Source organism: Bacillus timonensis (genome assembly GCF_000285535.1).
Taxonomy (GTDB): domain Bacteria; phylum Bacillota; class Bacilli; order Bacillales; family Bacillaceae_L; genus Ferdinandcohnia; species Ferdinandcohnia timonensis.
The window spans coordinates 325573-383243 of sequence record NZ_HE610987.1; the positions used below are offsets into that span (position 1 = coordinate 325573).

Consider the following 57671-nt stretch of genomic DNA (forward strand, 5'->3'; position numbering starts at 1 on the left):
TGGGTTGCAAACCATCGTATAGTTGCAACCCATCTGTTTTGTTTACTAATAAATTTCTGTTTATGTTAAAAGACCAATCTAATGCACAGACCGGTCAATAAATTTCAGCTACAACAAGTAGAGTCCTTTTTTATTATCTCTATATTAAACGGCGTAATTTTAGGTGTACAACAGGATTCAGATTCAAGTTGGATAATCGTAGTTTCGGTTGAACAACAATCAGAAACAATATTTGTTCTACATACACCTGTTTCAGGCAACTCTAAATGTACCTCTTCGGCTCCTTTCAAGTCTCCTGTTAGATATGCAACAATTGATCGAACTTGTTCATATCCCGTTGCAAGCAAGAATGTTGGAGCACGGCCATAGCTTTTCATCCCTACGATGTAAAAGTTCTTTTCAGGTTGCCTCAGTTCCTTTTCACCATGTGGTCTAACTGTTCCACAGCTGTGAAGATTAGGATCAATAAGTGGAGCTAGAGCTTCCACACTTTCAACGGCCGGGTCAAGATTTACCCTTATTTCATTTAAAAATGAGACATCGGGTCTAAATCCAGTACTTACAACAAGTTCATCAATATCATGGATTAAAGTTTCCTTAGTTCGTTGATAGCCTTTTACAGTGATTTTCCCATTTTCCTTTTGAAGGTTATTTATATAAAATGAGGGTATGACTTTTATCTGCTCTGAATCAACCAATTTTTGAATTCGGATGCCAAGCTCACCACGCGCTTCAAGACTATCATTCTCTTGACCACCATATGCTTCTTTCACATTTTGTTTCCTCATCGCCCAATATATTACAGTATTTGGATATTGTTCTTTTAACTTAGCTAGCTCAAGAAGTGCGTTAATTGCGGAATGACCACTTCCGATTACCATTACGTTTTTGTTTTTATAACGTTCTCTTATATTTTTCACTTCGGGTATTCCATAATATATCTGATTCTTCAAGGAGCGTTCTGCATTTGTCCAGATACCATTAGAAAGCGATGGGTTTGGGTTTTTCCAAGTTCCAGATGAATCAATTATAGCTTTAGCATCGAAGATTTTAGTATCTCCATCAATATCAACATATACCTCAAACGGGACTTCGTCTCTCTTTAAGCCCTTCAACTTATCTAAACCTTTTCTCGCGATACCCACTACATTTGCATTTAATTTAATATGCGCTTTCAATTCATTGAGTCGGCTTAAAGGGTAAAGGTAATCTTCTACTAACTCTTGACCTGTTGGCAAGGTAGTATCATTCGGGGACAACCAACCAGACTTCTCGAGTAACTCCCTTGAAGCTTTATCTATATTATATTGCCATGGAGAAAACATTTTCACATGTCCCCATTCTAAAATATTCGAACCAACAGACTTTCCTGCTTCAAACAAAATAAAACTTTCACCTTTTTGAACAAGATGAGCAGCTGCTGCAAGCCCAACAGGTCCACCACCAATTATCGCAACTGGAAGATTACGTTGTTTAGACATTTCCATTTTCTTTTTCCTCCTAAACGAACAATTTCTCCATGGCCATGACATCAATATATTGATCATCTATTTTTCCTTGTTTTTTAAATACGCCCACTTCCCGAAATCCTCTTTTTTTATATAACCCTTGACCTAGCTCATTGAACGGAAAGGTGAATAAGACAATTTTATGGAATGAGTTTTCCTTAGCAAGCTCCTCAATTGAAGAAAGTAAATTTCCTCCTACACCTCTGCCACGATACTCCCTTTTAACATAAACAGATAAATCAGCAACCCCATCATATGCCGACCGACTATTATACTGATTTAAACTTGCCCAACCTACAATCTCTCCCTCTATTTCGGCAATTAAGACCTTATAACGATCCGTATGACGCTGAAACCATTCAAGCATAAAAGCCTTATCTTTTATTGAGGTTTCCAAAGTCGCGATTCGATCTACAATTCCCTCATTATAAATGGAGAGAATACCTTCAACATCATTAATACATGCGATTCGAATTTTGAGATTACTCATTTCACTATATCTCTCCTAACAGTTCCGTTTTTCATTACTACTTCCGCAACATAATGATGATTTTGTCATCACCTCAGCAAGAAAGTTTACTGCACGTTGCGTTGTCTCACGTTCAAATTCAGTCATCTCACTAAAAATCTGATTCAAGAAACTATTCACCTGCTGATCAATACCTGTAGCGACCTTTTTCCCTTTTTCTGTTAACGACAAAACACTAACTCGCTTGTCTTCTGTAGAAGGTTCCTTACTTACAAGCTCCATTTTAATCAGAGTTTGAATTTGCCTACTAAATGTTGTAATTTCAATCCCAAGCAAATCTGCAACTTGTTGCATAGTTGGATTAGTATTTACGTCTATTTCGTAAAGGATATGACTTTGAACGGCAGATACATCAACCCCATCAACAGAACAGCAGGTTTTATTTAATAAACCAAAATTCCTTGTAATGGATTGAAATGATTTCCTCACAGAATAGCCCCCTTATTAGTTGTTAATTACAAGTAATAAAATACTGAATTTCCATAAATAGGTTTAAAATATAATTATTTTATAACATTATCACTTGATTATTACAAGTAATTAATTCGGATGTTTTATTTATTTTTGTGAAAATCAGCTATTCAAGTATTTGAAGGTTGAACATTTCTTCAGACTAAATACTACTGCTAAGAAAGTAATAAGATTATTTCAAATAGGTTTGTGAACTTACTTAATAAGACATACCTCCTTTTTCAATGAAAAAACACCGCCAGATTGGCGATGTGTAAGATTTATATTGGTTTTTCTGGGAGATATGTTCATAAACATCTCGTTCTTTTCTCTTTTAACTCATTCATTTCATAAACTCTTTTTCTACTTCAAAATATTGTTCAGAATATCGATTAAATTCTTTTATAGCTTCACCCATGTCTTGGGTACGTATATTTATATCATTTATCTGTTGAGTAAGGCTATCTATTCTAATTTTATCATCCTCAAATTGTTGATAAAATGTATTCTGTAATTCTAAACTTTCATTGTAGTCTTCAAAAAAGGAGTCTATCCGTTTCTTCCGTTCGTCCATAATCGTCACTAGATTTGTTGCTTGGTTCTTTTGATCCTCATCTTGTATCTTATTAATATTTTTCTTTATCTTTGACAACGTATGATAAGCTTTAGTGAAGTTTTCCTCTGCTTCCTTTACTAGCTGTTGTTGTTCTTTTATGAAAGTGAAGCCTTCTTCAACCTTCTGATTAATAATATCTTTATCATTTATAGTAAGATTTATCAATTCATTATATAGTGCCTGCGCATTTTTTCTAGTTTCATATAGTTCTAGTTGAGTAGCTGCAAATTTTTTTTCAAACTCTGCTGATTTCGCCATTATTTTATAGATTTTGGAAGCCTGTTTTTTATCGAACTGGCATCCTTTAAGAATCAAAATAAAACTCATAATAATCGCCAACGCAATTAGTATTCGTTTCTTCTTCAACCTAAGTTACCCCCTACTACTTTAGTTTACTGAATGGCACCGCCCTTTACATGAAAATGTCAATGGTGACATATCATTAGTCAATACTTTTGTTGTATAACCCTGTTCCTTAATATAGCTTAGTAGTTTGGGTAAATGTTTTACTGTCTCACGTGTATCATGAAGAAGGACTACTGGGGTTACACCTGATTGTTTCATTTTTTGTAAGGCTTGGATTGTATGTTGAACATAACGTTCATCATTTAGTTCCCAATCAAGACTATCTACATTCCAATCCCAAACCTTAAAATTATGTTGGTTTAGTACATAGCGCATATTTTCTGTTAAATAAGGAATACTTCCATAGGGTAGGCGGATAACTTCAGAACGCACACCTGTTACTTCTTCGAGTATCTCTTGATTTTTTACCATTTCTTCTGTTGGGGCAGCTTCGTTACTATAAATCTTATGTACATCATGTGTTATACCATGCAGTGCAAGTCCTAGGCCCTCCTCTTGCATACGTTTCACGACTTTTGGATGTTCTTTTATTTTTGGACCAATCATAAAAAATGTTGCTTCCATCTGATAATCATGTAAGATATCCAATAAGTCGTCTGAAACATTCGATGGGCCATCATCAAATGTAAGGTAAATCGCATTTTCCTGCTTATCTATCTTATTTTGCATAGCAATCTCTTTTTTTCTAGCAACTTCTCTTTTTTCATTTTCGCTTTCAACAATAGATTTACTTAACGTTGAATCAGCAAAAGCTACAACCGGCTCTACAGAAAACGGTATCATTTCCGTTGTATTTGCAATAGTAAGGTCATGTCCCTTCGCTGTTTTCTTTTGTTCGTCACCAATAAGTCCAGATAATAGCACAATGATGATGGTTAAGAGAACAGAAACTGCAATCTTCCCTCTTTTGTTTAACCTCCTACGTCTACGCACCTTATATCCCCCATTGCTAGATTGATATTTTTCTACAAATAGAATCATATATCTACAAAATTCGCATTCTACAATTACCATATCATAGATGATATGGTAATTAAAAGGAAATTTTGCGATAACTAGACAAATAAAATCAATTTTTTACACATAAAAAATCCTGTATCTAGACATTATGAAGAATTGACTTAAACAAACGAAGATGGCTATTTTAATAAATTGGTAGGAAAAAGGGACATAAATAGGGAATTACTCGATAGACATACTAAATAAAGGAGAGCTAGTTCATGAGTAAATCATTTATTGAACAAGTACATTATATTAGAATTCCGGTAAAAGATTTAGAGCAGTCTGCACAATGGTATAGAGACATATTAGGGCTTCAATTATTAACTATTACTGAGGGTCCATATGCCATTATAAAAGTTAATGAGGGACCCTTTTTACTTATCTTAGTTCCTACTGAAGATGATACATTTGCACATTTTACAATTGATACTGTTCCAGCCTTTAGCATTGGTTTTACTAGTCCAGAATTAACTAAATTCCATACACACCTTATTGAAAATGGTGTTCAGGTTGAGGATATTAAAGAAGATAACGGACATTCCTATTTCCACTTTTTTGATTTAAATGGCAATAAATTTCAAGTACACTGGTAAGCTTGTGAAAGGTCGCACTATCGTTGAATAAGAAGAAAAACACCGCTAAAATTTTTTGCGGTGTTTTTTGTATGTTATTTAGTTTGCGAGACGGGTTAATTTAAATTTTGTAATTCAAAACAGAACCCGTTACTGTTGACCCGTTTTTTCAAACGTTTAAAACTAGTGGAAAACACTTCACATTGGATGATAGTAATCACATTTAGTGTGATGCAGTAGTGTTTCTTATATAGGATTATTCATTCTCTAACACATAGCTATCAAGCAATTCACGCACTTCATCTGTTGACTTTGCGCTCATCAATTGATTTCGCAACTCACTAGCCCCTCGAAACCCCTTGACATAAATCTTAAAAAAGCGACGAAGTTGTCCCAAAGAACGTGTTTGTAAATGTGCATACTCATCAAAAAGGTCGAGATGCAATCTTAATAGATTAAGCAATTCCGTACTGCTATGTTCTTTCGGTTCCTTTTCAAAGGCAAACGGGTTTTTGAAAATACCGCGCCCAATCATAACCCCATCAACACCGTATTGATTTGCGAGTTGCAAGCCAGTTTGACGGTCAGGAATATCCCCATTAATCGTCAAAAGTGTATCTGGTGCAACCTCGTCACGAAGTTTCTTGATTTCCGGAATCAACTCCCAATGAGCATCAACTTTGCTCATTTCCTCTCTTGTCCGCAAATGAATCGATAAATTCACAATGTCTTGCTTCAATATATGTGTTAGCCATTCACGCCATTCATCTACATCCTTGTAACCAAGCCTTGTTTTTACACTGACGGGCAGTCCTCCCGCTTTTGCTGCTTGGATTATTTCAGCTGCAACTTCCGGACGACGGATGAGACCGCATCCCTTTCCGTCATCTACCACATTATCTACTGGACAGCCCATATTGATATCGATACCCCGATATCCTTGTTCAGCCATACCGATACTCATTTTCTGAAAGTTTTCAGGCTTATCACCCCATATATGAGCCACAATTGGTTGTTCATCTTCTGTATAAGTTAAACGCCCGCGCACACTTTGCTGCCCCTCTGGGTGACAATAACTGTCCGTATTTGTAAACTCCGTAAAAAACACATCAGGTCTCCCCGCTTTACTCACGACATGACGGAAAACAACATCTGTCACATCTTCCATTGGTGCAAGTATAAAAAATGGCTTTGGTAAATCACGCCAAAAATTGTCTATCATAGTCAAACTCAAACCTCTCTTTATGGGATACAAGGTAGTCTCAAAACTTTTTATAAATGTTCCTGCTTATTTAAAACATATACCATGCTTTAGTACCTTTTATCAAAGTTTAGTCAATTTTAAACACTAATAATATTTTCCATTCTTCTTTCCCATTTACTTAAGTAATGAATATTCCTCTTTCATCCAATGAAACAAGGAAACCTAACAGTACACTTTTACTATAATAGCTATAAATGTCTTGGTTGACAATTTCATTATCTTGGAAGACGTATATTATGTAGTCTCTAGGATTCTAAATCTTTTGATTATGAATTTTTTTATAAGAGAATACCAAAATTTCGAAATAAGAAATGTAGATAAAACTTTTCGTTTTTATTCTATTATTAAACTGTGTTCCTTTTTGTTTTTGAAGGATTGCTAAAAATTCAAAAAACCATCATGCTTGCATAACAAAAATATAGGGAACCCTATTCTTTTAGAGTTCCCTTACCTTACTATCATTCCCTGTACAATTACATATCTTTTTATTTATTCTTAAATTAATTTATTTCAGAGGAAAGGATCCATTCCTGACGCTCCAGTCCAGGATTAGAATCATTAAGTATTAAAACTCCTTCTTCTGAAATCTCAAGAACTTTGCCATTATGAACAGAGGAGATTGTAATGGTTCCATTATCATTATTCGCAATAATCCACCGCTGATTATTATAGCCAAGATAGTTGTACAACTGAATTCTATCTTGCCCTGTATCCAAATCCAGTGCTCTGCTTCCTTCTTTACGTATGGAATATGAACCGTGCTCATCACCTGTTGGAACTAAGGTCCAAATCGTTGCAATACCTGCATCGCCTATTGTCACTGGCTCACCGTTATCAGATTTTGCAGAATAAATTGCTTGACCTGTTGCTTTATTAGTAAAGCTTGTATAAGTTAAGTTTGCTTTGGATAAATTGCTTACATGAACATTCTGATATGACGCTTCCCCACCGAATACATTCACACCAAAATGGCCTTCTGCAAAGGATCCATCCTGCACATCTATGATTTTCTGACCATCCACGAAAATCTGGATGTGGGGGCCCTTCGCTTCAATTTTTACCTTATACACTTTGCCAGGTTGAATAAAAGCAGGAACCTTTTCAATAACCATACGCTCCTCAAATAAACCTTCAATTTTGTAAAAGAGTCGAAAAGCCTTCATATTGGGGTCAAGATTAAAGTAATAGCCACTTCTTCCATCTTCACTTGCCCGGAACAAAACGGATCCCGCTCCTCCGGATTCGCCCAGCATCATATCTGCTTCATACGTAAAATTCCCGCCAGTTTCCTGTGCCATATAGTTTGCATCACTTGTATGCGTACCTCGGATTCCACTTTCGGTAATAGTCCATTTTGCAGCAGTGAGGTCCGATTTCCAACCAGTAAGATTAGTGTAGAATTCTCCATCATACACCCTTACAACTACACTTTCTGAGGTCTTTCCATCCGGTGTTGAAGCTAATATTGTCGCCTCACCTTTACCTTGAGCCACTAATACTACTTTAGAATTCTGGGAGGAATCAATCTTCACTACATTTGAATTATTTGACTTCCATATAATGGGCTGAGTGCCCTTTCCGTTTCCATTTTTCACAGAAGCAAATAATGTTAACGAATCACCAATATTCAACTCTCTTTGATTTGAATCTATTACAATCCGAGTTTCCTTATCACTGTTTTGGTTCCAAGTGTTTGCAAATGAGTGTACTTTTAATGAAACAACCTTCACTTCCCCACCTTTTGTGTAGAAGTTCATATTACGACTTGAGGGATCCGGGAAAATCACTTCAGAAAAGACAATCTTTCCGTCATTCGCAAAGACTTCAACAGAGGAATCATCGACAAAGATATTTAATTTGATTCGCTTATTTTCTGGTGCTAAAGGTGCTTCTTGTAAAGTGGAAAATAATCTTGAAAAATCAGTTTCTCCTGATTCGGCACGTTCGACAAATAGTTTCTTTTCTCCCGTTCTGTACCCAATAACCGTTTTTTGATTAGCACCTTCACGAACTGTAAAACCAAATTCGGTTATGGTACTTGTGGTGGGAATTTCAACCTCTGCTTCTATTTCAAATGCACCCTCAGAGATTCCCTTCAACAAGTTTGCAGAGTTATTCGGGTTTATTACCTTGTTCTGTGTCTGAAATATAGTACTTTTGATTGACTGCAATTCTTTAATAGGAGCCTGTGCCAGTCTTATCCCATCATTTGTCTTTATTAACCTAACTTCTCTAGGAATGGTAAGTTCACCCTTCCAGCCAGAAGTTGGAAAAGCGAAAGGATAATCCCAGTTGGTCATCCATGCCAGCATTACACGACGGTTATCAGGCATATTGGAGAAGGACATTGATGCATAAAACTCTTTACCATAATCTGTTTTTAATACTTTACCTACTGGATTTTCATTCACAAATTTACCATCGGCAGTTAAGTGCCCTACAAAATACTCTGCATCTGAACCTTCTGTTTTCGGATTCGCACCTGTGCTGATCATTAAAACCCACTTTTTCTCTTCTGTACCTTCTACCTGAAGTTCAAAAAAGTCAGGGCACTCCCATACACCGCCACGAACATACTCACCATATCCAAAATTATCTGTGTGCTTCCAATTAATTAGGTTAGTAGAAGTAAAGAAGCGAATATGGTCTCCTCCCGATACAACCATTACCCATCGGTTATTTTCCTCATCTCGAACTACCTTAGGATCTCGGAAATCCCATCCACCTGGATCTTCTCCAGTTTTACCCGGATTTTCTATCACAAACGGACGATCCGTTGAATATTTCCAAGTACGTCCTTCATCCGTACTATAGGCAAGGCCTATACGTTGGTTCCCGTTGTATCTATCTGGATTAAAGGAAGTATAGTAGGCAATAAGACCTTTACCTCCAGAATTAGTGAACAATCCAGAATCATTATTAAGGTCTGCAACAGCCGAACCAGACCAAACATGCCCGTAATCATTCCACGGTAAAGCAATAGGGAGCCGCTTCCAATTTACTAAATCTTTACTTACAGCATGGGCCCAAGTTCCTCCGTCTTGATGGAACAAATGATACTCACCTTCGTAATAGACTAGACCATTTGGATCACTTACAGAGCCGCGAGCTGGAGTATAATGATAATCGGGCCTATATTTTTCATTGTAATAGTTTGATAGTGGAACAAAATATACGTCCTGGAAACTAGCAGATCCTGATGTAACGGTAAATCCTACAAAGCCAGACTTGTTTTCATCATCTGTCAATTTAATAGCCGCATCTGAAAAGCCATCAACATAAAGTTCGATTTGTTCTCCGTTTGTTTTAATTTCAAGATGGTGTTTAGTACCATCTCCGGTTTTATAGGTGCGGTCAGATGTTTTGAGAACTGTACCGTCAGCCTTTTTCAATTGAGCTCTAACTTTATTTCCCTCTTTAATGAGTGCAGCCAAATAACCAGTGGTTCCCTGTTCATTTGTTCGAAATGCTAGTGCTGCTTCCGATTGATTTTGATTGAAAGATATATTTCCTTCAAGAACAAAATCATTTGCATCTTTACTGTAGATTAGCTTGGCTTCCATATTATTATCAAAGATTCCCTTTAGGCCACTTATAGATGGCTCCCATTTTCCTTTTTTATATTGAGATATACCAAGATTTGTTGCTAGTTCGCTAATTTTTACATTTTGGAACAAAGCGGAACCGTCCCAGACGTTAAGTCCAAGAAAACCTTTACTATACAAATCAATATTTACATCAATAACAGGAGTGAATCTATTTTCCCAATAAACCTTGATATTATCCTCTACCACCTTTACCTTCAAATGATAGATTTGACCTTCGCGTAATGTTACGTGGAATTCTTCTTTTAATCTACTATCGTCACGAGCGTCACGAAGTCGAATGATACCAGCATTTGGAACAATTTGCAGCATATAAGAATCCCATCCATCTTCACTAGAACGGAACACTAAAGTAGCATCCGCATTCTTATCCATTACTTTAATATCTGACTCATAAATAAAGTCCTCTGACATAACCTCTGATATTGCCATGACATTTTCTTTAGGTTCTGAAGTAAGCAAAAGTCCCTGTTCTGTATCTTCTAATGTTCCTTTTCCTTTTACTTGCCATTCTTTAATATTTGTAGAGGCTTTAGTTATGCTATTAATTGTCGGACCCTCCCCTGTTTCATTTATTTCAGTAGCCCATCCTGTCAACGGATAGACGAACAAGGAAGACAAAGATGTAATAAAGAGCAAAGTTGACAAAATTACATTAAAAAATCTTCTCAAATTAGGCTTCATCTCCTACCCTCTCTTCAATAGTTTTTCAACATCTTATTTTTCGAGTACTCTTATCCTTATTACCTTTGTTATCCCACTTACTTTGTCTTTTACTTCTATACTACTAACACCTGTTTTAATTGCTTTTATCATGATACTGGAGTCATTTAATTGTGTACTTTCAAGACTATCTTGATTTTTAGACGTCCAGATTAATTTAGCATCCCTCTTAACCCAATCGGGCTTTAATTTTGCTTGAATCGTTTTACTTTCTCCTACTTTCAATGTTACATATTCTTCACTTAAGACAATGCGCTCAACCTCATGTTCCTTTGGACGTTCTCGCCATGTTGAATACAAATGATAGAAATCTAGTGAAGTAACATTTATTTTCCCGCCTTTAGAATAAAGTTCAATTTTATCGCTAGTTGGCTTTGAGTAAATCAGATTCGTGAAAGTATATTCTCCATCATTAACAAATACTTCAATGGATGATTCATCAACAAAACCTCTTATTTTTAGTTGATTATTTTTAGAAGAATAATTTGTATTATATCTTGTACCAAATTGGAAGAACTCACCATTGCGGTCAAGCAATATTTCTAATCCTGAGCGCGACCTATCTAAAAAAAGTTGTCCATCTAGAGTATTATAGCCAAATACCGTCTCCTCCTCTTTTGATTGACGAAGACGAATTCCAAATTCCTCGACATCCTCCCATTCAATTATTGCTTCAAATTCAAAAGACGTACCGGAAAATTCATTTAATAGATGCTCTCCCTCAACTTCAATGGACTCCACAGTGGTGTGATCAACCCTTAAACTTTCAATTTCATTTATTGGTTGTTGAAAGAGCTTAATACTGCCCCCTTCAACAGTCTTTAGGGATAGTTGACGCGGAATAGACATAGAGCCCATCCAAGGATTTGTAGGTGACTGGTATGGATACCTCCAGTTTGACATCCATCCTAACCACAATTTACGACCATCATCTTTAGGGATATCGGAAAATGATTGGGCCGCATAAAAGTCTTGACCAAAGTCTGTTGTTAAAACTGTTTCAGGAGGATTATCATTTACAAATTGGGTCCCATCAAATTCCCCAATAAAATATTGAGCTGTAGAACCGTTTGTTTCATCATTATCGCCAATACTTACTTGAAGCACCCATTTCTTATTGTTTTTATCACCATCAACAGGTAATTGGAATAAATCTGGACATTCCCAAACAGCTGCGTGTAATCCCTCATTCTCACCAAATTGGCTTTGAAATTTCCAATCAATAAGATTATCAGAATTAAAGAATGATACACTTTGATTTGTTGATACTACCATTACCCATTTCTTTGTTTCCTCATGCCAAAACACTTTAGGGTCACGAAAATCCTTAATACCGGGGTTTGATATGACAGGATTCCCTTCATATCGCTCCCACGTTCTTCCGTTATCTTGGCTATAGGCAATACTTTGTGCTTCTCCACCCTCTGTATTTGTATAAATTGCTACTAAACCAGCTTTACCACCAAAGAAACCAGTTGAATCTTTCCAATCAACAACAGCACTCCCGGATAAAGCTTGTCCAAGGGTATCATGCTCTAATGCGACAGGTAAGTGCTCCCAATGAAGCAAATCTTTACTTACCGCATGAGCCCAGTTACCATTTTTTTGATGGAATAGATGGTACTCTCCTTCAAAATATATTAATCCGTTAGGATCGGCTAAATTCCCTGTTGGAGTTGAAAAATGGTACTGTGGACGATATAGTTCTGTATAATAATCAGAAGTGGCAGCTTTCATATTATCAGGTCTCAATGCATCCAAATTCTTTCCAACCTCTCGATTTTGATATATTAAATAAATTACTATTAATAACAAAATAGTTCCGAAAACTGCGAGTAGTTTTTTCATTGTTGCCTGTTACTACCTTCCTTTTAAAAAGTTTTGAAAGACCATCAACCTTCAACTAATTTTGATTAATAAATTGCTGAAATCAACAATTAGACTTTGCTAGCTATAAATTCCTTTATTTCATCCCTTGTTGGCATGGACGGAATAGCCCCTTTTCTCTGTGCAACATAGGCTCCCATTGCATTTCCAAAACGTAAAATTTGCTCTATCTTTTCTTGCTTTACTTCCTCTTCTAATAAATCATTATTTAATAGTTGAAATAAGACCCCCGCAAAAAATGCGTCACCACACCCTGTTGTATCAACTGCCTTCACAGAAAAACCTGGTACAAACACTAACCCATTTTTGTTATATGCATAACTTCCTTGGTCTCCTAATGTAACAAAAAGAAGAGAAAGGTGATATTGTTCATAAATTTGTTTAGCCCCAATAGCAATGTCTTTTGTACCTGTTAAAAATTCCAATTCCTCCTCTGAAACCTTGACTATATCTGCATAATTCATAATTAATTCTATTTCCTGTTTTGCAAGGTCTAGACTATCCCATAGAGGTAGCCGTAAATTAACATCTAAAGAAATAACCACATTATGTTGTTTTGCATAATTTAATGCTGTTAATGTAGCCTCTCTTGAAGGGTCATTCGTCATAGATATTGAGCCCACATGAAAAATACGAGATTCAGAGATCAGACGAAGATCTATTTCCTCCTTCGCGAGCATCATATCTGCTCCTGGTCGTCTATAAAAAGAAAATGATCGATCTCCTTTTTCATTAATATGAACAAATGCAAGTGTTGTATTGATATTTGAAAAAACTATTCCATTTGTATGTACACCCTTTGATTGCAAGGTGGACACTAAAAAGTGACCGAAACTGTCATTGCCAACACTGCCAATAAATTCTGTTTCCATTCCTAAACATGCCAAAGAAACTAAAACATTTCCCGGAGCCCCCCCCGGATTGGCTTCAAAAACTGGATTTCCCTGTTTGTTTAAACCATTGGGAGTAAAATCAATTAGTATTTCTCCTAACGCGGATACATCTTTCATCACCAGACACCTACTTACCTTTATTATTCTCGATTTAACTAATTACAGTTTTTTATAAAAAAGTAGCCAGAGGGTAGTTAACTACATACTTCCTCTGGCTGTTAAGATACACTTCTTAAATTATTGAAGGAATTGAAATTTTTCCATGAACTACTTTTACCTTACCCTCAGATGCGAAGAGTGAAATTCCTTCACATGCTTTATCAGGGTAGACTAAACTCGTTAATGCCTTCGCTCCTTCGTTAATAAATAATTCAACCGAAGAAGAATCAATAATAACTCGGAGCTGTATTCTTTTTGATTCATTTAGTTTTAACATTTGAGGCCTGAAGAAATTATCGGAAAAGTCTACTTTCCCAGAATGTTTACGTTCTAAAGTTAAAGCATTATCTATTGAATTGATGCAAATCGTTGTATATTGTGCTTCCGTGTGATGTATTGTTATCCCATACTGGATAGCATTATTGTTTTCAAATATTAGTTCAATCTCTGCATATTCTGCATCAACCTCAAAGTTGTCTGTACCATTAGTGCCTATGGTGACACCCTTTATTTCTGTTTTATTAGTAAAGTACTTGTCTAATTCACTTACAACTTTTTGTACTATTTCAAAATTCCCATGTGTTTCTCGTAGCTTTAGTTCTCTGGGCAGTGTCATCTGACTTCTCCATCCATCAGTTGGAACTTGATTTGCATACCGCCAGTTACTCATCCACCCAAGATAAATTCTTCTCCCATCTTCTTTTGGAACATTTGAAAAACTAACACCTGCATAATTGTCTTTTCCATAGTCCAGCCATTTTACATCATCATGTTCTGCTACAAAATTTTTCCCATCAAAAGACCCCACAAAGTATTGGGTACGTGAACCAGAATCAAATCTAGGATTGTCTCCAATACTGACGATGAGTACCCATTTCTTACGATTTGAATGTTCTACCGTTAATTCAAATAAGTCTGGACATTCCCATACCCCATCGTGGGATCCGATACCTTCACCAAATTCACTTTCAAACTGCCAATCTGTAAGATTAGGAGATGAATATATTGATATGGTTTGTTCTGTTGCTAGTACCATGACCCATTTACTACTTTCCTCATGCCAAAATACTTTTGGATCTCTAAAATCAACCTTCGTTGGGTGAGTTAATACTGGGTTCCCATCATACTTGATCCAAGTTCTCCCTTTGTCATAGCTATATGCTAAGCTTTGTGATTGTTCTGGAGGATTATGTGTTTCATCCTCCAAGTGGTGAGTAAAAATAGCTACCAACCCAGGTTCATTTGGGAAGAAACCAGAGGTGTTGTTCCAATCAACGATAGCACTTCCCGAAAAAATAGTTCCATGCTCGTCTGGAGAAAGGGCTATCTCTAATTCCTCCCACTTAATTAGATCCTTACTAACTGCGTGGCCCCAGTGCATGGGGCCCCAAATACTATCATTCGGATTATGTTGAAAAAATAAATGGTATTCACCTTTGAAATATACTAAACCATTCGGATCATTCATCCAATTTCTCTTAGGAGAAAAGTGCAATGCTGGTCTATATTTTTCAAGTTTAGTAGTCTTCAATCCCTTACCTCCTATTAATTAACAGTTCTGTCATATCCATCCTGTTTAATTTGCAACCATGTACTTAATCCAAGTCTTTCAAGTTCTGCTAAATATTCATCCCACTCTGCATCAATGTTTCCATTCGTCATCCATTCAGCACGTTTTCTGTTTACATATGCAAATAAATCAGTCTCAATCTTTGATTTTTCATCAGCCTCTTCCAATGAGAAGAATACTGGCGGATAAAAATTCTCACTTTTTATATGTGGCACAATTACGTCCTTCAATAAATCTAGTCTCCATGCAGCATCATCTGGTTTTGTTGTATATTTACCGTAATACTCATCAAGGATTGCTAATGGACCAGCTACACTAGTTTTTTCTCTTAGTTCGACTGGAGCAGTTCCTTCTAATGGTAAGTGTTTCAACATACCTGCAGCTTCATCAAATTCAAAGATATTTTGCTGTTCTGAATCACCATAAGTACCCCAGTTATTTTGAACTGATTGTAGTGGTTCATATAATTTATCAATCCACTTTGCTGTTAATTCTAAGTTTTTATTTGAACTTGTTATTACCATTCGTCCACGATCAAGTCCAAAGCCATTTGTTTGCGCTACATTAACCTCTCCAGAAGGTCCTGCTAGCGGAGGCATTACATCGTATGAATCATTCATCCCCGTTATATTTCCTTTGTCCCAAGTGAAATATAGTCCATATTTGTGGTCCTTACCCTTTGCAACATATTTGTTCCAATCGTGTTCAAATGCTTCAACATCGATCAATCCTAATTCGTGTAATTCATTAAAGAATTTCATTCCTTCTTTGTATCCTTCTTGTGCAGCTGTAAACACAACTTCTCCATCATCTGTTACAACTGTATGATCCCAGTTGTCGCCTAAACCAAATGAAGCAAATAAGAAAGCTGGATCCTCTCCACCATGGTTAATAATAAATGAAAGTGGAATCTCATCGGCTTCACCATTACCGTTTGGATCCTGCGTCTTGAAAGCAATTAATACTTCTTTTAATTCCTCAGTTGTTTTTGGCATTTCCAAACCTAAGTTATTTAACCACTCAACGTTAATCCAAGGAAGATCATCAACCACTTGTATACGCTCTTTTCCACTACCTAATTCTTCAATCCATGGAAAACTATAAATATGACCGTCTGGCGCTGTGATCATTGATCTGTATTCTGGTGCTTCTTCAAGAACCTTTTGTAAGTTAGGCATATATTGTTCAATAAGATCCTCAACAGGTACAATTGTTCCATCTTTTGCATATTTTAATAGATCGTAATCACTAAACGCCGCATCCATGATAGCATCTGGTAATTCACCACTTGCTAGTGCCAAGTTTCTTTTTTCGATAAATTGGTCCTTTGTGTAATTTTTCCAATCAATTTGAACTCCAGTTTCTTCTTCCAATCTCTGATAGATTAATTTCTCATTTGGATCAGTAGGTGCCAAAGCAGAACTTTGGGTCATAAAGTGAAGTGTAACTTTCTCTTCGAGTGGGAAATTAATGTCCTTTAACCCCAGATCCTCTGACGAAGAACTTTTACTACTTTTCCCGCCGACACATCCTGAAAGCACTACACTAAAAGCCAGGAAAACTACCAATAGCTTGTAAAACTTTTTCATAAATAACCCCTCCATTTATCTTTTTTATTTTAATGACCCTACCATTACACCTTTTTCAAAATACTTCTGGAAGAATGGATACATAATTAGCAATGGTAAGCTTGAAACAACGATTGATGCATATTTGATTTTTTCTGCAAGTTTACTTAATTCTGCCATTGCAAGTTGGTCACTAATCATGCCTGGTTGAACTTGGTTTTGAATAAGGATAGAACGTAAAACTAGTTGTAATGGATGTAGTTCTTGGTCCTCTAAATAGATCATTGCATCAAAATAGGAATTCCACTGACCAACAAAGGCATATAAAGCTAAGACAAATATGATAGGCTTGGACAATGGCAACACTATTTTTAAAAAGATTTTCAACTCTGAAGCACCATCAATTTTAGCTGCTTCAAAAAGCTCTTTTGGTAAGCTCTTAAAAAATGTTCTAGCTAAAATAATATTCCAAACACTAATCGCACCCGGAAGGATAATGGCCCATATCGTATTTAACATTCCTAAATCCTTTACTACTAAGTAGGTCGGAATTAACCCACCGCTAAAGAACATTGTAATTAGGAAAAATACCATGATTACATTTTTCCCTCTAAAACCATCAAGCGATAACGGGTATGCTGCAAATATCGTTACTAGAATTGTAACAAGCGTAAATCCTACTGAATAAACGATGGAATTAATAAATCCTTTTATCATTAAGTCATCTTGAAAAATCCTTTTATACCCTTCCAGGCTCCAATCATTTGGATTTAATGAAAATCCCCTACTAAGTAATACATTTGGATCCAGGAAAGAGGCTAAAAGAATATAAAGTAACGGTAATAAAACTACTAAAACGAGTAGTATTAAAACAATTTTGTTACTAAAAAGAAGGAATCGATCTCCTTTAGTATGATTTTTCATCTGCTATTCACCCCCTGTTAATATAAACCTTCACCTTCATTTAATTTTTTCACAACAAAGTTGACGAAAACTAGTAAGATTACATTAATAACGGAGTTAAACAATCCTACTGCAGTTGAATAGGCATAATCACCTGCTTGCAATCCAACTTTATATACATAGGTTGGCAAGATTTCAGAAGTTGGTATGTTCATAGCTGTTTGCATGAGGTAAGCCTTTTCAAATCCAATTGCCATTATTCCACCTGCTCCTAGAATAAATAAAACAGCCATTAATGGTTTTAATGTTGGAAGATCAATATGTCTAATCCTTTGTAAAAGTGTTGCTCCATCAATGGTAGCAGCATCATGCAGTTGAGGATCAACGTTTGCGAGAGCGGCCACATATATAATGGAAGACCAACCAGCTGCTTGCCAAATCCCAGATACAATATAAACCGATCGAAAATATTCCGGATCAGTCATAAAAGAAACTGGTTCGTTAAAAAATATTGATAATAATGCGTTAATGGGTCCTGTAGGTGAAAGAAAGATAAACAACATCCCAGTAATAACAACGACGGAAATAAAATTTGGGGCATACAAGATTAGTTGAATATTTTTCTTTATTGCTGCTCTTCTTACCTGATTAAGACTTAAAGCTAAAATAATTGGAACTGGGAAACCTAAAATCAAACCGTAAACGCTTAACTTAAGCGTATTCATAAAAATCTCCGCAAAATTTGGGGATGTCAAAAAGTCCTTAAAATGCTCAAAGCCTACCCAATCACTCCCCAGAATTCCCTTCATTGGACTAAAATCTTTAAATGCGATAATAGCCCCATACATCGGTACATATTTAAAAACTATCGTTAGTAAAATAGCAGGAACTAAAAACAAATAAAGGGTATAGTTACGTTTGAAATAATGTAAAAAGCTCTCCCTCTTTTTATTCTGGACTTTTACTAACTTTAGAGAATCCGAGATTTTCTCTCTTTTATTCTCTTTATCTTTTGTAATTGGCAATCCCATAAAAGAATATCCCCCCTAAACTAGAATACTTAAGGTGCTCTATTGTGTTAACCGCTTTCACACTATTCCCCAACTGGTTTTGTATGTATATGTCAACCGGTTGATATAATATATATTAATTTGTTTTATTTTATATGTCAACCGCTTGACCTATTTTTTTAAAAAATAAATCTACTCAATAAATTTGAGTAGATTTATGCTGTACCGTTATTAAGTAACTGAACGGGTAAAACAATCTCCATGATCTCTTCCATTGGGTCTTCATTAATCTGATCAATTAAATTTAATACCGAGGTTTTAGCAATTTCTTTAATTGGCTGTCTGATAGTAGTTAGCTGTGGTAACAAACTCATAACGGTTTGAGATCCATCGTAACCAACAACTTTTAATTGATCTGGTACATTAATATTCAACTCATTTGCTACTTTTAAACAGGTTGCAGCCATTAAATCATCACTTGCAAAAATCCCATCTGTATCTGGATGTTCTTCAAAAATCCTTCTAATTGTTACTGCAGTTGCTTCTTCGTTAAATAAATCTGTTATTTCATAGGTTATTGGACTTTTCACCAAGTCTTCATATGCTTTTCTTCTCTTCTGAGCAGGGGTTTCTAATTCTGCAGGTCCGTTTATATGAATAATTGATTTACAGCCTTGATTAATTAAGTGTTGTACTGCTAACTTGCCACCTTCATAGTTATCAGATCCAACCACCGGGATTCCAGGAGATAAATAGTGATCTATGGCAACGATGGGTAGTTTAGGATTTCTATACGCCTCTATCCCCCTGTTATAAGAACAAACTATCATTCCATCGACTTGATGCCTAATTAACATCGATGCGTAAGATTTTTCCTTATCCAATTGCCCAAGACTATTGCACAGAATAATTTTGAATCCATGATTTGCACTTTCATTTTCGATATATAATGCTAATTCACTAAAAAAAGGATTATTGATTGTGGGTAATATTAGTCCAATAAAATTAGTCCTTTGTTTAAATAGAGATCGTGCAATATCATTAGGGTAATAATTTAATTCCTGAATTGCATTTTCTACTTTTTGTCTGGTTTTTTCACTAATATATCCTCTATTATTAAGAACCCTTGAAACAGTAGTTGGTGAAACACCTGCTAGTTTTGCTACATCTTCTAATTTTGCTTTCATTTAGACCACCAATATAGTATTTTTAACGGTTACTCATTTATGTCAACCGCTTTCATAAACATATTATCATGATAATTGGTTTATTGCATCTTTTTAACATTACAATTTCTGGTTTCCCATCATTTGGCTCAGTACTACCCCTGCTTCGTCTAATAAACTGCCTTTAACTCTAGTGACCGTTAAAATATAACTTATATTCTATTAAACCTAAACCATACATTTACATAGACTCCTGAAGAGAAGTATTAAGAAATTTTACTATTTAATTTACAAGGTACTTCATCCCCTAGTCCCGAAAACCCTAGCTAAGCAACCACTTCAACATTCTTGGCAACACATAAGTGCTAGCGTTACTAATAAATTATCACCCAAAAAGTGCTCGAAAAAATGATTCTTCGAGCGTTTAAAACAGTATACTATCCTCCACTATTAAATTAAGGTTTACTCAACAATATTACTAATTTCCTTTACAACTTTAGCAGGTACTCCTGCAACAACCGTATTTTCTGGGACATCCTTAGTGACAACTGCTCCTGCCGCCACAACAGAGTTATTTCCAATCATTACACCAGGTATAATTGTTGCGTTAGACCCAATCCACACATTTTCACCTATAACGACCGGAGAAGGATAGGTCGTGTTTCTAGTTTCCAAAGGTAACCCATGATTTAGTGTTGCAATCGTAACATTCATACCGATCATTGTACCGTCTCCTATTGTAATTCCGCCTCTGTCTTGGAATGAACATCCGGTGTTTAAAAACACGTTTTTTCCAATCGTAATGTTTTTACCGAAGTCTGTATAGAATGGCGGAAAACACATAAAAGACGAATCAACCTTGTTACCTGTCAGTTCACTAAAAATCTCTACTATTTCTTCTTTGGAGTGATAGGCAGTATTCAATTCCATTGTTATTCTTTGAGCTTCATAACTACATTGAGTTAACAGCCCATGTAATTCTTTATCCTCACCAAAAATTGGATTACCTTTCTTACAAAAATCTATAAATTCTTTCATGTCCATTATTAAAAGTCACCTATCCTTTTAAGCTACTAATTAATGAAGAGGAAAATGCGACAAAACTATACACGAATTCCTCTTCAGAGCCTCGATGAAGAGCATACCTCAACAAAACTAGGCACGAAACCCTCTTCATTGCCTCGATGAAGGGCATAACGCAACAAAACTATGCTCGAATTCCTCTTCATTGCCTCGATGAAGAGCATGTCGCAACAAAACTATGCTCGAATTCCCCTTCATTGCCTCGATGAAGAGGATACCTCAACAAAACTATGCTCGAATTCCCTTTCATTGCCTCGATGAAGGGCATAACACAACAAAACTGAGCACAAATTCCCCTTCATTGCCTCAATGAATAGGATAACGCAACTGAACTATGCTCGAATTCCTCTTCATTGCCTCGATGAAGGGCATAACGCAACAAAACTATGCTCGAATTCCTCTTCATTGCCTCGATGAAGGGCATAACGCAACAAAACTATGCTCGAATTCCTCTTCATTGCCTCGATGAAGGGCATAACGCAACAGAACTATGCTCGAATTCCTCTTCATTGCCTCAATGAAGAGGATAACGCAACAGAACTAGACTCGAATTCCCTTTCATTGCCTCAATGAAGAGGATAACGCAACAGAACTATGCTCGAATTCCTCTTCATTGCCTCGATGAAGAGCATAACGCAACTGAACTATGCTCGAATTCCTCTTCATTGCCTCGATGAAGAGCATAACGCAACTGAACTATGCCTGAATTCCTCTTCATTGCCTCTATGAAGAGGATAACGCAACTGAACTATGCTCGAATTCCCCTTCATTGCCTCGATGAAGAGGATACCTCAACAGAACTATGCTCGAATTCCTCTTCATTGCCTCGATGAAGAGGATAACGCAACAGAACTATGCTCGAATTCCCTTTCATTGCCTCGATGAAGGGCATAACGCAACAAAACTATGCTCGAATTCCCTTTCATTGCCTCGATGAAGAGCATAACGCAACAAAACTGAGCACAAATTCCCCTTCATTGCCTCGATGAGGAGGATAACGCAACAGAACTATGCCTGAATTCCCACAAAAACAATAAAATAGAGATTCCTAATTAAATAAGTAACTAGAGTTGGTCATTTTCATAAGTAAGTCCGCCCCATCTTGGAGCGGACTGTTTTTCGTTATGTATTTTTTAAGGACTGATACAGTCTCAAGAATCCCTACTGAAATATTGATGTTGAAACATACACATTCTTATTGCATTATGATACTCTCCGCCGACAAAAAACTCATCGATTAATTCACCTTCAAACTGAAAACCAAGTTTTTTATAAATATGAATTGCTTTTTCATTCGTTTTATCGACGATTAAATATAATTTATACATATTTAGTACAGAAAACGCATAGTCCATTGCGAGGTAAGTCGCAGACTTTGCATATCCATTTCCCTGATGTTTCGGATCAATAATAATTTGGAATTCAGCCCTACGATGAATATAATCAATCTCAACTAATTCGACTAGCCCCACCATTTCATCGCCTTTTTGTACAATAAATCTTCGTTCACCCTGATCGTGAATATGCTTATCATATAAATCCTGCAATTCAACAAATGATTCATATGGCTCTTCAAACCAATAGGACATTATGTTTGCATTAATATTTAATTTATGGACAAATACTAGGTCCACTCTTTCTAAAGGCCTTAATTTTACTTCGTTCATACCTTTTCATCCTCCGAATCTTGCATTTAATCCTGATAAAAGAAAGTCTTCCCTTTTCTGCCGTTTTTTTCACATACTAGTGTGGGCATCGGAAATATTTATTCTATAGAAAATTGGTCCTGGATCGTATTTTTACAAACACAAAAAAGCAGTTGGTATAGATTTTTTCTATATCAGCTGCTTTTCTATTATACCAATTCCAACCAAGCGACCGCTTTAGCCAGTCACTGGGCTCGTATTTAGTGATGAGTGACGTAAATGTGACATTCCCAGTTATTCTTACTTTTGGCTACCGTTACATACGCTTTAATGCACCATTAGGCTGTGCTAACTCTTGATCTGTTATCTGATTCATTTTACAAAAATGTCCAAAAAATTGTTGTGCAAGCTCGCGTTCCTTTGAGTCACTTTTCAACGAAACGATATCTCTTAAAATTTGAGCCATCCATGAATTATCAAAATAGCGGTGTTTACCTGTATTCCATGTGACTTTGTGAGGGAACTTTTCATTCACATAATAGTTCCAGAAAAGCATCTGATTCGATTCCTGTTCTGTTAATTTGATTCTGTATTTTGAATGTGCAGGAATATATCCATCTTCGCAAACCTTACCGATAAACTCTTCATTCACCATATACACACCTAAGATACGTCTGTCTTTTTCTTGCATGCCGGGTTCTACTGCTGTTAACACAACAGCACTATTTTGGTGCAAGCGGATGGGTTTGTTTGGCTTCCCCTTGTTAATACCACTTTTTATTACGCCTGAAAAAACCTTCCACTCTGAAAAAGAACGACTCTGTTCTTCTGTGTCACACCAAAAAACCATCTGTGATTCAGGATGAAGTTTATGGTTTTTGACAAGTTTTTCATATTCCAAGCGAAGTTCGTATTTTTTTCGTTGAAGTTTCTTTTCCTCTTCTTTCTTTAATTCTTCCTCTTTTCGTTCCATTTCCTTTTCTTGTATCATTTTTTCAAGTGAATTCGCTATACTTTTATCGTGAAGTTTTAAGTGCTTTTCAAATACATCCGGGAAAACGAACTTTTTATTTTCAGATTCAAAATGTATTTCAATACTAGAATCATTTTGTTCAACTATACTACCCATGCCAAAACGCTTGTGTGTAACTTTCTTATTGATTAAATTCATTATTCTAGTCCTCCTTGTAGGATAAAAACACGATAATTTTATTCAACGTACTTACCTTTAAAGCCCACACAACTGTTTGAATTTTCACTTTGGCTTAAGGTGATTGAAAAAATTAATTGTAAGACTATCGTAACACTTTTTTGAAACTTTCACAAACTTTCTTGTTGACAGCCTATTTTATTGTGAGGTAAAATAAAATTTTATTCTCTGCATGTCCATTAAAGAGTTATAAAAAAAGGCTTCCAAAAAGTCGCGAAAACCTTTGGCAAACCTTAATTTATCGTTCCTTGATTACAAGTGATAAGTGGAGATATCTGAAAACAGAACTTCCTTAAAACGATATAATGTCATCCCCTATATTTAATAGTTAACCCTTTTAAGAAGTTCCTGGCGAAATTATCTCCACATTCTTTATAATTCTTATGTCCTTCTTTTCGTAATAAAGCCCCTAGTTCTCCTTTTGATACCCGTAATCCTACATGATCAAAGATATCTAGCATATCCTCAGTCGTTAAAGCTAGTGCGATTTTCACTTTCTTTAAAAGAAGATTATTCACGTTTCCACTTGTCTTTAAAGCAGGTTCTGGTGGAGTAGGCTGCCCTGGTTTCGGCTCCTGTTTCCCTCTTTTATAAATAATAAGACCATTTAAAAATGAGTCTAGCATACTGTGAGTACACTTTATTTGATCTTCATTCTCATATTCATCATCATCGTATGTCTTTGTGAGAATTTTGACTACCTCTGGTACTGATACCTCCGTGCCACCCAGTTTAAAAATCTCTGCCATTTCTTTATTTTTAATTTCCAATGCATATCTCAATCGGATTAAAATATCGTTATTATCCATTATTTGACTCCCTTTTTTTCAAATAGTGACTTACTTCTTTTCCGCTAGTTTCGTGAGAATTTTTTCGCATATTTCATGGGTTTTCAGTGCATCCCGAGCTGGAAGTAAGGTTTCCGAATTTGTACTGACGGCGTTGATAAATTCTTTAACCATTTGCTCAAATCCTCTTTTAATCAAGGTTGGCTCCCAATCACTGCTCCGAACCTCGCTATTTTCCATACCTTTCGAAATAACTAAGTTGGATACATTCGTAACCGTCCGCTTCTCCAACGGACCCATAACTTGGGCAATCTCCTCAGTGGTCCCATTATCCCTATTCATAATGCCAATGGCAATTCCGCTTCTGGAAATAAACTGAACCACAATATGGTACAAGGATCCATTTTCCATACGACCGTTAACGATCATCTCTTCAATCGGGTGTGAAAATAAATACCTCATCGTATCCACTACATGGATAAAGTCATCAAAAATAAACGTTCTCGGCTCACCTGGAAGATTATTACGATTTTTTTGGACCACAACCATATTTGGATTAGAAACTTCCTTTAACTTTACATATGAAGGGGCGAATCTGCGATTAAATCCAGTCATCAGAATAAGACCTCGTTCCTCAGCAAGTTCAACAAGTCTACGAGCACCTTCATAATTGTCCGTAATTGGTTTGTCCACAAACACATGGATTCCATGATTTAGAAGCAACTGAACAATTTCTTCATGAGAGGATGTCGATGAATGGACGAATGCTCCCGTAATTCCACTATCCACCAGGGATTTGAGGTCGGAGTGAATATGTTCAAACCGATACTGGTTGGCAATTGTTCGTAACTTTTCTTGGTTTCTTGTGTAAAAGTGAAACTCAATCTCCCTTAATCCACTATAAACTGGAAGATACGCTTTTTGTGCAATGTCTCCAAGTCCAATAACCCCCATTTTAATCACAATAACTCCCCCTCTTCGTTCTACTGTTGTCGCCCGTCACAGTGACCTCCGTTGAATGTTTTAATTTGTTTTATACAACAAAACGTGTCGACTTTTCTAAAAAAATATACTTACAATTACAATATAGGCAAACGATAAACATGATTATACCATTTCAAAGGCTGGAGACATATGGGTAGCAATCGAGAGTAAACGCATACGGAAGTTTAGTCTACTATTTTCATCATTTATTACAAAGCACAGTGTTAAAGATGGAAGCGACAGAACTAGCAAATTGAAAATTGTCAGTGATTGTATTTTCATGCTTCTACACCCTTAATTCTAGGTGGGATTCTTTTTGGATAGAGGTTATCTGACAACTCTTGCAAAGGAGGGTAATTGGTAAATCGGTGGTTCTCTTATAGGGGGCTCGCACTGCGTTAAGCGAAACAACAAAGATTTCAAAATCACTAAAACGAATAAAGGTCAGTCCCCACTTTTAGTATGTATTTTAAAGTGAGGACTGACCCTTTTATTTAACGAATTGCTAAAGATTCTTCAAGTAACTTCAAATTTCCATCCAACATTTGATAAACCTTGTCGCAATATTTTAATAAACGTTCATCATGGGTGACCATGATTGCAGCTTTATTTCGTGATTTCACTCCCTTTGAAATAAGTTCAACAATTTCAAAGGCACGCTGTGTGTCAAGACTTGCAGTAGGTTCGTCAGCAAGTATGATATTTGGATCATTCATGAAGGCACGAGCAACCGCTGTTCGTTGCCGTTCGCCACCTGACAATTGATCAGGAAATTTTTTCAGTTTATCCCCTAATCCTACTTCCTCTAACAACTCTTTCGCAAATAGTTTATCTTGATTAGTAACAGAGCCTTTCATTTTCTTTACGACCAAAAGTTGGTCAAGAACCGTTAAGTATGGTACAAGATTGGAAGTTTGCAAAATAAAACCAATCTGTTCCAACCTCAATTTGGAAAGTTCCTTCGACTTCAAATCGGATAATTGAATTCCATTTATTGAGACGTTACCTTCAGACGGTTGTAGCAGAGCCCCTGCAACTGAAAGGAAAGTACTTTTTCCTGAGCCTGATGGACCAATTACTGCGACGAATTCACCAGGGTTAACTGTAATGGAAACATTGTTTAAAGCGATAAACGAATTGTCTCCTTCTTTATAATACTTAGATACATTTTCAAACTGAATTCCATTCATTACTCAACCCTCCCAATAGCTTGAAGTGGATCTATCTTTGTTATTTTTCGAACAGAAAGAAGGGAACTCATTACAGATACGGCTAATAATACAAACGCATAGATGAAGACTAGCATCGGATCAAGCGCAAAAGGCATTGCTTCTGGTAAAATCGCTGCCGTTCCATAAGTCAGTATAATTCCTAACCCAATACTAATGACTGCCAACATGAATATTTGGGAAATGACAGCTCGTCCAAGAAATGCATTACTTGCTCCAATCGCTTTCATAATCCCGAATTGATTCGATTTCTGCAACGTAATCACATAGAAGAAAACGGTTATTACAACAGCAGAGATTGCCAAGAGAAAGGCAAGCATCATCATGATTGTTCCATTTTCAGCTGTGTAGCCAGGCAGTCCATTAATTGCCTCTTGTTTCGTTGTTGTTTCAATTCCTTCAACACTTTGATCTACGTCTTCAGGAATAATATTTTCACCTTGAAGCATAATCGCATTAACCGGATTGTTGATCCCCATATCTGAACCTGGTGCGGCAAAATGAATCGTACGCCATGAATCCATCGTCATAAAAATTGCTGGTAAATGGTTAAATGACTGGTCTTCAACAAAACCAACAACTTTGAGGACTTCAGTTGAACCTTCAATTTCAAGGGTATCGCCTAGTTTAATGCCTTTGTCCTGCAACACATCATTCGCAATGACTTCTTTGTCCTTTCCTTTTGTGAGTGGATTTCCCTCAATGACTTCAGGTTCTAAGAATGTTCCTGGATTGATACCAAGAAGGGATACATCCATTTTTTCATCATCAGATGTTGCATTTTCTTTAAGAACCACTGCTGTACGCGACCCCATTGGGGCAGCATCGTTTACATGTTCTTGATTTTTGAGTTGTTCGGATAAATCTTCAGATATGACCGACCTTAGCATCGAATGACGGGCACCGTCTTCAAAGACAACATAATCAGCATCCATATTTTTGAAGGCTGAAGCGCTTAATGAAGAAAGACCATTTCCTAGTCCCGATAAAATAAAAACAAGCCAAGAGATTAACACTAGAATCATACCAATCATAAAAAAACGAAATTTTGCATGTTTTAATTCTCTTAATGCAAGAAACATATTTTCACCTCTTAGATTTATTTACTAGATTTTCTAAATTGTGTGCGGAGTCCAAAGTTACAAAGGTGTAACTTTTGTTCAAAATTAAAAGTTACAGAAGTGTAACTTTTAAAAATGGAAGGACAAAAGTGCTACTTGCTTAGTGTAATTCAAAGTAACACAAGTGTCAATTATTTATCATTAAACATCCCCTGACAAAGAAATTCCATAACTAAATTTCTCCAATCCTGTTCAGGTAACCGAGAATAATTGGGAATATTAACGGTTTGAAAAATAAACCCTAAAATAAGATGATTGGGAAATTCAGATTTTAAGAGTTTTTCCCTTTTTCCTAGTTGGACAAAATCATTTAAATAGGCGTACATTTTTTCATGTTGGCTCTCTAACAAATGAAGGGTTTCATTAACTTTTGTATGATTGGATGTTTCAATTTGAAAAACCATAGAAAGAATTTGATGAATTCTGCTATATTTAAAAATAACTCCGAGTAAATAGGCTAATTGATTTTCAAACAGAGGATACTCCTTAATTTTTTGGAGGTCCTGCAAGAATTGTTCCATTTCAAAGGCCATATATTCCGTAATCAATTCATCTTTATTATCATAGTACTTATATAAAGCTGCTCTAGTTACATTCAATTGATCAGCCAGCAAACCAAATTGAAATCCATTATAGCCATGTTGCAATAATAGGTGATTGGTAGCCTTATACAAATCACTTTTTGTAAATTTACTGTCCCGTCCCATCATTTCACCCCTTTTTCATTATAAGCGAACTAAACAAGAATTTCAGAATTAAGGTTGTATGCCTAATTTAAATGACTATCCCTTTTTGTACAATCTTATAGCACAATATATTGTATTATATACCCATAAGAGTTTTTATCAAAAATAACAAGGAAGTTGCTGATAGACTATAAGGCTGTGTAACTACACTTACTTTGTCAATTGGTATATCACTGTGCTGCAAAACGTTAAGTGTTATCTTCTGATATGTAAAAAGGCCCAGTTATTACTAACAACTGAGCCTTAATTTTATTCTATTCTTTTAGTAAGATAAGCTTAACAATGTGCTCGACTTATCCAAAGTTATGTGGGATGACAAAGGGGTGGTAAGGTTAATAAATTGATTTCAAATCAGAAATTTAATGAATTTTCATTGAATCAGCTATTAACTGGAGTAAGTGGCTCTTTACCCTCGAACACATTAATAATGTTATCTACGGCTAATGTAGCCATTTGCAATCTCGTTTTAACTGTTGAACTTCCTATATGAGGCAAAGTAACTACATTAGGTAAGGATAAAAGAGGATGATCAACAGGAACTGGTTCTTTTTCAAAAACGTCTAGGCCAGCTCCCCAAATCTGACCTTTGACTAATGCGTCATATAGCGCTCCCTCATCGACAATACCACCTCTTGCCGTATTAATAAGGATGGCGTTTTTCTTCATTAACTGCAATTCAGATTTACCAATAAAATGATGAACATCCGGACTATAAGGTATAAGAATGGAAACAAAGTCAGATTGTTGCAGTAGTGAGTGTAGATCACAATATTCAATTCCTAATTCAGCTTCTTTGTCAACTTTACGTGTCCGATTATAATAAATGACTCGCATATTGAATCCTTTAGCCCTCTTAACTAGAGATTCAGCTATCCTTCCAAGTCCAATAATTCCAATTGTCGCTTCGTATATTTCCTGTCCCGTCATCTGCATAAGGGACCACGCCCCCCATTCCCCGCTTCTTAAATAGTTGGAGGCGTCAGGTATTCTTCTTGCAGTAGCCATTAATAATGCAAATGTCAGATCAGCTGTTGCTTCAGTTAAAACTCCCGGAGTGTTTGTGACAACGACTCCCTTTTTGACAGCAGCATTTACATCAATATTGTTATAACCTACCGCAATATTTGCTACAACCTTAAGATTCTTAGCTTTATCAAGTAGCTCTTGATCAATTTTATCGGTTAATAGGCATATTATCCCATCAACATCCTTAACTTCATTTAATAAAATGTCTCTTGGAACAATTGAATCTTCCTCCTGATACATTCTAACTTCGAATCGTTCAGATAACCGGCTAACAATTCCTTCAGGGAGCTTTCGGGTTATATATACTTTTGACTTCAACACTTTACCTCCATTTTTTCTTCGTTTAGCTCAACACATTGCGAGAAAAAGGTTTTAAGAGCCGGATACAACCTGTTATGAACTTGATAAAGCTGAAGATAAGCATCCACTCGCTCTTCCTCTGGTTTAACCCATCCAATCGTTTCATTCGTCATCACAGATGTTGCTTCTTCATAAGATGAAAAATAACCAATAGCATTTCCAGCAATGAGGCATGCACCTAAAACAGCAGTTTCTGAAATATTTTTGTGTTCAAATGTTTTGTTCAATACATTTGCTTTAATTTGGGACCATGCTCTGTTCTTGGAACCGCCTCCAATAGACTGAATACTCATTGGAGAAATTTTATATTTCGTTTCAATAATTTCATAGATTTGTTTCAGGCCAAAGGAGCATCCTTCTAATATGGAGCGATACATATCCTCTTTTGAAGTATTCAAATTGATTCCTACAAAACTTCCTCTGGCATTTGGATCCCAAATTGGGGATCGCTCCCCCTGCATATACGGTAAGAAATACACTCCGTTTGATCCAATAGGGGATTTGTTTGCAAACTCATTCAATATTTCAATTTGATACCCTTCAGGTTTTAAAAAACGTTCATAAAACCATTGTATAGCAGCACCAGGAAAAGACATCGCTCCATGAGATAGCCATCTACCCTTTATAACATGGCACCGGTTTAAAAACTTGTTGTCCAACACAAGAGTATTATCCGTACAAACAGTTAAAACATTTGAAGTCCCTACTGACTCAAAAATTGTATTAGGTTGAACGTCTAGTGCTAGGGCAGAACAAGCTGTATCGGCTGCTCCCGCCACCACTGGCACTCGTTTCCCTTCTATGTCAGTATTAATCAAATTACCTATAATCAAGCTTGGGTCACACACTGTAGGTAATTTATCTTTACTTATTCCAACTCTTTCACAGATTTCATTAGACCATTCATAATTATTTATCTCGAATAATCCTGAAAAAGAGGCTTGAGTCCAATCCATTACAAATTCACCTGTTAGTTTATGAAGGATAAAAGTTGAAAGGGATCCCCATTTGAATGTTTTTTCATATAGATTAGGCTCATTGTTCTTAAACCACAAGTGAGTTGTAACTGTATACATCCCAAGTTCTAATCTATTTCCGGTAATTTCGAAGATCCTTTCTTTGCCTATGAATGAATTAATCCATTCAGCTTCCTTTTTACTCCTTTGATCCAAATACATAATTCCGTTGTATAATGCATTTCCATCTGAATCCATAAAAACAGAGGAATTACAAAATGAAGAAAGAGAAATTGCATCTACACTTCCTTCAGCCTCAACTCTTTTCCAAACTTTCACTAAGTTGTTTTTTACAATCTCCCAAACTTCGTTTACATCAATTTCAACCCATCCATCCCTAGGAAAAAGAAGAGAGTATGGGTGATACTCTAAGTATCCCCATACCCCTTCTTTATTCATTGCAGCCACTTTTACTCCACTTGTTCCAATATCAATTCCAATTACGTGAGACATATGATCACCTTTATCTATTTGGTATTGGCTCGTTCATTAACTCATTGTATAATTCAACAGCTTCTTTTACTGTACCATTCTCGTGAATGATATGTTTAAAAGATTGTACCACTGCTGTAGGATTTGGATTGTTCCATACTATTCTACCAAATGTAATACCAGTACCACCGGCATCAATTACGTCGTATACCATTTTAAAATAATCTTCAATGTTATTTCCATTATCCCCGCCCGCAACAACCACTTTAGCAGGAGTTGAGGAAACTACTTTATGGAAACTTTCTGGATCACCCGTATATTTTGTTTTTACAATATCTACACCTAATTCAGCACCAGCACGAACAGCATAGGCTACGTGCTTCCAGTTGTTTTTCTCTTCCTCTGGGATTTGGTTACCTCTAGGATAAATATGAGCTATCATTGGAATTCCATATGAAGCAGCCCTTCCTGCAGCAATACCTAAGTTTCTTAATTGTTCTGGCTGGTCATCCCCACCAACAATGCATCCCATTGATACTGCATCAGCACCTAATTGAATACCTTCTTCAACTTCAGTTACCCAAGCATCATAATTTGGTTGCCAAGGAGAAAAAGTTGACAACTTTAGAATCAAACCAGCTTTCCCCACATGTGGGCGGAAGCAAGTATTAGCAATTCCTTTATGCATCGTAATAGCATCAGGACCACCAGCGACAATTTCATTTACTTTTCGTTCGATTGGCATAAGTTCTTCAAAAATACCTCTTGCCATCGCCTGATCTACTGCTACCGCTAGAAGTTTACCTGATTTTTGATTAAATAATCTGCTTAACCGAATTTCTTTTCCTAATAATGCCATAAAAAGCACTCCCTTTAATCGTTTTTTTGAGTAGTATTTTTCTAATTTAAAAGATAAAAATATAAGTTTTATAAACTAATAACTGATTTCATTCCTTTACCTGTACGCACATCATCAATCGCTTGCTCGATATCATCTAATTTATAACCCGTGGTAGTTAGCACTTTTGTGTTTATTTGTCCTGATGCAATAAGTGCCAAGGATTGATGATAATCTGCGCGTGTCAAAGCAGAAGTTCCATTTACAGTAATTTCGTTGTAATGAATAATGTTAGGATCAATTTCGGAAAGGACTCCATTTGTAAAACCGGCAAAAAGATTTAATGTTCCTCCCTTTTTTAATAGACTCGCAGATGAATTAACGAGAGATGGAAAACCGATTGCCATAATGACTACATCTGCTCCAAGTCCAGCTGTTTCTCTTAATACAATCTTCTCCAAGGATTCATGGATTGGATCAACAGCAATATCGGCACCTGCATCTATTGCTTTCTCTCTTCTGTGTACAATTGGCTCACTTAGAATTACTTTCTTCGCTCCAGCAATTTTTGACAGTTGAACATGCATTAATCCTATCGGTCCACCTCCTGTTATAACTACTACATCGCCCATTTTAACGTTTGCTTTCTTTTGTCCATTCAGGCAGCATGCAAGAGGTTCTGTTATAACCGCGTCTTCAAATGAAACATGATCCGGAAGTTTTACAATATTTCCTGATTTAAGGGCCGTACTTGGAATCCTCACATATTCCGCGAATCCACCATCATATTCATATCCAATTGCAGTACGATTTTGACAGACATTCTCTCTTCCATTCATACAGTAATAACACTTTCCACAAGGTATAACTGGCATTACACCTACTCTGTCACCTACCAAAAAATCGCTAACCTGCACACCCACCTCTTCAATGGTTCCAACTAGTTCATGACCGATTACCGAAGGTGTGCGAACACCTTTTGTCTTTTTCCCCTCAAAAATTCGAACATCAGTACCACATACTGCACTAGAATTTACTTTTAACAGCACCTCCTGCTCGTTGATTTTTGGTTTTTCAATCTCTTCTAATCGCATTTCATTTGGTCCATAAAATATTGCTGCTTTCATAAAATCACTCCAATTTCTTTAGTATATAAACGTGGTGAAAATATTCTTCATACTTTTATCAAAAAAAGTGAGAAAAGTTTTCTTTTTCTCATAAGTCAAACCAAGTAAGTGGTACTGTAATGATTTGTGGTATAAATATAAGGACTAATAGCGCTATCATCGTTACCCCAAACCAAGGCATTGAATCCTTGCTCAGTCTTTCTATGCTTAATCCAGTGATATTGCTTGTCGCGTATAAACAAACTCCTACCGGAGGTGTAACTAAACCAAATGACAGTGCCACAACCATGAATACAACAAAGTAGACAGGATCAATACCCACAGCTATAATAGCTGGCATTAAGATTGGTACTAAAATAAAGATTGCTGCGGTTGCATCCATAAACATACCAACAATGAGAAGGAATACAAACAAAATTAACATAATAATGATAGGACTCTCACTAATGCCACCAATCACAGCAGCTATTCTAGACGGTAACCCATCATATTCAAAAACCCAACTAGCAGCTTTCGCAGTTACAGCAATGAATAGAATCGTTCCACTCATATTTGCCGTTTTGAGCATTAGATTTGGTAGCCGCTTAAATGATAACTTTCGATAAATGAATACCGATATAATTAATGTATATAGTACACAAATTGCAGCCGCTTCTGTTGGAGTGAAAATCCCACTTAAAATTCCAGCAAGTAGTACAACTGGAGCCAACAAAGCTGGTAATGATGTAATTGTCTCTCTTTTAAAATAGTTCCAATCAAATTTTTCACGAATACCATAGTTATGCTTTTTACTATAGTAATGATTAAATAACATAAAGATGATGGATATGATGATACCTGGAACCAGCCCCCCTATTAACGCAGCTCCGATAGATACACCAGCAGTCGATGCAGCCACGATCATGAGAATACTTGGAGGGATAATCGATGCTAGCATGGCTGTTATTAACGTTAATGCTGCAGAATATGATAAGGGGTATCCTTTTTTTACCATAGCATTAATTTGCATCCTACCAGTACCCGCAATATCAGCTACTGAAGACCCTGCCATCCCAGCAAATATCAAGCTGGCAATTACATTCACATGTCCTAAACCACCAGTCATCCAACCAACCAGACTTTGCGCAAATCCAAATAACCTGTCTGCTACTCCGCCTTCTTCCATAATCAACCCTGCTAGAATAAAAAGCGGTACCGAAACCAATAGAAAGCTATTCATCGAACTAAACATTGATTGAATGACAAGACTTAGTGGAACGTCTGTGAATAATAAGACTGCGGCAACAACTGAAATTCCAAGTGATGTTGCAATTGGAATTCCTAAGAACATGAGGATGAAAAATAAGACTAATAAGAATATCGACATCATACTCCCCCTTTCTCAATAATCTCTTTATCATAAATTAACGATTGAACCGTATTAAATATCCCTAATAAACCAGATACTGGTACACTCAAACCGATAATCCACATTGGAAATAATAATGCAGCACTCTTTTCATGAATATTAATTTGTTGCGTGACCAACTCGAAACCATAAAAAGTCATAAAAATAAAGAATCCGACACTCGCTATTGCGTAAATCCATACACTTAGCTTCTTTATAAATTTCGGAGCATATTGTAATAAAATAGTCACCCTTGCTGATTCAACTTTGCGAAACCCGATTCCTATACCCAAGAATACAAGCCATATAAACAAGAACCTTGTCACTTCTTCAGTCCAAGGTGCTGGAATTCCCAGCACCCTTCCGAAGACTTGCCAAAGAACGACGAGAGATATGGCAGCAGTTGAAATGCCTGCTAATACATCTGTAATTCGATTAAGAATCATAAAAATGGTTGCAGGTTTATTTTCATTATGATTAACCATATTTATCACCTTTCTATTGTTTGGTAATTAAGTAATAGTCAGTGTACCTATTCACTCTTACCAACCATTTCAAGGATATCAGAGAAGAATTGGTCATCATTTACTAACTCTTTAAATGTTGGATACGCTTTCTTTGAAAGCTCTACAAACCGTTGCTGTTGTTCACTTGTTAGCTCATTCACCTTGACACCAGCATCTTCCATTGTCTTGATCGCTGTCTCTGCTTCTTTTGCATCATATTCAGTAAGCCAAGCTTGAATTTCCTTTACAGAATCGGTAATTATTTGTTTGTGCTCATCCGATAAACCATCAAATTTTGCTTGGTTCATCCCTACAAGCCAGCCATCCGCCATATGATTTGAAATTGTTAAATATTCTTGTACTTCAAATATTTTCGCTGCTAAAATAACCCCAATTGGATTCTCTTGTCCATGTATTGTTTTTAATTGAAGTGCATTATAAACCTCACTAAAGTCCATTGGAGTTGTTACTGTTCCAGCACCTTTAAAGAATTCAACCCATAGTGGGTTATTAGGTACACGTAGCTTAACGCCTTCTAGATCTTTCGGTTGAGTTATAGGTCTCACAGAGTTTGTAATTTGTCTGAAATCACGTGTCCAATATCCTAAGCCTTTAATATCTAGTTCAGAAGTTGAATCTAATAACTGTGTTCCAAGTTCGCTGTTTAAGAATTCTGTGAACTGTTTCTTATCATCAAATAAGTATGGAATACTAATTGCGTTAAACCTTGAATCAAAATTTGCATATAGGGAGGTGGAGAGAACAAGCATATCTAATCCCCCTGCACCAAGTTGCTTTACTGCACCAGATGGGTCGCCGCCATACAGGGTACCATTTGGATGTACACTTACCTCAATTTCCCCATTACTTTTTTCACCAATAATCTTTGCTAATTCTTTTGCAGCCACTGTAACTGAAGCACTATCAGGGTCTGGAGTTGAAATCTTAAGTTTAACTTTTTCTCCTCCACTCTTTGCACTACCTCCAGCGCTACTACTACCGTTGTTACTTCCACATGCAACTAATCCAAATGTTAATACGACCATGATTAGCAAAACAATTAATCTTCTCATATTAGCCCCCTCTTTTTTTGGTGAAGATTTTTTCCAAAAACGCCATAACCTCAATCTGGACACGCATCTTGTTGTAATAATCAGACTTGTTAACGCTTTCTTTTCTTTCTAAAAAAACCATCCCCTCTTTTATCTCTTTATTTGTTAACATCAGGATAACACATGGTGGTAATTTCCTTCAAGATAATTTTCAAATAAATTTAATAATTTGAGCAAAGCTGAATAATTTGATTTCCTACATCTTTTTATCAGTCGTAGATCTTCTTGTTTTTTGTAAGTTTTCATAATAAAATTCATACTTTGCATTTGCAACTGATGCCACTAGGATATCGATTATTGTTAATTGTGCAATCCTAGACGCAATTGCATCTGTACGGAACAATGTTTCATTTGAAGCAGTTTGTAGAACGATATCTGAAATAGTTGTAATCGGTGATTTTGAGGAATTTGTAATACATATCAATGTAGCTCCAGCATCTTTAGCAATCTTCATAGAGTTAAGAACTTCTCTATTAGATCCAGTATGTGAAATCCCAATAACCACATCATCTTTGGTTAACATACTTGCAGACATCGCTTGAAGAGTTGAGTCAATATACGCAAAAGATTTAATACCGAGCTTTAAAAGTTTATGTTGCGCATCTAGTGCAACTGTCCCAGATCCACCTGTTCCATAGAATTCCAATGTCCTAGCATTTTTGATGACTTCAACTGCTTTTTCCAATTGTTCATCATCACATACCTCTGATGAATCGTATAATGCTTGAATATTCGATTGGAATACCTTCTTTTTAATCAACTTAACATTATCACCTTTTTCAATGACTTCATGAATTTGTTTAACAGGTTCAATAACTTCTTTAGCTAAATTGATTTTCATATCCTGAAATCCCTTATATCCCAAACGCTTACATAAACGGACTACGGAAGATTCACTTGTTTCACTTCGTTCTGCAACCTCCGTAATTGAAAGGTGAATAATTTCTTCCTGATTGTTTTCAATAAACTCTACAATCTTTTTTTCAGAATCACGAAGCTTTGGCATAGCCATATTCAGTCTTGCGAAGTACCCTGGGTTTGCATTTACATTTAATTCTGCCATTCTCTACCTCCGAAAATTAAAATACTTTGAAGATTTGATTATTATTTTACTATATAAGTTCCCTATTTAACTAGTAGAAATTAATGATATTTACTTTCAGAAAAGAAAACTACATAAAAAAATAAGATGACCATGATTTATTTTACCCTTTAAGTTGTATGTAAAATCGTTAGTTAGGAACTTGTCCACGACCGATTCAATCACTTTTACTCAATACAAATTTCATTTTTGCCATTACCGTACAATGGATGTAGAACTGGTATTTTCATTTAAAGGAAAAGAAGTTGATTTTTCACCTATAGTATGAAATCAACTTCTTTTCTCTTTAATTGATAGTTTAGATATCTTGATAGTGGAAAAAAATATTACCTATTCACTTAGTAGCGCAAATAAGAATCACCAAAGAACAAAACACTATTAATGCAGATCCTGTACAGCTCCGTATCCAATCCCACCCATCATTTATTTAGTACCTTCCCTTTTTGAGTTACTAAATGATAAATTGCGAGTAAGACGATTATCATTTGCAATGGCAAATTTTTTGGGGTTTAAACAAGTATATTACAATAAATCGAAGCTTTATCGTTTCTTACCTTAATAGCTATTCTATGTGTAATGTATGGAGGAGTATTTTAAACACCGCCATTAGTAGTAAAACTTTTCACAATTTCAAAAGAAAAGTTTCAACCATTAATAGAAAAATCGGCCACGGCGAAAACGAAAACCAGGACCGCGATGAAAACGAAAGCGAGGACCGAAAACGGGACCTCGACGGAAACGGTAACGAGGACCACCACCGAAACCACCTACGAAGAATGGCATACTAAAATTCCTCCTTTATAGAATGATAGTATAGGTTATGCCACAAAGGTGATCGGGGATATGGACAAATATGGAGAAATTTAAAAAACAAGTAAAATATTTCATTTTGAGTGTAGGTAAACATAATGTAACAAAAGAATTTTCAACTAGATAAATTAGAGTAATCGTCAAAAGGTAGGATGAATACCTAGAGTAGCAAAAGAGATTTGTTCACTTTTATAAAGCTTCTTAGTTTTTGGAGCCATAACAGAACTTTTGCGCAATTTCCGTTAAGGTACGGAAATTTTTAAAAGAATCCTTTATAACCCACAAATAATTCTCCGCCATAATTTTCAAGTGTAGATTGAATGAATGAAATTAGTTCAGTTTTATCATTTGTATTCATGTATGTTTTTGTAGATTCGACTAGTTTATCACACATATCTTTATCATGTGATTTAAGGGTTCTAACCATCCACTTTCCTTCTCCAACCCAATTGCCATTTGCCCTTAAAATCAATTCAGTCAACGTATTTATTAACTTATTTAAAATGAATAAACTTTCTTCAAAGTCTTCTGAACTTCTAAAGTCTGACAAAAAGTCTGTAATTTGATATCTTGCTTCATTTATTTTGTCCTCATCCCAAGGGTGCGGACCCTGTTCATAAAGTATTTTTGCCTCTCTTTGGACTTCTTTTCCATTCCCTTGTTTATCTTGTATAAGTAGACCTTCGGCACACATTTTAATGATGGTGGGCATCCCCCTATACCTAGCTGTTTGAAATTCAAACTCTAGAGATAAGTTTGTATGAATAAATGTTTCTATTTTCCACCCAAGAAAGTGATAACATTCAAGTCTTGGTGTTTCTGATTCATCAATAATAATTATGTCAATATCAGATTCCTTTGTTAAATTTCCAGAAACAGCACTTCCACCTACCCAAACTATATCTGATTCAGGATAGTGGGAAACGATAAATTGTTGTGCTATTCGCTTGATTGAGTCCCTCATAAAAAAACACCTCCAATACCAGGATATTCACCTAAAAGAGTAGTGTTCTAGAAGGATGAGCTATCTGTAAAATAGTTCACAATCATTTTGTATTACGTTTCTTGCGGAGCCTTCAAAATATACTTTGTATGCGACATACAATTTCCCACTATTTTCTCATTTTTGGGAAAGACGAGAGCTCGTCAGCGCCAAGCCTGTCACACAAGAAAAAGGATGGGATTTCTGTTCCCACCCTCTTTCTTCTTCGGTTTATTCACACCTCTACCCACACATTATCCAACCGGAAATTCAGAACTTTGTTTTGAATATGCTGTAGGTTTGTTATGGATATCGGTAGTTTATTTTTATTTACATATTCAACTTTAACAACGCACATCACTCCACAAATCCAGAATGAACACATGAGGTGCTGGCGATTATAACTCTGTTGAAAAAATAAGGAGATGGTTTAAAAACCAACTTTCTCCAAATACAACCCCTCAGCATCCGCCATACGACCTGTTTGAATTCTTTCTTTTGATTCGAGGATACTGGGTATTGCAGTAGCATCTATTTCTCCTAATCCCACTTCAATTAAGGTTCCTACAATTTTTCTCACCATATTGTAAAGAAAGCCATTGCCACGCACTTTTATTTCGATAAAGCCTTCATTTTTATTTATCTCAAGCGAATATATTTCACGCACCATCGACTTTTTCTTCGATTTTGCATTGGAATAGGAAGTAAAGTCATGCTTCCCTAAAAAATAGTGAGATGCCTTTCTCATTTTTTCGATATCAAGCTTTTCCTCCACATGCATACTGTACTTTCGCATAAAGGGATGTGTATATTGCTCGTTCCAAATCTTATACAAATAGGTTTTATCTTTAGCATTATAGCGTGCATGAAAACGATCATGGACTAATGTAACATCCACAACGCTAATATCATTAGGAAGATATCTGTTTAAATAGTGCATAACTTCATCTTCGTTTGCATTTTTACGCATCTTAAAATTAGCGATTTGAGCAAGAGCATGTACACCTGCATCCGTTCTTCCAGATCCAATAATTTCTATCTTTTCTCCTGCCAACTCTGTTAATACATTTTCAATTTTCCCTTGAATGGTATTGTCACCATTACCCAGTCGTTGCCAACCCTTGTAACGCCCACCATCATACTGAATGGTTAATTTATAATTATTCATTGCTTTCTCCTTGTATAATTACTACTTTTTGCAAATCCTCAATTTCTTAATTATCGCCCATGAGCCTCCCCTTTATTCTTTCGCTTCTTTTATAAATTGAGGCTCTGTGTTGAGTAGGATATTAATGTTTTGTGCAATGCTAGTGTAAATGATTTTGATAAAACTAAAACACACGTCACCTATTCCTTTGGGAAGAGGGACGTGTATTTATTTTGAAAATGAGAGGATGTAATTTAATTAGCAATTGACTGCTCTGTAGCTTTCTCCTTCTCTATAAATCTTCCAAGGATTGCTCCGCCAATGAATCCGATTATTGCTGGAATTAACCATGCGAACCCATTACTGCTCAATGGGATCATGCCAATTAAATGAGATACAAATGGTATATTTATAGCTGTTGCCATAGCTTCAGATACGCTAATAATCACTGTTACTAACACGGCACCTTGAAAGGAGGTAGCGTTTGGTAAGTGTCTATGGAAAATCCCGACCAATATGACCACGATACAAATCGGATAGATTGCCTCATAAAGCGGTGTTGCTATAAATACGATTCGATCTACACCTAATAATGCAATGGCAATGCCAAGTACGCAAACGATGGCCGCTGTTGTTTTATAACTTAGCTTCCCATTTGTTAAACGATCAAAAAATTGAGCAACAGCTGTAGTCAAGCCAATTGCAGTAGTCAGACATGCTAATGCCACCACGATTCCTAATCCGTAGAGCCCGCCTTTACCTAATATCGATTCTACAATCCCTAATAATAGTTCGGCCCTATCTATGTTTTGAGGATACATCCCACTAACTGAAGCCCCTAAATATAAAAGCCCAGAATAGATGAGCACTAAAAAGATAAAGGCAATGAGCCCGGCAAATGCGATCATTTTATTTCTTTCCTTTTCAGACCGGTATCCTTTGCCAACAATATGTGAAATAAACACACTTGCAACCATAAAACTTACAAGTAAGTCTCCAGTTTGATATCCGCCAAGAAATGCATTCACAAAACTACTTGAAATCTCTGTGTCCACTGGTTGTCCAACTGGCGTTATGACTCCACTTATGATGATAGCAATTAAAATGACAACTAATGCAGGTGTTAAAAAAGCTCCCACTTTATCGATAACATTGTTCCTGTCATTTACAAAGTAATAAGTTAATGCGAAGAAAATGATAACAATAGGTGCTGCCGGAATCGATGGGAAAACTGCATGAAAACCTAATTCATGGGTAACAGCCCCCGTTCTCGGTATGGCGATAAAGCTTGAAAATAACATGATGCCTAGCAGTATCCATTGCGAAAATTTAGGATGCACTCTTTTCGTCAATTGATCTACAGTACCACCTGCATAAGCGATAATATAAATCGCCATTATAGGGAAAAAGACCCCTGAAATAATGAATCCGATGTTCCCGCTAAGCCAGCCCGTCCCGGACTGTAGCCCTAAAAATGGGGGGAAAATTAAATTCCCAGCCCCAAAAAATGTGGCAAAAAGCGCAAGCCCAATAATACTACTATCTCTTAGAGTTTTTTTCATATGTAAATCAGCCCTTCTCTTTTGATGTCACAATCTGCTTGAATCCTTTTCTAAGTGTACATATTTCACAAATATTAGGTAATCGTATAAACTATCGTCTTCCAACAATCGATTTCACTATTCCACCTTTTCTGAAAAATCAGGATGCACTTCACCTGATCGTTGCACTCACTAAACCCCAGGTAGGGTAGCCACGTTGTGTTCTCAGGAGGTTTAATTAACCTGTTATAGGCTTTTACTTTTCGGCAAACATACGAATCATATTTTGGTAGACAAGTATTTTATAATATACCATATAATTTGCAATAGTGGAAATTTAGAGAACAAAAGAGTCTACTGCGGGTCACACCAGTAGGCACATTAATTGCAAATTACTTTGTTTGCTTTATGATGTTTCTAGTTTTGTTCTAAAAATATAAAAGCCTGTGAAATTCCACAGGCTTTTTCATTTTTGAGAGGTATTTTATCTTAACCTCTCCCTTTATAAAGAAAACTTACATTTATTCAAATACAGCTACTAAGCGTCCTTTTACTTCATGGTTTTTCAGTTTTTCTATACCTTTGTCGACTTCTTCAAAAGGAATTGTGATAAGAGCTGGATTCATTTTTCCAGTAGCAAAGCAATCATATACACCTTTTAAGTCTTCTACGGACCCACCATTGCTTCCTAAAAGCTTAATTTCTTTTGTAATCATCAAGTAAGTATTAATATTCGATTCCAATTTACCCATACCAACAATAACAACTGTTCCTTTTGGTCTTACAGCTTCCAGTGCATCAGAGGTTGTTTGTCCAAAACCAGCAAAATCCACAATAACGTCACATTCTGCTTCTTTCATATCTAGAATAGTATCGTAAACTTTATGAGCACCTAGTTCTTCAGCAAGTTTTCGAGCCTCTGGAGATACATCTGTAGCGTATACTTCGCAACCTTTAATCAATGCCATTTGTAAAGCAAATTGACCAAGTCCACCGATTCCGATGATTCCTAATTTCGTACCTTCTTTAGCTTGTCCAATACTGAAAAGAGCACGATACGCTGTAATCCCTGCATCTGTTGAAGCTGCTCCTTCTACAAAGGAAACGCCTTCAGGAATAATTACTAATTGATCTGCTGGAACACGTACTTTTTCTGCATACCCACCGTCATAGTTATACCCAGCAGTTACTTTTGTTTCTCTATTCATTGGATTAGCCCCAACACGGTCTCCAACTTTAATACCTTCAACACCTTCACCCACTTCAATAACAACCCCAGCAAACTCATGCCCCATAATAACAGGACCATTTGGGAAAAGTGGCATCCAACCTGGATCTTGTAGTGCTGCAACGTCTGAATGGCATAGACCAGCAGCTTTCACGTCTATCACAACGTGACCTGGAATCGCCTTCGGATTTTCTTTTTCAATCAATTCTAGTGGTTTATTTGTACCTGAAAATAGCCAACCTCTCATACTATCTCCTCCAAATTGTTAAAATCTTATTTTTTAATAATTCTTGCTACACTTATAGTTTACTAGGTTTATCTTCCTATAAACCATCCTTAATATTTGCTATAATGTTGAGGAAACCAACACTTTCATCAAATCTGTCTAATAGGAGAGGAATATGATGAAACCCAATTCCAACCAAGCAATAAGGACAAAGAATTTCTTAAAAAAGGCATTTATTGAAATGGTACATAAAAAGGGATATAGTGCTGTTACCGTGAAGGATATCGTTGATTATGCGAAATATAATCGAACAACCTATTATGTGTATTATCAAAACATAAATGAGCTTGTTGAAGAGTTAATGGATGAAATGTTTGAAGCTATTCAGTTTTACAGCATGTCTAAATACCAAAGCGATAGTCAGTTAAAAGTAAAAGAGTTAACAACAAACTCCTTCGATTTGTTGTATTATATTTACGATAACCGTGATTACTTTACATTATTACTTTTAGAAGATACTTTGCCACACATTCACCAGCAACTACCTGAAGCAATATTTAATTTATTGAAAAATAAATTTGATATTCAATACGGGGTGTCTTCTGTTGATGATTACCACCAAAAGCGTTATATGGCATATGGTACGGCGGGGTTGATTATGGACTGGATTGCGCAGGATTTCAATGTGACACCCGGTGAAATGACAGATCGTCTCATCCGTATTTTTAATACCTTTGCAAGAGGGTTTGTTATAAAGGAAATCGATAATTAATAAGCAAAAAAGAACGAATCCGCCAAAATTTGAACACGTTCTTTTAATATAATTATGATAACTTCAACCTCACTACAGCTTCCACATGGCCTGGATGGTGATGGCAGATAATTATAGATGTAGTAGCGTTTCACCTTACTTTTTAATTAACAATCAAATTATTCATTCAAAACCCGATATTAAATCATGCCACCCGAAAGGTGAAAGTTTGTAATATCTTTCATGATAGGTTCCAAAACTGCAGTTTAACAATGTTTGAGAAAATTAAGATTGTTATATCTTTAACTGTAGTTTTATTATTTTTATTTGTTTGCGTTAGCAAAATGTTAACATTTAATTTAATGCACCTTTTAACTTTTGAAGATTTTTATTGATTTACTTCAAATTTTTCGACTTTCTAATATTAATTATTAGTTCAATTTATTTCTTGGTGCTTACCATGACACTTTTTAAATTTTTTCTTACTTCCGCAATAACATTTTTGTTTTGGGTTCATTCTTTTTCTTTCTGTGCAAAGTAAATCTACTATTTGCTGTAATTCACTGGTTTTCGGAATGTTATTATTTATTATAAATATTTCTAAGTTTTCCATTGCAATTGGATACCATCTATCTGCACAAATATGAACACCCAACTGATATGACTCAAAAGCAGCTTTATAATTACCTTTACCAACCAATGCAAGCCCTTTTGTCATATGAGCAACTGTTGATATGTCTTGTTTTATTATTTCATTAGCCAATTGTATTGCATCGTCAAATTGATGTTTTAGTGCATACCCATATGCCAATGTTACCTTATCTACTTCTAATTTCTCCAAATAAGGAATAGCAGCAATATATTGTTCTTCAGCTAAAAGTTTCTCCATAGTGTTATAGTCATCATCTGCTTGTTGAATTGTAACTTTAATTTCTTGTATTAGCCCATTTGGATTTAAGAAATCAATTTGCAAATTAGTCTTTATTGGCGGTAATACCTCTGAATGTATTTCTAGTAACTTATTAATCATATTTAGTATATAAACCTCACCATCTGATTTTAAGACCATCAATTCTTTAAAAAATTGATGAGGTTCATATGTGCGTGCATTCACAACTAGTTTTATCTCACCTTGATTTTTAACAATTCGATCCCATTCTTTTTTCTTTATAGTATCGTTGAATTTTAGCTGTAATTGGGCATAATCTATCCATCCAAGATGCTGTATAGTCATCATCGGAACCATAATATTTTGTTCTTCTTTCAACAGAACTGTTATTAATGTAGATTTTAAATTATTATATTTATCTTCAAATTGTTCAATTCTTAAAGCTCTTTCTTGCTGATCAAATTGATCCCAGCTTTCATTCATCTCTTTAACGGTTTTTAGAAGAGATTGTGTTAACTCATATGGTGGCCTTATTGTTTTCCCTACTTTTTCTTCAAGGTCAGATAAATTATTGATTATCTCTCTTTCAAAAGCTGAAGGTCCATTTTCTATAATAGGGCAAGATGAGGTTATTGCCTTTTCATTATTTTTGCCTAATATATATGTTCTTCTATAAGTTAATTTTTTAATTTAAGTTAAAATTTCATACCACTTACGCCAATCTCCTGATGACGCATATGGTGATGGCTCAATATTAAAGGTAATATTGCCATTAGGACGTATCTTTAACTTTAAGATATATGGTATATTTTCAGATTCAGTTTCATCTACTATCTGTAAAGTTAACGTTCTATTTAATTTGTCCTCATAGATTTCAGTCCAATACTCGGCTTTTAGGGGTGGTAAGTTGGATTCATGAGGTTTGAACTCCATCATGACCATACTCCCATCATTACGTTCAAAACCATCCAATTTAATATCCTTAATATTTATATCTTTAAATACTCTAAATGACTGCCCCGAGCTAGCTGATGCCAAATAAAGCGCCATGAAACCAGAATGGGGATAATCAGTTTTTTTATTTTAGTACTTATAGTAAATGTTTTTTCTTTATTATCATGATTTTCTACTTTTTTTTTCAATTTGTTGTTCTAATTTCTCTCTACTTTTTTCCTGAATCTCTGGATCTAAATGTTGAACCAATGATAGGAACGGACTTAGTTCCTTATGTAGAGTGTTTTGTATATTTTGCATTGCAAAAATACTTTCATTTTCTTTTGAAAGTACTGGGAACTTTGCTACATCCTGCATATATCCATTGAGTATCAGTAAGTCTAAAACAACTGCACGGTTTAATTGTGCAAAGTTTGGATCCATCTCTTGTTTGTTTAATAAATTATCCAAGACAGTCGGAGAATTACGTATTAATAGTAATCTATCATCTCTATCCCCATGAAAAACTCTATGTGAATATATTCTAAAAGATATATCATCAAATATATGACCAATACTTTCTGTTAAATATTTTGAACGGATAAATCTGAATATATGTTCAGTATACTTTAACGAATTAAAAACTAATCTACATGTTTCTTCATTAACAACTAAACTATATTGGCCATTTTCTGTATTAAATTCGAAAAGTTCTCTCAAACGATAAGTCCCTAAAATTTCTACTTGCAAAACACAGATAAATATAAAGAATTGTTTTTAAATAAAAATTCTATAGAAAAATAATTTTATTTAAAAATTTACAATCTGTTAATTATTGTTTATTCACCCAAAAAATAAAGAATATTTGATATAATTAATAAAGTGTTAGAAAAATATTGAGGTGATAATCTTGCTCAAAAACAAATGGGATAAAATAGAGCTTTATATTATATCACTTTGGTTACTATTTTTATTAATACTTATTGTTACTATCAACATACCAATTTGTTTTGGTGAAGGTTGTAGTTTTATAGGTATTAATAAAATTCTTACTTTAAATTGGATTCCCATTATCGCACTATGCTTTTTAATTTTCGGTATACTTTGCGTATTTAGATTTAAATATAAAATTTCTGGTAGTGAGCAGACCCCAATTATAATTAATAATATTGAAAATAAAAATTATGAACATTTAACTTTTTTATCAACTTATATTATCCCTCTAATTGCTTTTGATTTAACAAAGCCAAAATATTTAGTTGTTTTGTCTGTTTTGCTTCTTGCTATTGGAATTATTTATTTAAAAACAAATCTCTTTTATTCAAATCCAACATTAGCTATACTTGGTTACCGCATTTACAAAGCTGACGCTAAATTTAGAATCGAAAACCGTACTAATATTATTTTAATTTCCAGGGAAGACCTTGGAGTTAATCAAAGAGTGAGTTATAGAAAAATTGATGAAAATATTTATTATGTGAGGGTTATCAGGTGAATAAAACGGAGTTAGTAAATATTATTAAAAACTTTATAGATAATCATAATGGATTTGTAGCTGAAATACTTTTTGTTTTAAGGAATCCAGAAGGGGATATTTTAAAAAGAGCAGATATAGAAATTGTTGCCCAAACCAACGTTAAAAATGAATTTTTGGAAAAATTGAATGAAAGAATAGTCAGTAATGAAGACCTTAGTGTCTTACCTATTTCAAATATTGACGAAAGAAAAAATGTTTTATTTGAATATGATTTAGAACAAATTCCAGCAGGGTTGAAGATCTTAGAGGAACTCCAAAGAACAGAAGATTTTCCTTTTTTTCGTTCAATACTGATCGTTTAGATGCTATAACAGGAATAATATTTCTCATTCATTACAATGATAATACATTAATATCTTACAAAAGGAACTATCCAATAAATTTATATAAAAGAGATAGAAATGGTATACCTTTAATAAAATGGGGAAATGATACCAGATTTAAAGAAATGCCGGATGACATTTTAAGAATATATCCAGATTTTGATTTCTTTAGATTGAATGATGAACTTTTTATAAGAAATATTAATATTCTAGAGAAATTTTTTAGTTTTCACGAGGTTATTAAAACCACTGCGGAAAAAGCATTAAATGATATTGAAGCTGCAAATATTATCGAAGATATTGATTCACTAGGAGAAATGATAGAAGACATCACCTTTGCCCGTAAACTAACTAAAATTGGCTCACATTCTCCAGTCCTAAATAAAATACCTGCGAATACAATCATTGAGTTCGTTACCACCTATCCAACATTAAAAGGTAGATTTGAATTGAATGATGATAATACAAGGATAAAACTAAAAACTAAAAAATCTAAAAAACTTTTTTTAAAATTACTAAATGATGATTTTCTTCAATCTCAATTAACTGAACTTCACTATGATAGTCTTGCAAAAGAAACAGTTGAGATATAGTTAAATAATTTTTCACGGTAAAAAAGCCTTGTTATTCAAGGCTTTTTTACATTTCCTTACGTTATAAAAACCTTGTCATTTAAAAAAGTTTCTCTTTTCTATCGATTAGATCATTCCACTTAATACAGCGGACGACTCCTTAATAAAACCTTTCCAGCAGTCTTCCTTTTTTGCCCATTGTGTCACGTTTTGATCCCCTGCAGATTCTTTTAGATAATTAAGTGCATTACTTGCTATCGTTCGTACTATACCTTCCCATTTATCTGAAAGGTTTTGTTGCTGCCAAATATCCATTAAATTGAGTTCTTTTCCGTACAAATGCCTCAGCATAGCCACTGAGTAGTATATTACATTTGCCCTATAACCTTTTAAATTCATACTTTCAACAATTCTAGTCACAAACGTATTCACAATTTTTCTAGCAATTAGTTGCTTATAGTAGTCACTATCGATACTTACAATACTTTTGATTACCTCTCCATCATCATTGGTAACGGAACTTTGTTTCCAATATTGACTATTTAGATCCATGAATCTTTTAAAGGCTTCTTCCCCACCCTTACTAGAAACATGTGGATAGCCCTCCCAGGACATGAAGTATTTGGCTAATTCTACCTTAGTTATAACATTTTCTTTAGGAAATGTTTTTTTGAAAGCAGTTTGTTCTTTACCTTTTGAACGCCTATTTATATCAACCATATATTGTCCACGCGCACGCTCAAAATACCATTTTGACTCCTCTTTCCGATTATCCTTTGCTGGAATCCAGATGTTACGAGAAAATTTCTCAATATCTGACATAAACCGAGTATTTGCAAGTAAATCCGATTTATTAATTTTATTTTGAGTATTTGCATATTCTGAGATTTTTGCTATCATTTCATCTTCAAAGGCATGACGATCAATTTGTGTATCTTCGGTATCCATTTCTTCCGGAACATTTAATATACTTAATTTTGCTTGTATATAGACACCATCCAAATCTATTTCATTCTTAAATGCTTGATGAATTGATGCTGTTGTTTGACCACCATTAACAATTTGCCAACTTGTTAGTTTCCTTATTTTAAAGAGGTTTGAATCTCCAATTTGTTCAATATCCCCTGCTTTTGCAACGCTGGAGATGCCATTGTTATACGCAACAAATAATTCACGTTGTTCCTCATCTTTTAATGTATCTCTTATTCCCTTGTTTGTTCCTCCACGTGCCTGTAAAAAAGACCGTACATTCCGTTCTACTAGTTTTGGGCCCCAATCATCGTATAATCTAGCTAGAATTTTTGCAGGAATAAAACCTATATAGCAATCTATTAAACCCTTTTCTTTATTATTCGGCACATGCATCATTTGTAAATTTGTTCCATATTCTGATTCGAAATGAATATCAAATTCCCTAATACCTTGCTCTGCTTCAGATAACCTGAAAATACGATCCATATCCCACACGTGTATATTAACAGTTTCAACACCGGGAATATTTAAGTCAATTGGCTTATTAGAAAGATAGAATTTACTTGTTACTACGTAAATATTGACTTCTTCAATTTCACCTTTTTTATCAACAATCATTTTTGTAACATCATGGTATTCCATTGAACGATCCGCTAATTGCAAAATCATTTCCGCATTTGTGTAAAACCGCTTTGCCTTATTTGCATATTCTTTTAAGGAAGTCATATTTGCCACTGGTAGATCTTCCTCAAAAAAAGGCTCATATTCTACAACATACAAACTTAATATGCTACTATCTTCCTGATATAAATAGCCATTCAACTGGATTTTTGATTCTTTATTTCCAAAATAAATAATTGATGGCTCGTCTTCTGAACTTATATATGGTAATACTTCTTGCAGAAAAGGTGTTTGCCGACTACCTAGTACTCTACCCTTTTGTTCAACAGTATCTATAAATTCGTTATAAAAATCTAACTTTCTCCTTGTTTCATTCACATTGAATCATCCTTATTTATTCAAATTGAAAATATCCTCTATTGAAACTTCAAAACTTTTACAATGTGACAAATCAATTGAATAAGAAACATTTGAAATGCCCAATGGCAGGCTTTTTGAAGTCACCTTGGGAAATTCCTCGGTTGCATTAAATGCTAATTCTTCGTGTACAAAAAAGAAATTTTTGTCATAATCATCACCCAAAATCCCTACCTCCATTAGTAGTTCTTTGAACTTTACCGCTAAAGATGGGGCACGAAGAGTAAGCTTTTCCTCTATTAATTCAATCATATTACGTAACGACTTACCAATCGAATTATTTACCTCGACTTTTAATACATAAAGAAATAAATTATCAATTACCGGATTTAGCTCTAGTTGTAGTTCATTTGAGATCTTAATTTGGTCCCTTATTTTTGACGAAATAGTCTTAATCTCTACTCCTGCATTTTTATTAACAAAGTCGATTCGATTTTTTAAAGGCCCCTTCCAATCTTTTATTATCAAAGGTGGCTCTTGTGGAAATAATTCTAACCATCTATAAATATAATAGAGCTCCCCAAATAATCCCATTTCTTCTTCAAGTGTTAAATTTGTATCCCACTTTCTTTTAAAAAAGTTGTGCCATCGATCTAAGACTTCATATACTACAGTATAAAGAGGTATATCACTCTCAGTAATAATACGTTCTACCAAGAATTGTAAAACCCGCTCGAAAATTTCTTCACTGTCCTCTACATTTTGGGAAATCACTAAAAAGTTTTTTTCTTTGAGTGGACCAATTTGTGAAAAGTATTCTTGCCCAATCTCTATACCACGCCATTTTGGAAATGATTTTAATTGATCATCCTCCCAATTTTCACTTGTAATATCGATATAGATTCGACGTTGAAAATTCAGTAAGTCTATTCCAATTAGAATAAATGGTTTTTGAAAGTAGATTGGCTCTAGAAGGTAAATATCATCTGAGTCTTCATCTTTTGACTGTTCAATCATCAACTTGAATTTTTCTGATATATTAATCATTAGAACTAACCTGCCCAACTGTTTTATTATAAATATATTTACCTTCTTTTTTCATTCTTTCTTCAGAATCGCTATCTGGCACTTCAATAATCTCAGGGAATGAAAATGCTAAACCAATTGGCACAAGGTTCTCACTAAAATCAATATCTAACTTTCTAAACGGCTTGGCCTTTGGGTGTAACGGATAAATTAATAACAGCGGATTTGATTTTGACCTGAGTTTTATATTTGACTTTTTATCCTTAGTTGAATTTTTTAAATCAATAAACTCCTGATTAGCAGCAACAATTGCACCTAAATCGACAACTCCAATTCCTTTACTTTTATCTTGATCCATACTACGAATTACTGCACTTTCTATTGAGATTTTACCAAGGTTTACTTTCCAAGGAGTTATTCCATGCTCTATTGATTTTTGTTTTTTCAACGTAGATCTAGTAATATCCACAACAGCTATATTAAATTTGTCTAAAAGGTTATTTTTATTCATTTTACTAATATAGCTTGCAATCTTTTTACTATTAACTATTCGTGCTGAGGAAATGGTTTGATATTTATTTAAAAAGTTTATAATATTATGACTAGGTACATCTTTAGCGATATGATATTTAGTGTCTTTATCAATTACTTCAAATTTTTGTTCAACATTATTAAAAAGTTGAATAGTAGCTTTCATATTATTTGAATAAAATTCCATATTCTTTTCAAAACTACGCGTTTGTTGCATTGTGCCTGTATAGGATACAAGCGACTCTGCAGTACCCATCTTTGCAGGGCTAGTAACTGTCATAGAGTTATGCGTAAGCATTTTTATTGCGTATTCTTCTGGAGTCAAACCATCTTCTGCAAGCTTTTCAAATTCTTCCCTTAACTCACTCATGACAACAGCTAGATATTCAAAATTCTCCGCAATCTCTTCACTAGTATATATGCGACATAAATCCATGTATCCTGTTCGAAAACCAAACCAGCGCCCCATTTGCATCAATGTGTCGTACATAGAGCTACTACGATAATAATAAGAAACTGTTAACCCTTCTAAAGTGAGTCCCCTTGATAATTTATTTCCTCCAACTGCAATTACATAAAGCCCATTTTCTTTATATTTATCATATTCTAATGCATCTTCACTCTCTCCGTTAATCTCCATCACTTCTACTTTCCCTGCAACCACTTTAATTTGTTTGTAGACTTCTTCCCAGGAAAAGACCCGAAATTTACTTGCCGGTTCAATACTTTTTTGTACTTCTACATAATCATTTTCATATAGCTCTTTTAGCCTTGAAATATATTCACTTTTAGAATTATATATTATGTCATTTGATAACCTTTTGTAGAAATCGTTAATTACATTGCACATAGAGTTTTGAATATCAGTTAGTCTTGAAGTATGAATCAACATTGAATTATGTTCTTTATTTTGTCCCCTTAGATTTCTAATAGCTACGGAAAGTAGAAATGCTAATATTGCTTCCTGCATCGACTTCGGTACTGTTGTAAATAATGCTGCATCATCTTTTGTTCTCATTTTATCTAAGATATCTATATCTTCTGTGCTTAAGTGTCTAATAAACATGGGTTTGTTATCTTCCGTGTATCCAGTCGTATTAAAAAATTCTTCTGGACCACAATAACCATCCGGTTTAGGCAATGCAATAACAAAGTCTTTTGGATATAAGTCTTCTCCAACTTCAACATGGTTTGCGTTAGACTTAATTAATAAATTTGCAAATGGTGTTGCAGTATACCCAACATAGGCCTTTTGTTTAAATAAACTTAATAGTTCTCTAATATGACGATTAATTGTGCTTGGGTCATCAGTCTTTTTATTTGAAGAATCAACACTAGCCTGATCGGCCTCATCATCTATTATTAATACTGGAGGACTTACCTCAGAATGTTTAATACTGTTTCTTATTAAATCAATAAGTTTAGGTAGCACATCCTTTTGTTTTTTTACAACTGCCAAAATTGGTTTATCTAAATTTTTAATCCCAATAGCATTATTAGTCGAAATATCTTCCTGCACAGTCGTCCATGTCTCAATTTGCGTTCCTCCACTTCTTACAACCGCTACTCCTTGTTTTTCACCGGTTATACTATCAATAGTGCCAACTACTTCCCTTTCCAGTCTTAATTGTGTTTGTGAGCGCAAGTCATTGTGCATACCAGCTAATACAATTACTAATCTATAACCAACATCAAAAGCCTTATTAATTAGACCTGTAAAGTTAGCAGTTTTCCCCGATTGTACATGCCCTAAAACTAGGCCTCGCTTATCGAAATCAGTATAACTTTTAGGATTACCAATACTCTTTAAAATTTCATTCGTAGTATTATCAATACTCTCCACTGTCGAATGAGGCCAATTCTTTAAGTCTTTCAAGTATTTCTCGTAACGCGGCCAAAAATATGAATAGATGGGATTTGAACCCGTAAACCATGGAAGATTTTCATTGCTTCTCATAGTACTAATCTTACGCACGTTTATAGTTCCATACACTTGGTAGGTTTCTAAAGCTAACCCTTCAAAATCTACATTTTCTAAATTCCCATATTTTTTAGTGATTTGTTTTTCGGCTTCTTCAATTGCTTTTTGTATTGGATTATCAAAACCTAAATTTTTAAAGGTAGAATATAAGTTATCAACAATAGTATTATATTGTTCTCTAACATCTCGATTCATGAATGTTCACTTCTTTCTCGATGATTGTTTTAATTGTATAAAGCTCTATTCCCTCGAATCCAGCCATCACAGAGATTGTTTCTGCAACCTGTTCAACATTTAACTCAATACCCGACTTAAATAACATTTCAGCATAATCAAGGACCATTTTTTTTAATTTTTCATCAATTTGTTGTTCTTCTATTTTTACCAGATTAGCAGTCTTTAATAGATTAGTAGGTGAACCTAATTCTACAAGTTTAAGATATACATTTATATTCCGTCTAACTTCTATATCAACTGAATTAAGAATGCCTGTTAGAATTGGATGAGTTCTATTTAATATATAGGGGCTATTAGTATCATCTGTTGCAAGTTCCCAAGTATTTAAAGTACCTTTAATTCTATTTCCTGTACGATTTGCCTTTGTACGATATAACATCATCTCTTGTGATATCTGCCTATAATATTTTGCTATTGCTTTTAAATCCTCTTTAACTTCATCAGGAATTGAAATCATGGACTTTTTTACATCAATTTTCCAATCAGCATCTCCATCATTTGTAAACTCAACTTTAATTCTTACTAATTCGGATGGTACCTCCTTAGGAAACATACCATACCAGTCTCCAAAGCTTACCATTCTGTTTTCCCTGTAAATATAAAAGCCTTGTTGATCTCGCCATCCTTTTAAACCACCAGCATACTTATAATCCACTTGATTAAAAGTAGATGGATGTGGCAGTACATAAGGGGTAACCCTAACAAACTTATTATTAACTCTTAAGATTTGCTCCTCCCCCTCTACTCTTCTTGGATTGTCTTCTAAGAAGGGATTCCAAGGGTATATAGTGTTACCATTTATAGTAATCAACAAGCCTTTTTCTAACATCACATGAAAGACCATTTCTAAATATTTATGAATTCGTTTTACTTTTGAAAAAAAGCTTTCTTTTTTCAATACTTTTTTAGTACCAGCCCCACAAAAACGATCTAGTCTATCAATAAAAACAATTGTTCCACTATCTCCTTCTACCTTACCAATCTTACTTTTTATTTCATATGGGAGTGATTTATAGAGCAACCATTCATTTTTATCACTAACAAAGTCCAAATCCCAACAGCGTTCGGAAATCGTTCCATTCCTCTTGGTTATGACACATAAGCGTTTTCCCAAAGAAAAGGATGCTGTTTTTAAGCCCATTCCAAACCTTCCAAGTTCATCCTTTTCCCTCTTATCCCTAGGGTCTTTTGAACCAATCGTCATAGCCTTTTGTAATTCTGCCTCAATCATTCCAATTCCATTATCTTCTATTCTGATAAAACTTTCTTCATTGTCATATTCAAATTCTATATTAATAAAATCCGCTTGTGCATCTATACTATTATCGACTATATCTGAAATTGCTGTTTGTGCGTTATATCCAATACTTCTTAGAGCTTGGATAACGGGTGCAGCCGAAGGTTGTGTATTAATTGTGGTCATACATTATCACCTAATTTTTTACTTTTATATTATTGTATCAATATATATAAAATAAAAAAAGAAGCAAACCATACCAAATGGCTCGCTTCTTTTTTACTAATTAAACTCATTTTTGAGAAATTCCCTAGGCTTTTCTCCTAAATAATGCAGTATTTGCTCAGCCATTGCTCTAGCCATTAACGGTGGTACTGCATTGCCGATTTGTTGATACTGCTTATCTTTTGATCCTTTGAAAACGTAATTATCTTTAAAAGACTGTAATCTTGCTGCCTCTCTTATACTTAAAGCAACTGCTTTGGTAGGATGCTGCCACATAGACTTTCTAACATTAATAACTGTTGGAGACGGAAGATCGTAACCTAATCTCAGGTAAATAGTATTTTGTGTCCTAGAGGCATCTGCGTACGAAATCTCCTGAAGTTCAGTAGATAAACTGTGGAAATTTTTACCTCCACTTTTCTTTATTGCCTCAAATCGTTGTTTACTCAAAGGTTCACTGTCTGTATTAATATGATTATAGATAATATTTTCTTGCATTCCTGAACGATAATATTCTTGCATTCCAGTCATATTGTTGTCTCCAGTGTATGCTAATTTATTATCCTCAACGCTTTTGGCTGCATTGATATTTTCCAGGTCGCTTATTGCATCTCTTACAGTAAAATCTCTTTCATTAAGTTTATGTGGAAATGAGACTTCTTCACAGTTTATTATATTTGATTTTATTCCTAACATCATAAATCTTTGCCGTTTTTGAGGAACAAAAAAATGATTAGAACAAACTGTACCAGAAGTAATTTTGTATCCTAAGTATTTAAAAAACTCTTCTAAATAAACAACAATATTATATGATTTAACTTGAACTACGACTTTTATTTTTTTATCACCAATTACTATTGGATTCCCTGTTTTCATTATGTGTTCTTCTTCAATTTCTTTTAAGTATCTTAGCAATTGGTTTATTTCCATAAAGCTCCGAAGATTATGTAACAAACTTTCGTTGTTATTATTACTACCACTAGCTATCTTTTTGAAAGTATTAATAGCTAATTGAACTATTTCTGTCATCTTTTCTTCAAATTGTAATTCTCCAAATTCGTATGCTAACAATGAGTCAATAATTTGTTGTATTTCTACCAGTTCTTTCTTTTCTTTAGCAGAAATTGGGTTGTATGGTTTTTCCTTTTTTAATTTCCGAATCACACTTCTAATCCTTGAAAGTTCAATTGCGTTTGTAATAATAGGCTGAACTTTATTTTTCTGTACAATTTTGTTAATTAAATCTTTATTTTCAATGTTGTCTGTTTCCAGTAAAATTAATTCGTCATCATTCCAAAAAGGGGTTTCCCGACTATTTATCATTTTTAAATGCTTTTCAGAACTATAGGCATATATAGTACCATCCTCGTGTTCCGTTACAAAAAATTTATGAGTATTAGAATTCATCGTTTTAACGTTTTCCATTAAGAAAGCAACAGGTCTAACCTCATCTATAGCACGTGCAAATTCCTTTACGAGCTGATTATTACCTGAAATTAAATAGTTTTTTTGCCTATTTGCATTTGAAAAACCTTGGCACGGCGGTCCACCAATCACTACTGTTTCCAAAGGATTTAATTCTTTCTCCTTCATGAACTGCTTAAAATTAATGTTACTAATATCACTTATATTAGAATTGGGAGGTTTAATTATTACCTCTTTTTTACCTCCATGGTTATGTATATATGTTTCAATAGCATCTTTATTAATTTCAACTGCTCCAACTATTTCAAATTTCCCAGTCTGCTCAAAACCGTTACTTAAGCCTCCTGCACCTGCAAACAAATCTATAAGTTTAAATTTCTTTTCACTTGCCTTCAATTTTCTCGCTCCTAATATAAAACCTTCTTCTTGCAGCATATAACAACCGGATAAATATTACAATATTTAAGCTGAGTTTTTATATTGGATTTTTACTTGATTAGTTAAATTTTCATTCTTAATTCAGAAAGCCCCCATTAGTTCTTTCTAATAATTAAGCTAATACAATAACCTTATTTATTTTACACTAATCAAGAATAATATTTCTAATATATTTTTA

General features: G+C 34.9%; 49 protein-coding genes and 1 pseudogene. 5 read left to right on the top strand and 45 right to left on the bottom strand.

Features of this window, described 5'->3' with window-relative positions; translation table 11 throughout:
- Nucleotides 1-104 precede the first annotated feature (104 nt).
- The 5 genes from BTHG_RS15935 to BTHG_RS15955 all read right to left on the bottom strand — a co-directional run bounded on the left by BTHG_RS15935 (nucleotide 105) and on the right by BTHG_RS15955 (nucleotide 4402).
- Nucleotides 105-1487, bottom strand: coding sequence for an NAD(P)-binding domain-containing protein (locus tag BTHG_RS15935; protein ID WP_010677732.1), 1383 nt, complete (start codon nucleotides 1485-1487; stop codon nucleotides 105-107).
- A 13-nt stretch (nucleotides 1488-1500) separates the two neighbouring features.
- Complete coding sequence (locus tag BTHG_RS15940) at nucleotides 1501-1998, bottom strand: arsinothricin resistance N-acetyltransferase ArsN1 family A (RefSeq protein ID WP_010677733.1); 498 nt, start codon at nucleotides 1996-1998, stop codon at nucleotides 1501-1503.
- A 15-nt stretch (nucleotides 1999-2013) separates the two neighbouring features.
- Nucleotides 2014-2466, bottom strand: coding sequence for a MarR family winged helix-turn-helix transcriptional regulator (locus BTHG_RS15945; protein WP_010677734.1), 453 nt, complete (start codon nucleotides 2464-2466; stop codon nucleotides 2014-2016).
- 364 nt (nucleotides 2467-2830) lie between these two features.
- Nucleotides 2831-3469, bottom strand: a complete 639-nt coding sequence (locus tag BTHG_RS15950) for a YkyA family protein (protein ID WP_010677735.1) — start codon at nucleotides 3467-3469, stop codon at nucleotides 2831-2833.
- A 21-nt stretch (nucleotides 3470-3490) separates the two neighbouring features.
- A complete protein-coding gene (locus BTHG_RS15955; RefSeq protein ID WP_010677736.1) occupies nucleotides 3491-4402 on the bottom strand; it encodes a polysaccharide deacetylase family protein in 912 nt (303 codons plus the stop codon).
- A gap of 287 nt (nucleotides 4403-4689) precedes the next feature.
- Between BTHG_RS15955 and BTHG_RS15960 the strand changes: the two genes are divergently transcribed.
- Complete coding sequence (locus BTHG_RS15960) at nucleotides 4690-5064, top strand: VOC family protein (RefSeq protein ID WP_010677737.1); 375 nt, start codon at nucleotides 4690-4692, stop codon at nucleotides 5062-5064.
- 235 nt (nucleotides 5065-5299) lie between these two features.
- Here the strand turns inward: BTHG_RS15960 and BTHG_RS15965 are convergent, their stop codons facing one another.
- From BTHG_RS15965 to BTHG_RS16115, 32 genes are all read right to left on the bottom strand, one after another.
- Nucleotides 5300-6265: a tRNA dihydrouridine synthase gene (locus BTHG_RS15965; RefSeq protein WP_010677738.1), complete on the bottom strand. Its 966-nt coding sequence runs from the start codon at nucleotides 6263-6265 to the stop codon at nucleotides 5300-5302.
- Nucleotides 6266-6807: 542 nt separating this feature from the next.
- Nucleotides 6808-10596, bottom strand: a complete 3789-nt coding sequence (locus BTHG_RS15970) for a GH32 C-terminal domain-containing protein (protein ID WP_083849156.1) — start codon at nucleotides 10594-10596, stop codon at nucleotides 6808-6810.
- Between the two features lie 33 nt (nucleotides 10597-10629).
- Nucleotides 10630-12483, bottom strand: a complete 1854-nt coding sequence (locus tag BTHG_RS15975; RefSeq protein WP_010677740.1) for a glycoside hydrolase family 32 protein — start codon at nucleotides 12481-12483, stop codon at nucleotides 10630-10632.
- An 89-nt stretch (nucleotides 12484-12572) separates the two neighbouring features.
- Nucleotides 12573-13532, bottom strand: a complete 960-nt coding sequence (locus BTHG_RS15980) for a carbohydrate kinase family protein (protein ID WP_010677741.1) — start codon at nucleotides 13530-13532, stop codon at nucleotides 12573-12575.
- 115 nt (nucleotides 13533-13647) lie between these two features.
- Nucleotides 13648-15105 (bottom strand): glycoside hydrolase family 32 protein, encoded by a 1458-nt coding sequence (locus BTHG_RS15985; protein WP_010677742.1) that lies wholly within the window; start codon nucleotides 15103-15105, stop codon nucleotides 13648-13650.
- 14 nt (nucleotides 15106-15119) lie between these two features.
- Nucleotides 15120-16733, bottom strand: coding sequence for an ABC transporter substrate-binding protein (locus tag BTHG_RS15990; RefSeq protein WP_010677743.1), 1614 nt, complete (start codon nucleotides 16731-16733; stop codon nucleotides 15120-15122).
- A gap of 24 nt (nucleotides 16734-16757) precedes the next feature.
- A complete protein-coding gene (locus tag BTHG_RS15995) occupies nucleotides 16758-17636 on the bottom strand; it encodes a carbohydrate ABC transporter permease (protein ID WP_010677744.1) in 879 nt (292 codons plus the stop codon).
- A 17-nt stretch (nucleotides 17637-17653) separates the two neighbouring features.
- Nucleotides 17654-18646 carry an ABC transporter permease gene (locus tag BTHG_RS16000; protein WP_010677745.1) on the bottom strand — a complete coding sequence of 331 codons (993 nt, stop codon included), beginning with the start codon at nucleotides 18644-18646 and terminating at the stop codon, nucleotides 17654-17656.
- 194 nt (nucleotides 18647-18840) lie between these two features.
- Nucleotides 18841-19812, bottom strand: coding sequence for a LacI family DNA-binding transcriptional regulator (locus BTHG_RS16005; RefSeq protein WP_010677746.1), 972 nt, complete (start codon nucleotides 19810-19812; stop codon nucleotides 18841-18843).
- A 441-nt stretch (nucleotides 19813-20253) separates the two neighbouring features.
- Nucleotides 20254-20835, bottom strand: a complete 582-nt coding sequence (locus tag BTHG_RS16010) for a sugar O-acetyltransferase (protein ID WP_010677747.1) — start codon at nucleotides 20833-20835, stop codon at nucleotides 20254-20256.
- Nucleotides 20836-22025: 1190 nt separating this feature from the next.
- Complete coding sequence (speG, locus tag BTHG_RS16015; protein WP_010677748.1) at nucleotides 22026-22541, bottom strand: spermidine N1-acetyltransferase; 516 nt, start codon at nucleotides 22539-22541, stop codon at nucleotides 22026-22028.
- Nucleotides 22542-22836: 295 nt separating this feature from the next.
- A complete protein-coding gene (locus BTHG_RS16020) occupies nucleotides 22837-23691 on the bottom strand; it encodes a hypothetical protein (RefSeq protein ID WP_010677749.1) in 855 nt (284 codons plus the stop codon).
- Between the two features lie 347 nt (nucleotides 23692-24038).
- Nucleotides 24039-24539: a YehS family protein gene (locus BTHG_RS16025; RefSeq protein ID WP_010677750.1), complete on the bottom strand. Its 501-nt coding sequence runs from the start codon at nucleotides 24537-24539 to the stop codon at nucleotides 24039-24041.
- 30 nt (nucleotides 24540-24569) lie between these two features.
- On the bottom strand, nucleotides 24570-25472 hold the full coding sequence (locus BTHG_RS16030) for a Gfo/Idh/MocA family protein (protein ID WP_232284489.1): 903 nt from the start codon (nucleotides 25470-25472) through the stop codon (nucleotides 24570-24572).
- 153 nt (nucleotides 25473-25625) lie between these two features.
- Complete coding sequence (locus BTHG_RS26865; protein ID WP_157256220.1) at nucleotides 25626-25784, bottom strand: hypothetical protein; 159 nt, start codon at nucleotides 25782-25784, stop codon at nucleotides 25626-25628.
- 212 nt (nucleotides 25785-25996) lie between these two features.
- Complete coding sequence (locus BTHG_RS16035) at nucleotides 25997-26692, bottom strand: ABC transporter ATP-binding protein (RefSeq protein ID WP_010677752.1); 696 nt, start codon at nucleotides 26690-26692, stop codon at nucleotides 25997-25999.
- Nucleotides 26692-27813 (bottom strand): ABC transporter permease, encoded by a 1122-nt coding sequence (locus tag BTHG_RS16040; RefSeq protein WP_010677753.1) that lies wholly within the window; start codon nucleotides 27811-27813, stop codon nucleotides 26692-26694. Before BTHG_RS16040 ends, BTHG_RS16035 begins: the two co-directional genes overlap by 1 nt.
- 170 nt (nucleotides 27814-27983) lie before the next feature.
- Nucleotides 27984-28559, bottom strand: a complete 576-nt coding sequence (locus BTHG_RS16045; RefSeq protein ID WP_010677754.1) for a TetR/AcrR family transcriptional regulator — start codon at nucleotides 28557-28559, stop codon at nucleotides 27984-27986.
- Nucleotides 28560-28976: 417 nt separating this feature from the next.
- Nucleotides 28977-29942: a 2-hydroxyacid dehydrogenase gene (locus BTHG_RS16050; protein WP_010677755.1), complete on the bottom strand. Its 966-nt coding sequence runs from the start codon at nucleotides 29940-29942 to the stop codon at nucleotides 28977-28979.
- A complete protein-coding gene (locus tag BTHG_RS16055; RefSeq protein ID WP_010677756.1) occupies nucleotides 29939-31453 on the bottom strand; it encodes a xylulokinase in 1515 nt (504 codons plus the stop codon). The genes BTHG_RS16050 and BTHG_RS16055 overlap by 4 nt, the downstream gene beginning before the upstream one ends.
- Nucleotides 31454-31463: 10 nt before the next feature.
- The gene (locus tag BTHG_RS16060) at nucleotides 31464-32291 is read right to left on the bottom strand and encodes a class I fructose-bisphosphate aldolase (RefSeq protein ID WP_010677757.1); all 828 of its coding nucleotides are present in this window, start codon (nucleotides 32289-32291) and stop codon (nucleotides 31464-31466) included.
- Between the two features lie 68 nt (nucleotides 32292-32359).
- Nucleotides 32360-33397: a zinc-dependent dehydrogenase gene (locus BTHG_RS16065; protein ID WP_010677758.1), complete on the bottom strand. Its 1038-nt coding sequence runs from the start codon at nucleotides 33395-33397 to the stop codon at nucleotides 32360-32362.
- Between the two features lie 88 nt (nucleotides 33398-33485).
- Nucleotides 33486-34763 (bottom strand): TRAP transporter large permease, encoded by a 1278-nt coding sequence (locus tag BTHG_RS16070; RefSeq protein WP_010677759.1) that lies wholly within the window; start codon nucleotides 34761-34763, stop codon nucleotides 33486-33488.
- Nucleotides 34763-35269, bottom strand: coding sequence for a TRAP transporter small permease (locus BTHG_RS16075; protein WP_010677760.1), 507 nt, complete (start codon nucleotides 35267-35269; stop codon nucleotides 34763-34765). The genes BTHG_RS16070 and BTHG_RS16075 overlap by 1 nt, the downstream gene beginning before the upstream one ends.
- 47 nt (nucleotides 35270-35316) lie before the next feature.
- Nucleotides 35317-36363 (bottom strand): DctP family TRAP transporter solute-binding subunit, encoded by a 1047-nt coding sequence (locus BTHG_RS16080; protein ID WP_010677761.1) that lies wholly within the window; start codon nucleotides 36361-36363, stop codon nucleotides 35317-35319.
- A gap of 1 nt (nucleotide 36364) precedes the next feature.
- Nucleotides 36365-36514 carry a hypothetical protein gene (locus tag BTHG_RS27465; protein ID WP_187370799.1) on the bottom strand — a complete coding sequence of 50 codons (150 nt, stop codon included), beginning with the start codon at nucleotides 36512-36514 and terminating at the stop codon, nucleotides 36365-36367.
- A gap of 84 nt (nucleotides 36515-36598) precedes the next feature.
- Nucleotides 36599-37465 carry a MurR/RpiR family transcriptional regulator gene (locus BTHG_RS16090; protein ID WP_010677762.1) on the bottom strand — a complete coding sequence of 289 codons (867 nt, stop codon included), beginning with the start codon at nucleotides 37463-37465 and terminating at the stop codon, nucleotides 36599-36601.
- Nucleotides 37466-38155: 690 nt separating this feature from the next.
- Nucleotides 38156-38287, bottom strand: coding sequence for a hypothetical protein (locus tag BTHG_RS27695; protein WP_269719506.1), 132 nt, complete (start codon nucleotides 38285-38287; stop codon nucleotides 38156-38158).
- Nucleotides 38288-38573: 286 nt separating this feature from the next.
- Nucleotides 38574-39278 (bottom strand): nucleotidyltransferase domain-containing protein, encoded by a 705-nt coding sequence (locus tag BTHG_RS16100; protein WP_010677763.1) that lies wholly within the window; start codon nucleotides 39276-39278, stop codon nucleotides 38574-38576.
- A 448-nt stretch (nucleotides 39279-39726) separates the two neighbouring features.
- Complete coding sequence (gene truA, locus BTHG_RS16105; RefSeq protein ID WP_010677764.1) at nucleotides 39727-40464, bottom strand: tRNA pseudouridine(38-40) synthase TruA; 738 nt, start codon at nucleotides 40462-40464, stop codon at nucleotides 39727-39729.
- Between the two features lie 233 nt (nucleotides 40465-40697).
- Complete coding sequence (brnQ, locus tag BTHG_RS16110) at nucleotides 40698-42005, bottom strand: branched-chain amino acid transport system II carrier protein (protein ID WP_010677765.1); 1308 nt, start codon at nucleotides 42003-42005, stop codon at nucleotides 40698-40700.
- Between the two features lie 500 nt (nucleotides 42006-42505).
- Complete coding sequence (locus BTHG_RS16115) at nucleotides 42506-43459, bottom strand: zinc-binding dehydrogenase (protein ID WP_010677766.1); 954 nt, start codon at nucleotides 43457-43459, stop codon at nucleotides 42506-42508.
- A 154-nt stretch (nucleotides 43460-43613) separates the two neighbouring features.
- Between BTHG_RS16115 and BTHG_RS25160 the strand changes: the two genes are divergently transcribed.
- Complete coding sequence (locus tag BTHG_RS25160) at nucleotides 43614-44210, top strand: TetR/AcrR family transcriptional regulator (protein ID WP_083849159.1); 597 nt, start codon at nucleotides 43614-43616, stop codon at nucleotides 44208-44210.
- Nucleotides 44211-44625: 415 nt separating this feature from the next.
- Here the strand turns inward: BTHG_RS25160 and BTHG_RS16125 are convergent, their stop codons facing one another.
- From BTHG_RS16125 to BTHG_RS16135, 3 genes are all read right to left on the bottom strand, one after another.
- Complete coding sequence (locus tag BTHG_RS16125) at nucleotides 44626-45561, bottom strand: tetratricopeptide repeat protein (protein ID WP_010677768.1); 936 nt, start codon at nucleotides 45559-45561, stop codon at nucleotides 44626-44628.
- A gap of 207 nt (nucleotides 45562-45768) precedes the next feature.
- Nucleotides 45769-46014, bottom strand: a complete 246-nt coding sequence (locus tag BTHG_RS16130) for a hypothetical protein (RefSeq protein WP_148361241.1) — start codon at nucleotides 46012-46014, stop codon at nucleotides 45769-45771.
- A 180-nt stretch (nucleotides 46015-46194) separates the two neighbouring features.
- The gene (locus tag BTHG_RS16135) at nucleotides 46195-46731 is read right to left on the bottom strand and encodes a hypothetical protein (RefSeq protein WP_010677770.1); all 537 of its coding nucleotides are present in this window, start codon (nucleotides 46729-46731) and stop codon (nucleotides 46195-46197) included.
- Between the two features lie 181 nt (nucleotides 46732-46912).
- Between BTHG_RS16135 and kwaA the strand changes: the two genes are divergently transcribed.
- The 3 genes and pseudogenes from kwaA to kwaB all read left to right on the top strand — a co-directional run.
- Nucleotides 46913-47506, top strand: coding sequence for an anti-phage protein KwaA (gene kwaA / locus BTHG_RS16140; protein WP_408605281.1), 594 nt, complete (start codon nucleotides 46913-46915; stop codon nucleotides 47504-47506).
- Entirely contained in the window at nucleotides 47503-47850 is a 348-nt protein-coding gene (locus BTHG_RS16145; protein ID WP_026021854.1) for a hypothetical protein, read from the top strand. Before kwaA ends, BTHG_RS16145 begins: the two co-directional genes overlap by 4 nt.
- Nucleotides 47850-48464, top strand: a pseudogene (gene kwaB, locus BTHG_RS16150) (anti-phage protein KwaB); the annotation flags it as partial. The gene BTHG_RS16145 and the pseudogene kwaB, both read left to right, overlap by 1 nt.
- A 105-nt stretch (nucleotides 48465-48569) precedes the next feature.
- Here the strand turns inward: kwaB and BTHG_RS16155 are convergent.
- The 5 genes from BTHG_RS16155 to BTHG_RS16175 form a co-directional block, all read right to left on the bottom strand.
- Nucleotides 48570-50414, bottom strand: a complete 1845-nt coding sequence (locus BTHG_RS16155) for an AIPR family protein (RefSeq protein WP_010677772.1) — start codon at nucleotides 50412-50414, stop codon at nucleotides 48570-48572.
- A 12-nt stretch (nucleotides 50415-50426) separates the two neighbouring features.
- Nucleotides 50427-51440, bottom strand: coding sequence for a PD-(D/E)XK motif protein (locus BTHG_RS16160; RefSeq protein WP_010677773.1), 1014 nt, complete (start codon nucleotides 51438-51440; stop codon nucleotides 50427-50429).
- A complete protein-coding gene (locus BTHG_RS16165) occupies nucleotides 51433-54126 on the bottom strand; it encodes a Z1 domain-containing protein (protein WP_010677774.1) in 2694 nt (897 codons plus the stop codon). Before BTHG_RS16165 ends, BTHG_RS16160 begins: the two co-directional genes overlap by 8 nt.
- Nucleotides 54110-55591: an ATP-binding protein gene (locus BTHG_RS16170; protein WP_010677775.1), complete on the bottom strand. Its 1482-nt coding sequence runs from the start codon at nucleotides 55589-55591 to the stop codon at nucleotides 54110-54112. Before BTHG_RS16170 ends, BTHG_RS16165 begins: the two co-directional genes overlap by 17 nt.
- 96 nt (nucleotides 55592-55687) lie before the next feature.
- On the bottom strand, nucleotides 55688-57490 hold the full coding sequence (locus tag BTHG_RS16175) for a DNA cytosine methyltransferase (RefSeq protein WP_042342084.1): 1803 nt from the start codon (nucleotides 57488-57490) through the stop codon (nucleotides 55688-55690).
- Nucleotides 57491-57671 lie beyond the last annotated feature (181 nt).

Coding starts and splice junctions, on each gene's coding strand:
- BTHG_RS15970 (WP_083849156.1), bottom strand. CDS start 10,596: ATGAAGCCTAATTTGAGAAGATTTTTTAATGTAATTTTGTCAACTTTG.
- BTHG_RS16005 (WP_010677746.1), bottom strand. CDS start 19,812: ATGAAAGCAAAATTAGAAGATGTAGCAAAACTAGCAGGTGTTTCACCA.
- BTHG_RS16010 (WP_010677747.1), bottom strand. CDS start 20,835: ATGGACATGAAAGAATTTATAGATTTTTGTAAGAAAGGTAATCCAATT.
- BTHG_RS27465 (WP_187370799.1), bottom strand. CDS start 36,514: ATGTTAACAAATAAAGAGATAAAAGAGGGGATGGTTTTTTTAGAAAGA.
- BTHG_RS15975 (WP_010677740.1), bottom strand. CDS start 12,483: ATGAAAAAACTACTCGCAGTTTTCGGAACTATTTTGTTATTAATAGTA.
- BTHG_RS16130 (WP_148361241.1), bottom strand. CDS start 46,014: ATGATGGAGTTCAAACCTCATGAATCCAACTTACCACCCCTAAAAGCC.
- BTHG_RS26865 (WP_157256220.1), bottom strand. CDS start 25,784: ATGAAAATACAATCACTGACAATTTTCAATTTGCTAGTTCTGTCGCTT.
- truA (WP_010677764.1), bottom strand. CDS start 40,464: ATGAATAATTATAAATTAACCATTCAGTATGATGGTGGGCGTTACAAG.
- BTHG_RS16125 (WP_010677768.1), bottom strand. CDS start 45,561: ATGAATGAAAGCTGGGATCAATTTGATCAGCAAGAAAGAGCTTTAAGA.
- BTHG_RS16045 (WP_010677754.1), bottom strand. CDS start 28,559: ATGGGACGGGACAGTAAATTTACAAAAAGTGATTTGTATAAGGCTACC.
- BTHG_RS16100 (WP_010677763.1), bottom strand. CDS start 39,278: ATGAGGGACTCAATCAAGCGAATAGCACAACAATTTATCGTTTCCCAC.
- BTHG_RS16040 (WP_010677753.1), bottom strand. CDS start 27,813: ATGTTTCTTGCATTAAGAGAATTAAAACATGCAAAATTTCGTTTTTTT.
- BTHG_RS15990 (WP_010677743.1), bottom strand. CDS start 16,733: ATGAAAAAGTTTTACAAGCTATTGGTAGTTTTCCTGGCTTTTAGTGTA.
- BTHG_RS16060 (WP_010677757.1), bottom strand. CDS start 32,291: ATGGCATTATTAGGAAAAGAAATTCGGTTAAGCAGATTATTTAATCAA.
- BTHG_RS15940 (WP_010677733.1), bottom strand. CDS start 1,998: ATGAGTAATCTCAAAATTCGAATCGCATGTATTAATGATGTTGAAGGT.
- BTHG_RS16090 (WP_010677762.1), bottom strand. CDS start 37,465: ATGGCAGAATTAAATGTAAATGCAAACCCAGGGTACTTCGCAAGACTG.
- BTHG_RS16020 (WP_010677749.1), bottom strand. CDS start 23,691: ATGAATTTAATCAATAAGAAAGTTACACACAAGCGTTTTGGCATGGGT.
- BTHG_RS16170 (WP_010677775.1), bottom strand. CDS start 55,591: ATGACCACAATTAATACACAACCTTCGGCTGCACCCGTTATCCAAGCT.
- BTHG_RS15980 (WP_010677741.1), bottom strand. CDS start 13,532: ATGAAAGATGTATCCGCGTTAGGAGAAATACTAATTGATTTTACTCCC.
- BTHG_RS16175 (WP_042342084.1), bottom strand. CDS start 57,490: ATGCTGCAAGAAGAAGGTTTTATATTAGGAGCGAGAAAATTGAAGGCA.
- BTHG_RS15935 (WP_010677732.1), bottom strand. CDS start 1,487: ATGGAAATGTCTAAACAACGTAATCTTCCAGTTGCGATAATTGGTGGT.
- BTHG_RS16165 (WP_010677774.1), bottom strand. CDS start 54,126: ATGAATCGAGATGTTAGAGAACAATATAATACTATTGTTGATAACTTA.
- BTHG_RS27695 (WP_269719506.1), bottom strand. CDS start 38,287: ATGCCATTCTTCGTAGGTGGTTTCGGTGGTGGTCCTCGTTACCGTTTC.
- BTHG_RS16160 (WP_010677773.1), bottom strand. CDS start 51,440: ATGATTAATATATCAGAAAAATTCAAGTTGATGATTGAACAGTCAAAA.
- BTHG_RS16115 (WP_010677766.1), bottom strand. CDS start 43,459: ATGAGAGGTTGGCTATTTTCAGGTACAAATAAACCACTAGAATTGATT.
- BTHG_RS16075 (WP_010677760.1), bottom strand. CDS start 35,269: ATGGTTAATCATAATGAAAATAAACCTGCAACCATTTTTATGATTCTT.
- BTHG_RS16080 (WP_010677761.1), bottom strand. CDS start 36,363: ATGAGAAGATTAATTGTTTTGCTAATCATGGTCGTATTAACATTTGGA.
- BTHG_RS16000 (WP_010677745.1), bottom strand. CDS start 18,646: ATGGGATTGCCAATTACAAAAGATAAAGAGAATAAAAGAGAGAAAATC.
- speG (WP_010677748.1), bottom strand. CDS start 22,541: ATGAACGAAGTAAAATTAAGGCCTTTAGAAAGAGTGGACCTAGTATTT.
- BTHG_RS16030 (WP_232284489.1), bottom strand. CDS start 25,472: ATGGGGGTTATTGGACTTGGAGACATTGCACAAAAAGCGTATCTTCCA.
- brnQ (WP_010677765.1), bottom strand. CDS start 42,005: ATGAAAAAAACTCTAAGAGATAGTAGTATTATTGGGCTTGCGCTTTTT.
- BTHG_RS16070 (WP_010677759.1), bottom strand. CDS start 34,763: ATGTCGATATTCTTATTAGTCTTATTTTTCATCCTCATGTTCTTAGGA.
- BTHG_RS15995 (WP_010677744.1), bottom strand. CDS start 17,636: ATGAAAAATCATACTAAAGGAGATCGATTCCTTCTTTTTAGTAACAAA.
- BTHG_RS16065 (WP_010677758.1), bottom strand. CDS start 33,397: ATGAAAGCAGCAATATTTTATGGACCAAATGAAATGCGATTAGAAGAG.
- BTHG_RS15965 (WP_010677738.1), bottom strand. CDS start 6,265: ATGATAGACAATTTTTGGCGTGATTTACCAAAGCCATTTTTTATACTT.
- BTHG_RS15960 (WP_010677737.1), top strand. CDS start 4,690: ATGAGTAAATCATTTATTGAACAAGTACATTATATTAGAATTCCGGTA.
- BTHG_RS16055 (WP_010677756.1), bottom strand. CDS start 31,453: ATGTCTCACGTAATTGGAATTGATATTGGAACAAGTGGAGTAAAAGTG.
- BTHG_RS16035 (WP_010677752.1), bottom strand. CDS start 26,692: ATGAATGGAATTCAGTTTGAAAATGTATCTAAGTATTATAAAGAAGGA.
- BTHG_RS25160 (WP_083849159.1), top strand. CDS start 43,614: ATGATGAAACCCAATTCCAACCAAGCAATAAGGACAAAGAATTTCTTA.
- BTHG_RS16025 (WP_010677750.1), bottom strand. CDS start 24,539: ATGGATAATAACGATATTTTAATCCGATTGAGATATGCATTGGAAATT.